Source organism: Bacteroidales bacterium MB20-C3-3 (assembly GCA_035609245.1).
In the GTDB taxonomy this organism is placed as follows: domain Bacteria; phylum Bacteroidota; class Bacteroidia; order Bacteroidales; family UBA932; genus Bact-08.
In genome coordinates, this window is sequence record CP141202.1 from 1960276 (window position 1) to 2017946 (window position 57671).

Sequence of the window (57671 nt, forward strand, 5' to 3'; positions counted from 1 at the left end):
TGTGGGGGCGATCCCTATACCAGAACATTCAAAGATTTATTATTTTCCAGCTAACTATTAATCTTACAGCGATGTTGATTGTCCTGCTTGGTACTTTGCTGGGGCATGACCTCCCTCTTACAGTAACACAGATGTTATGGGTAAATCTAATAATGGATACATTTGCTGCCGGTGCACTTGCTTCACTTCCTCCTGAAGAGAGGGTGATGAAGCTCGCTCCAAGAGACTCGTCGGCATTTATAATTACACCTTCAATGAGGATTAATATTATTCTTACAGGGTTGTTTTTTGTTGTATCCCTTTTATGGCTCATGCTTGAGATGAGCGACGGGTCAGGATCTCTCTCAAGATATGACCTATCAATGTTTTTCACAATATTTGTAATGCTTCAGTTCTGGAATATGTTCAATGCAAAAAGTTTTAACTCCGGAGGCTCTGCTTTCAGGGGCATTATTAAGAGTCCCGGCTTTTTACTTGTGTCGTTGCTTATTGTTTTGGGGCAGGTACTTATAGTAAGGTTTGGAGGTGATGTCTTTAGAACAGTACCTCTTAAATTATGGGACTGGGCTCTTATTGTAGCTGGAACATCTGTTGTACTCTGGGTAGGTGAATTGACAAGATTAATAAAAAAAATAGTAGTAAAATGAAGAGATTAGTTTTCCTGATTGTTGCCTTTGTTGCAATCGCTTCAGCCTGTACAAGAGGAGGCTCGGAGCTTAATTCCGGAGTGTGGAGAGCTGCGCTTTACACATCAGACTCTACTGAGATTCCATTCAATTTTAATCTTGTTTTTAATGAGGGTGATACTTTGATGGAGATTCTTACCGGGGATAATATTTACACCGTTAAGGAGGTCTCCAGAAGGGGTGACTCTCTTTTTGTTACAATGCCTCTCTTTAGTTCCGGTTTTTCTCTGGCAATTCATGATGGTATTATGGAGGGGAAGTTTATAAGGGCTACATATAATATGGATGTAAAGGCATGGCCGGGAATCGGCAAACGATTCTTAACCGAACCATCAGAAAGCTCCTCTTTGATATCAGGAAGATGGCTTATAAATCTGGGTGAGAGAGAAATAATTGGAGAATTTTCTGAAAATAGTGGCAGAGTGACCGGCTCTTTTTTAACTCCTTCCGGCGACTACAGGTTTTTTGAGGGGGTGCTTGACCAGTCGGGAGAACTAATGCTATCATGCTTTGACGGAGGATTTATAAGACTTTTTAAAGCAAAGCTGGAGGGGATTGATTCTCTTTCAGATGTAAAACTATATTCCGGTTTTAATAATCTGGAGAGTGGTTATGGTAAAAGGAGTGAAAATGCCGAGTTACCGGATGCTTATGCAGTTACCGGTATGAAAAAGGGGTATGCAACTTTTGGATTCAGTTTTCCTGACCTGAACGGAAAAGCGGTGAGCCTGAAAGATGATAGATTTAAAGATAAGGTTGTGATATTGCAAATAAGCGGTTCCTGGTGCCCTAACTGCCTTGATGAGAGCAAGTTTTTGGCAGAGATGAAGAGCAGGTACGAGCCCTCTCTTGAGGTGGTTGCACTTGCTTTCGAGAGATCTGAGGAGTACAGCGAAGCGAAGGGAGAGGCAATGAAGCTTGTAGAGGCAGCAGGTATTAATTATGATGTGCTTTTAACCGGACACTCTCCTTCAAGACTTAAAGAGGCCCTTCCTGAGCTTGATAACTTCAAGGCCTTTCCAACAACAGTCTATATTGATAAAAAGGGTAATGTCAGAAGGATTCACTCCGGCTTTAACGGCCCTGGTACAGGAGTTCATTACAAGAAATTTTCTGAGGAGTTTACATTATTCATTGAGAATCTCATTGCTGAATAATGAAAGCATTGGAGACAATGCGTAAACTATGTGCATCAAGAGAGATGTGCACGGCAGATATTTTGGCAAAGCTGGTGAGAATGGGAGTTGAAACTGAAGAGCAGCATAATATTATTAAAAGCCTGACAGAAGATAAATTCCTTGATGACTCCAGATATGCAAGCGCATATGTACGAGACAAAAGCCGCCTTGCGGGGTGGGGGGCAATTAAAATCAAATATGCACTCAGACAGAAATCAATTTCAGACCAGATAATCTCAGCCGCACTGGAGAGCATAGATAAGGCCGGGGAGATTGAGAGATTGCACAAAATATTACTGTTAAAATTCAGATCTCTTCCAAAAGAGGATGAGCGGGAGAAGAGTCTTAACAAACTTGTGAGGTTTGCTCTCTCAAGAGGTTTTGACTATGGCTTATCAATTAAGGTGGCAAAAGAAATAATTGGTTAACTTTGCCATTCAAAATTCAAAAAAATGATTAATCTGGATTATATAAAAGAGATCCAGCAGCGCATTGAGTCGCTGGGGAGGTCTCTTTGACATCGCTCAAAAGAGAGATGATCTAAAAATTAAAGAGGAGCGAACACTTGCTCCTGACTTTTGGAACAACCCATCAGATGCTGAGATCTATCTTAAAAAAGTTTCGGCTCTTAAGTACTGGGTAAAGGGATTCTCTGAAATTGAGTCTGCTCTTGAAGATTTAGTTGTTTTGTACGACTTTTCAAAAGAGGATGACACCATAACTAATGAGGTAGATGAACATTACAAAAAACTTGAAAGAATTGTAGAGGCTCTTGAGCTACGCAGTATGCTCGGGAGTGAAGGCGATAATCTTGGTGCCATTCTTAAAATTAATTCAGGAGCCGGCGGCACAGAGAGCAACGACTGGTCATCTATGCTAATGAGGATGTATGTGCGCTGGGGAGAGAGAAACGGATACAAGGTTCATATATACGACATGATTGAGGGAGAGGAGGCCGGAATAAAATCTGTGACAATTGAGTTTGAGGGAGATTATGCATATGGTTATCTTAAGGCCGAGAACGGAGTTCACCGCCTTGTGAGGATATCTCCATTTAACGCACAGGGAAAGAGGCAGACAACATTTTCTTCCGTTTTTGTGTATCCGGCTGTTGATGATACTATAAATATTGAGGTAAATCCCGGAGATTTAGAATGGGACACATTCCGTTCCGGAGGAGCCGGAGGGCAGAATGTTAACAAAGTAGAGACAGGCGTAAGGGTAAGGCACCTTCCTACAGGGATTACGGTTGAAAACACAGAGAGCAGATCTCAGCTGGATAACAGACAGAATGCAATAAGAATATTGAAGTCCCACCTTTATGAGCTTGAGCTGAGAAAGAGAAGAGAGAGGGAGGCTGAACTTGAGGGTAAAAAACTGAAGATAGAGTGGGGGTCACAGATTAGAAGCTATGTTCTGCATCCATATAAAATGGTTAAGGATTTAAGGACAGCATATGAGACATCAGATACCCAGGCTGTACTGGATGGGGATATAATGGAGTTTATGAGAAGTTTTCTTATGGGCAGCCAGGGTAAACAGAATTAATGGTTTTAACTAAAAATAGAGAGATATGGATTTTAAATTTCACGAAATGTTTCCTCTTGGAGAGGATAAGACACAGTACCATCTCCTTTCAAAGGAGTATGTGTCAACAGCTCAGTTTGAAGGAAATGAGATTCTTAAGGTAGACAAAGAGGGGCTTAGACTTCTGGCCAGACAGGCTATGCACGATATAGCATTTATGCTGCGTCCTGAGCATAATGAACAGGTTGCAAAAATTTTAAGCGATCCCGAGGCAAGTGTAAATGACAAAGCTGTGGCACTTACAATGCTTCTGAATGCAGGTATTTCATCAAAAGGGGTTTTGCCTTTTTGCCAGGACACAGGAACCGCTACAATTGTAGCCAAAAAAGGTCAGAGGGTATGGACAGGAGGAGGCGATGAAGAGGCCCTTTCACACGGAGTCTTTGATACATATACGCAGGATAACCTGAGATACTCTCAGACAATAGCCCTGGATATGTACAATGAGAAAAACTCTGGTAATAACCTTCCTGCGCAGATTGATATTTATGCAACTGACGGAGGAGAGTATAAATTTCTTTTTGTTGCTAAAGGAGGAGGTTCCGCAAATAAGAGCTATCTTTTTCAGGAGACAAAGGCTCTCTTAAATCCTGAATCTCTTGAAAAATTTCTGATAGAGAAGTTAAAAACGTTGGGGACTGCAGCTTGTCCACCATATCATATTGCATTTGTGGTAGGCGGAACATCGGCAGAGGCCTGTATGAAGACAGTGAAGCTCGCTTCGGCAAAGTACCTTGACGAACTTCCTAAGCAAGGTGGTCCTGAGGGACACGCCTTCAGAGATCTTGAAATGGAGGCAAAGCTCCTTAAAGCTGCACAGACATTTGGTATGGGGGCTCAGTTTGGTGGTAAGTACTATGCTCACGACATTAGAGTTATAAGACTGCCAAGACATGGTGCTTCTTGTCCTGTTGGAATGGGAGTCTCTTGCAGTGCAGACAGAAACATCAAAGCGAAAATAAATAAAGATGGAATCTGGCTTGAGACACTAGATACAAATCCACTGAGATTAGTTCCGGAGAACCTGAGAAACATCAAAGCAACGCAGGAGGGGGCCGTTAAGATTAATCTGAACAGACCTATGAACGAAGTCCTGGCAGATCTCTCAAAATACCCTGTCTCAACATTCCTGCTTCTTTCAGGAACTATTGTGGTTGGAAGAGATATTGCCCATGCAAAACTAAAAGAGAGACTGGATAAAGGAGAGGGAATGCCTCAATACATGAAGGACCATCCTGTATATTATGCAGGTCCTGCAAAAACACCGGCCGGCTTGCCAAGCGGATCATTCGGACCGACAACAGCAGGAAGAATGGACTCATATGTGGACCAGTTCCAAAGTAATGGAGGGAGCATGATTATGATTGCAAAAGGTAACCGCAGCCAGCAGGTAACAGATGCATGCCACAAACATGGCGGATTTTACCTGGGCAGTATCGGTGGCCCGGCAGCTATTCTTGCACAGGAGAGCATACGAAAAGTTGAGGTCCTTGAATATCCTGAACTGGGTATGGAGGCAATCTGGAAAATTGAGGTAGAAGATTTCCCTGCCTTCATCCTGGTTGACGATAAGGGTAATGATTTCTTTAAGCAATTAAAGTAGAAAACTGAAGATCTCTCTGTAGGCCTTATCACGGGAGTTTTTCCCTGAGAGAACAAGGTCGTGAAGACCATCTTCAATTATCACAACCTTTACAAGGCCGGAAATAGAGGAGGAGAATTCAATAATTTCAGCGACATCCAAAACGGTGTCGCTTTTTTTATGGATTTCACTAAACTCAGATCCTGTTGAACTTGATGATGAACACATAATCAGGACGGGGACACCTATCTCAATCCCTTTTTGAAGCCTCTTCTGCCCCTTGTGAATAACCCTTATCCATGCGGCGGTAACCATGGGTGATTGTATAGGCTTCATTATTGTGTCAAACTGCCACTCCCCGTAGTAATCAGAGTGAAGACTCATGCAATTAACCGGGCTGACACTCCTGTTTACTACCATCCTCGGTATTACAGATCCAATTGCAGAGAAAACAGGTATACCGATACTCTCAGCCACTCCTCCTACATTGAAATCAAAAAAGGGGCTGTTAAGAATCAGACCGGAGGCTAGCAGAGAGTCCCCCTTTTCGGCTGCATAGAGTGAAGCTATTAAACCTCCCGTAGAGTGAGCCATTATTGTAACCGGAGCATTGGGGAGATCTTTTTTTATCTCAGCGATTGACTTGTCAATCTCTTCATAATAGTCCGATATATCCCTTGAATCATACCACACCTGCCCGGGTAATTTCGATCTTCCATACCTGCGGAGGTCAAGAGCATAGAACCTGAACCCGTTATTTTCCATTGAGTCTGCAAGAGAGGTCTGGTAGAAATAGTCACTGTAACCATGTATGTAAAGAATGGCCCGTTCATTGTTAATACTCTCTCTCTTTCTCACAAGGGTTGCAACAGGCACACCGTCAAAATCCTTATTAAGAATAATATGTTTAAACTCCCACTCTTCCCCCAGGTAATCAATATTCCAGTTTTTACTATCGATAATCAGTGTCGAATTAAAATCAGGAGTCTCCAGCATCTCCCGGTCATTACAAGAGTAAAAGAAAAATATAACCAGAGCTAAAAGGATAAATGATTTTTTCATATAGGCTCAGTGTGGATATTAATATGCGTTCCTCTGCCAAAGCGCTCTTTTATTGAAAGTTCTAGTTCGGTGGCAATATCGTGAGATCTGACAAAAGTAATATCTTTGTCAAGTTTTATATGCACATCTATAGCATAGATAGTTCCCACTTTTCTGGTCTTTAGGTGGTGGAATTTTACTATATCGGGGTGACTATTAATCAAAGACTCAATCTCTTCAATAATTTCACCCGGAAGAGAGGCCTCAAGGAGCTCTTTTATGCTTGGCATTCCAAGGTCGTAAGCAACCTTTATTATAAAGAAACTAACCACTATACCCGCAATGGGGTCTAGTATTCTCCAGGATTCTCCAAGAAATATGGCACCAGAAATTCCAAGCGCAGTACCAATTGATGAAAAGGCATCTGACCTGTGGTGCCACCCGTTAGCAATGACTGCAGGACTGTTTATTCTCTTACCAACAATTATAGTGTACCTGTACAGTGCCTCTTTGGAAATGATTGATACCAAAGCAGCCCACAGAGCAACCATTCCCGGCTCTTTTAGCTCACCACCATTAATGTACTCAATTATCTTTTCCAGACCGTTGACAAAAATACCTATTCCTACTCCAGCAAGGGCAAGTGAGATAATTAGTGTTGCAAATGTTTCAAATTTTCCATGACCATATTTGTGATTATCATCACTCTCTTTTCCTGATATATTTAAAAAAGCAATAACAACAATATCAGTTGCAAAATCTGAAAGAGAATGAACACCATCAGCCAGCATGGCAGAGCTCTTTCCTGCAATACCGGCAGTAATTTTAGCAATTGTGAGTATAAGGTTTACAAAGAACCCCGCTAAAGTAACCCTCTTAGCCTCTTTTCCCCTGTTATCCATTTAATAAATTGTTAATAACAAACAATTAATAAAGTTAAGTGTTATTTTTGCAAACACCCAAACAGAGCATATGTTTTTCATTATAGTTTTTTCTACATTTTTTGCCCTTTCGTCATATGTATTCATAAGAGGCTTTCAAGCCCTTCCACCATTTGCAATAGTAAAAATAATCTATTCAATATTGTTTATATCTGGATTTGTCTCCTTTTTTCTACGGATGTATTTTGGCGATAAAATTGACGAGCGTTATGCTGTACCTCTTTCTGAAGTGGGTTTTACATTTATTATAGCGCTTGTCTATTTTGCAATATTTGCTCTTGGGTTTGATATTTTGCGCATACTTAACCACTTCTTCAGCATATTTCCTGAGATTGTAACATCAAACTGGACTTTCGTAAAGCAGGGTGCACTTGCACTCTCAGTAATCTCGGTCATGATATTGTTAATTGTTGGAAGCATTAATTTCAACAACCCTGTAGTAACAACATACCAGATTAATACTGAGAAAAACCTTCCCGGAGGGGAGCTTAAACTAGTCCTGGTCAGTGATATTCATTTAAGTACAAGTATAAACTCTAAGCACCTTAAAAAATATGTAAAACTCATTAACGATCAGAGAGGGGATGCTGTTTTTCTTGCTGGTGACATAGCTGACAGAGATGTACGCCCGTTAATTGATCAGAAAATGGGAGAAGAGCTGGCTAAGCTATCTGCGCCAATGGGAGTTTTTGCAATTACAGGAAACCACGAATTTTACGGAGGAGACAAAGATGAGATATATAAAATATTAAGAGAGGCAGGGATAAATGTGCTGATTGATTCTCTGTTTATCTCCCCGCATGGTTTTGCTGTTGCCGGAAGAGATGATCTTACCAACCACAGAAGAGCACCTCTTGATTCAATATTAAAAGATCTAGAGAGAGAGATCCCCGTTATCTTAATGGATCATCAGCCAAAAACGCTGGATGATGCTGTTAGAAACCAGATAGATCTTCAATTTTCAGGGCATACTCACAGAGGACAGTTCTGGCCGGGAAACCTTATCACGGAGGCAATGTTTGATTTGGCATATGGCCATGCAAGGAGAGGGGATACAGATTTTATAGTAACCTCCGGACTTGGCCTTTGGGGGCCAAAGTACAGAATAGGTACAAAATCAGAAGTTGTTGTTATTGAGTGGAAACAGCTACCAACTTCCACCGGCACCACCGCCTCCAAATCCACCCCCGCCGAATCCTCCAAATCCGCCACCGCCGAATCCACCACCACCGAAACCTCCACCTCCAAATCCACCGGACCTGCCACCACGGCTACCAGATAGCATAGATCCCAATATAAGAAGTTCGGCAAGTCCCGGCCCTCTCTTTCCGCCACCACCAAAGTTGCCTCCACCGCCTTTTTTTGAGATTGCCGATATAATAGTTACAATGATTATAAACAGTATTACCAGTACTGCTGCACCCAATCCGCCAAGATCTTCGGTGTCTGAAGCATACTTATCAGAGGAGTACTCTCCGGCAGCAATAGGCATAATAACATTCAGTGCAGCTACAACACCTCCAAAATAGTCATCTTCAGCAAAACGAGGTATCATCTCTCTCTCAATAATCCTTTTGCAAATTGCATCCGGAAGAGCCCCCTCCAGGCCGTAACCTGTGGCAATAAATGCCTCCCCTCTTTCATTCCCTCTTTTTGGTTTAATTAAGATAACCACTCCATTATCAAACTCGGACTGTCCCACTTTCCACTCGGCACCAATCTGGTAGGCAAACTGCGCTTTGTCCATACCCTCAAGAGAGTTAACAGTAACAACTACAATCTGGTTTGAGGTGCTGTCAGAAAAGGCCACAAGTGCTCTTTCAATCCTCTCTGCATCATTTTGTGAAAAGATTGATGCAAAATCGTTTACCAGTCTGGGAGGTGCCGGCTTTGCAGGTATCTGTGCAAATAACACAGATGTGAAAAGAAGCAGTGCAGTAAAAGCTAATCCTCTAGTCACCAAAAGAGATTTCATTACTCTGTTCATCTGTGTCGTCTGATTTAATTGGGAAGAAGACTTTTAATTTTTCTCCCGCGAGTTCAATTGTTTTACATAGACCTTGGGCAGTGTTGCCTGATTTCAGGTTTTCACCAAGCAGATTAAGGGCATCCTGCCAGAAATTCTCAGGCACAACTTTATTAATGCCATCGTCTCCAATAATTGAAAATTTACGGGTTTTCCAGGCAATATAGATTAAGACTCCGTTTCTCTCTTTGGTTTTATACATCTTGAGCTTATTGAAAACATAAACTGCCCTGGCAACAGGATCGCCCGGGCAGTTGCTTTCTATGTGAACCCTTATCTCTCCGGAGGTGTTCAGCTCTGCAGATTCTATGGCTTTAACAATAGTTGCCTGATCTGCTTTGGAAATGAAGGGATTTGTTCCCACGGTTAAAACTCAACTTTAGGTGCTGTCTCTGCTCCTTCAGCCGCTTCAAAATATGCTTTGCGCTCAAATCCAAAAATTCCTGAAAGAATATTCTTTGGAAACTGTCTGATATATGTATTGTAAGCTCTGGCTGTTTCGTTAAATTTCTGTCTCTCTACAGTAATTCTGTTTTCTGAACCTTCAAGTTGTGCCTGAAGTTCCAGGAAATTCTGATTGGCTTTAAGATCAGGATAGCGCTCAACAACAACCATCAATCTTTGTAAAGCACTGCCAAGCTCTCCCTGTGCAGCCTGAAACTGCTTCATACTCTCCTCAGTAAGATTAGCAGGATCTATAGTTGTCTGAGTTGCCTTGGCACGAGCATTTACAACTCCCTCAAGAGTCTCTTGCTCATGAGCTGCATAACCTTTCACAGTAGCTACCAGATTTGGAATAAGATCTGCTCTTCTTTGATATACATTCTCCACCTGAGCCCAGGCAGAGGTAACCCCCTCCTCTTTTGTAACCATAGAGTTGTAGGAGTTTTTAGCCCAAAGGAACACAAGCAGTACCGCTCCGAGCACTACCAGAAGTGTAATCAAACCTTTTGAAAGTTTCATAATTTGTCAGATGTTAATTTATTCTTGTTTATTATTTGGCAGAAGCATCTCTTACGCAGCGGACAGATGCCCCAAATGTGCTTTTGCTTGCAAAATTGTAAGGGAAATCCGGACTGTCAAAATATATGAATCTGTAGAACCCGTTGTTGTTGTCCATCTGATCCGCAGACCACCAGGTTGCATACTCACCCCTGTTAAGGAATGTTCTGTAGCTTCCGGTAGAGTTCCCTGCAGGAATTGCATTCCATCCAAATTGATTTAAATATTGGAAGTTTGGACTGTATTTCCACATGTTAACAGAGTTGATAGTTGCCTTTGCAGAAACTTTAGATCCAATTCCGGCCCACTTTCCGTCAAACGCCAATGCTGCTCCTCCATTTAACTCCTTTGCAAGATTCTCCCAATCCTTGTTGTCAGGTAATCTCCACCCCTCAGGGCAGGCAGTTTTTGCCTCCTCCCATGTATAAAGTCTGCCATACAGCTCTCCCAACGCCTCAATTAAAAGATATGGTTTCCCGGATCCCTTCCAGTTCAGGTTAAAGGTAAACCAGTCTAATGTCCCAATTGTTGCATAGTTGTATTTGGCTCCATCTCTATTGTCTTCGAACAATTTGTCACTTCTGACAACACCGCCAAAGCTGGTGTCCGCGTTGGGATTAACTACCGTGGTGTTGAAGGACTGAGTTTTGGTTGAGTACCTGGGGTGAGTAATATACAAAGATATTGTATAGTCACCCGGTTTAACAGGAGCTTTAATAATGATTTCACTGCCAAACAGAGAGTCAACACTAAAACCTTTAGTGAACCACTTGTATGTAAGGCTGTCAACTGGTTTGGAAATCCCTTCGGCCTTAATATCAAGGTCCTGCCCGGCAATCAGGTAGGTAGGAATATTCGCCACGAGAGCCCCCTCCATATACAATTTGGTATCCTCCTCTTCATCCTTTTTACAGGCGAAGGCAAGAATGAGCATCAGTGATAAAGATGCAAGTCTTAGCCATTTATTTTCTGTCATAATGTTGTCTAGTGCTTATATAACTCACAAAGATATGTTTTTTTATTCTAAATTTGTGCCAAACACTTCGTCACCAATGATTTTTTCAAAACAGAACCTGACTATTTTTATACTGGTGGTATCAACAGCCATTGTAGCAGTATCTTGCAATGGAGTCAGTAATTACAGAACCATTGACGGATTCACTCAGGGTACAACCTTTCATATTGTTTACTCCGGCAAAGGAGACTCTCTGAATTCAGCAGTAGACTCAATTCTTTTGAAGATTGATAACTCTCTCTCAGTTTACAACGACTCCTCTCTCATAACAGCTGTAAACCAGAATTTGGATGTATATGTCGATACTCTTTTTGAGAATGTATTTAAGAGATCTGTAGATATATGGAGGGAGAGCGACGGAGCTTTTGACATATCAGCGGCGCCATATTTTGAGGTATGGGGATTTGGCAAGGGGGAGAAAAGAGAGGTTACTCCCCAGATGATTGACAGCATAAAGGCCTTTGTGGGGATGGACAAGGTGGCACTAAGTGAGGGTAAAGTAGTAAAATCAGATAATCGTTTAACTCTTAATGTCAATGCAATTGCTCAGGGTTACACTGCAGATGTTATAGCTTATGAGTTTGACAGAAGAGGTATCGATAATTACCTGGTTGAGGTAGGCGGAGAGATATTTTGTAAAGGGGTAAATCCATCCGGGAAGAGGTGGAGTGTTGGAATTGACAGACCTGAGGAGGGTAATATGATTCAGGGTGGAGATATTCAGACAGTGATCCTGCTCTCGGGGAGAGGCCTTGCGACCTCAGGAAACTACAGGAAATTTATTGAGGAGAACGGAGTAAAATACTCACATACAATAAACCCTGCCACTGGCCGGCCTGTTAAGCATAATCTGCTTAGCGCAACAGTGATTGCCTCTGATGCGATGACTGCTGATGCATACGCAACCTGGTTCATGGTTGTTGGTCTTGACAGAGCAGTAGAGATTATTGAATCAAGAAATGATATTGATGCTTTGTTAATTTATGATAAGGATGGAGAGTTTAAACTTTACCAATCAAAAGGTCTTGAAATAAACAAATAGATTATGAGCGATAAAATTTCCAGAAGAGGATTTATAAAATCATCACTGTTTGCCGGAGCGGCGCTGGGACTGGGTTTTAGTGATATTACAAAACTAAGGGCAAACAACCGTTTTGATACTATAATCAGAAACGGATTAATTTACAACGGAGAGCTCAGAGCTCCTGTTAAAGGAGATATCGCAATAAAGAACGGAAGGATTTCTGCTTTGGGAGATTTGGGCACAAGTGCAGATAAGGTAATTGATGCCGGAGGAAATGTTATCTCCCCGGGATTCATAGATATTCATACCCATACAGATGCCAACATGATGGAGGCCCCTTTGGGAGACAGCAAAATCTACCAGGGAGTAACCCTTGATATAGGAGGTAATTGCGGGGACTCTCCATTCCCTTCATCCAGATGGGAAAATAAAGAGGCGTTTTTTGCCGATTATGCTCGTCAGAGCAGAGGGATTAACTACGGGACCCTGATTGGTCAGGGCACTGTCCGGGGTCGCTTTGTCGGAGATAACGACACGCCCGCTACGGCAGATCAGATTAAAGCAATGGTCTCTTATGTGGAGAGCCAGATGGAGATGGGGGCTGCCGGTATATCCTGCGGACTTGAATATGTCCCGGGATCTTATGCTCCGGAGGCTGAGATTGCTGAGCTGTGTAAAGCTGTTGCAAGACACAACGGCCTTTTTGCAATTCATATGAGAAATGAGGATGACAGGGTAGAGATTGCTCTCGCAGAGGCAATAAGAATTGCAAAAGCCTCAGGGGTGAGGCTCCAGGTCTCACATTTAAAAGCGCAGAATGCAGCCAACTGGCACAAAGCTCCGATGCTCTTAAAGATGATTGAGGATGCTAAGTCCTCAGGAGTGGATATAGCGTTTGACAGATATCCATATATAGCTTTCTCTACGGGGATGTCCACCTTTATTCCTCTTGCAGAGAGACAGGGAACCACAGATGAGATTCTCAAAAGACTTGAATCTCCTGCCATATCTAATAAAATTGGAGAGTACGCCAGATCAAGGTTTGAAAGATTGGGAGGGCCTCAGAATATAGTTATAACCTCTTGCAGGCAGGAGGCTAACAAGAGGTACATAGGGATGAATGTGGCAGATGCCTCGGAGCTCGCCGGTCTGGAGGCTTGGGAATTTGTAAGGAGATTGCTTGTAGAGGAGAGGATAAGTGTGGATATAATCGGCTTTGCAATGAGAGAGGAGAATGTGTCAATGTTCCTGTCGCACCCTCTTGGTATGCCGGCTTCAGACGGAAGCGTATATTCGCCATATGGAAAACTTGGTGAATCGATGCCACATCCGCGCTCTTACGGAACAATGCCGAGATTCTTCGGTAAATATGTCAGGGAGCAGAAACTCATGAATATGGAGACAGCTGTTCATAAGGTAACCGCGTTGCCAGCTTCAAGACTGGCCCTTAAAGAGAGAGGACTTCTGGTCCCCGGATACCATGCTGACATTGTTGTTTTTAATCCGGATACAATTATGGATAAAGCAACATTTGCAAATCCTCATCAGTTCCCTGACGGGATTGAGTATGTTTTTGTAAATGGAGTATTAACACTGGCTAATGGCAAAGGTACAGGAGCTCTGGGCGGAGTGTTACTTTAAGAGTTAATCTCCTCCTCGTGTTTGTCGAATGCCTGTACAATCTTTGTTACAAGCTTGTGCCTTACGATATCCTCCCTTGTAAAGTCTATACGGCAAACCCCTTTAATCTTTCCCAGAAGCTCAGCCCCTTTAAGAAGGCCTGAGTCACTCTTTTTTGGAAGATCAATCTGAGTAGCGTCACCGGTTACTATAAACTTAGAGTTGCCTCCCATTCTGGTCAGAAACATTTTTAGCTGCCCGAATGTTGTGTTTTGAGCCTCGTCGAGTATAACAAAAGCGCTCTCTAAGGTTCTTCCCCTCATATATGCAAGAGGGGCAATCTGAATAATCCCATCCTCCATAAGCATCTCCAGTTTTTTTGGAGGAAGCATATCCCTTAAAGCATCGTATAAAGGCTGAAGGTAGGGGTCCAGCTTCTCCCTAAGATCACCCGGCAGAAAGCCGAGTCTCTCTCCTGCCTCAACAGCAGGTCTGGTAAGGATTAGTTTTTTGACCTCCTTGTTTTTTAATGCTCTTACTGCCAGGGCTATGGCGGTGTATGTCTTTCCCGTTCCGGCAGGACCAATTGCAAAAATAAGGTCGTTTTTGTAATAACTCTCAACCAGCTTTCTCTGATTTTTTGTCCGTGCCCTTATAATTCTCCCTTCGTTGCCAAAGACAATAACATCCTTATCATCATCCTGGACAGCTGACTTATCCAAATGAGATGACTCAAAAAGAGAATTTATATCGTCCTCTGTGAGCCTTGTCCTCTTCATCCTCATCTCAGTAAGGAGAGAGATTTTGCTTTCAAAATTCTTAACATCAGCCGCGCTTCCCTTGAGTAATATTTCTGACCCCCTTGCAACAACAAGCATCTTTGGAAAGTAACTCCTGAGCAAATCAAGCAGTCTGTTATTTATACCATAAATGTCTACTGGATCTATCTCCTCAATAATTATTCTTTTTTCTGTCATCTTTAAGTCTGCTATATTCATTTTTCATTTTAAACCACTCCTCTCTTTTTTTGAACAGGTGAGGAGAGTCAATATACTCTTCAACCGGCAGTATCGTGAAATTCTTCTCAAGAGCACCAGGTCTGGATGTCCAGATTAACTCCCAGTCAGGCTCGGCTAACCTCGTTACTCCTCCCAGCTCCCTTATTATCTTCAATGTAAATAACATCCCTGTTCTTGTAAAAGGGGCGGTCATATTCGAGATTGCATTCCCAAGTGAGTAGGCTGTGATTCTCTTTACCTCTCCTGAGAGCTCTCTCTCTACATCAACCTCCTGCACAACATGCGGATGAGAACCAATAACAATATCAACCCCATTTCTGTTGAAGAAATTTTTCCATTTTCGCTGGCTGGAGGATGAGGTTAGTTTGTATTCAGTACCCCAGTGGATACAGGCAATAATAAAATGGACATCATTTTTTTGAGCTTTAAGGATATCCTCCTTTATCCTTGCAGAATCCAGTAAATTAACCACATATGGTTGAGGAACAGGAATTCCGTTTGTGCCGTAAGTATAATTGAGAATGGCAAGTTTTACACCTTTCAGATTCACGAAGAGAGGATAGAGATCCTCTCTCTCTCTCTGGTCTCTGTATGCACCTGCGTAAGGGATTCTTAAAGTGTTATATGCCGATATAGTTCCCTCAATACCTTTGCCCCCTTTGTCACAAATATGGTTGTTGGCAGATAGAAAAATATCTATTCCTCCATATTTTCCGGCCTCCAGCAGAGAGGTGGGTGAATTGAAAACAGGATAACCTGAGTATGGTGGCGGAGCAAAAGTAGTCTCCATATTGGCTACTCTGAGATCGGCCTTATCAAACCTGCCCTTAAGATGGCTGAAATATGCTGAGTAGTCATAGGATTCAGGATCAGCAGGATTGGCTCCAGTCCTTTTTGCCGCATCCATCTGAGTCTGATGTTGCATAATATCTCCCAGAAAAATAATTTTAAGGGTATCACTCCTCCAAAAAAGAGAGTTTAATAATATTAAGGCATACAGAAGCATCTTTAATTAACCTGGGTAATTATTATGTTCTTCTCACCCAATCTTACAGAGAGCCAGCTCTCCAGCTTTTTTATATCAGAATCAGAGAGCGGTTCTTTCCAGGTTGCCATTACCATTATTTTATCGCTTGCATTGAAATCAGACAAATTAACACTGGCTCCACGAGCTATGGAGAAAAAAGTAAGCCCGGGATGCTGTGCCAGAATCTCCTCTGCAATTTGTCTGTATGGGATCTCTCTGCTCTTTATAGCGTTAAGCTCAGACTCCATTTTTCTCAACATCTCCTCTCTCTTCTGTATTTCAAGATCACTCCTCTCAAAAATGCTCTTTACAACACCAGCCTCATCAAGAGCATCAGCTGTAGCACTCTCTTTAATTGTAAGATATGCCCTTCCAATTCCGAATTTTTCAACAGAGGAGTAAAGCATCTCTTTCTGCCCCTCCCTGAGAGGCTCTCCGGCAATTGATAATTCAAGAGTAGAAGCACCCCCTGAGTGATTAATTTTATAATCATATATATAGCTGTTTTCAAGAGTCTTATTGTCATTGACAAACTGCTTTGCTGATACATTAAATGTGTTTTCCCTTATTACAACTACCGCTGTATAGATACTTGGAATTATCATGAGTACTGTTACAATACTGATAGTTCTTCTTACTCTCCTCTGTTTTACAGGATCTTCAAATTTTACAAGAGGGAAATGAAGGTATCTCACCATAATAAATGTAGCAAGCGCTATAAAGAGTGAGTTAATTGAGAACAGATATATTGCTCCTGCAAAGTAAGTAAGGTTCAAATTCGCAATACCATATCCGGCAGTACAGAGAGGAGGCATAAGAGCGGTTGCAATTGCAACTCCTGCTATTACTGTACCCTTCTCCTTCCTTGATCCCTCAACAATTCCGGCCAAACCACCAAAAAAAGCAATGAAGACATCATATATTGTTGGCCTTGTCCTTGCAAGGAGCTCTGTTGGCTCATCAAGACTCAGCGGAGATATTATGAAAAAAAGTGTAGATGCCATCAGGCTTATGACAACCATAATACCAAGATTCTTAAGGGAGCGCTTAAGAAGTAAAGAATCATTTATTCCCACTGCCATCCCGGTACCGATGATTGGTCCCATCAGTGGGGAGATAAGCATGGCACCAATAATAACAGGTGTGGAATTTACATTAAGCCCAACTGAGGCAACAATTACAGCAAATGCAAGAATCCAAACATTAGGTCCCTTAAAGTCAATATTTTTCTTAATACTCTCAATTGTTCCGGTAATATCTACCTGGTCTGCAAAGTTTGCAATCTCTTTTACCTGTTGATAAAATTTTGACATACTAGCTCTCGATTTTACTAATTCAAAGATACATTTAAATTTTCTCTTCTTCTTAATTTTGGTTACTTTTGTAAGATTACAAACCTTCTAAACCCTAGAAGATTATGAAAAAGCTTATCTCTCTCTTATTTGCAGCATCTCTGATTTTTACATTAACCGGTTGTGACTGGGTGCGTTCTACACTGGGAATGCCCACATCAGATGATCTTAAAGAATTCAGACAATTGGCAGAAGATACACAAAAAGTAAAACCTGAAACTCCAGCTCCTGACTCTATAACTCAGGATACTATAGTACCGGTGCAAAACATTCAAAAGAAAGAATATGCAGAGACTGCAGTACCTGTTGATGGTATGAGGTTTTTTGTTATAGCCGGTAGTTTTGAAGAGGAGAAGAACGCAGATAAAATGGCTGCATACCTTAGCGAAAGCGGATACAAACCTATACGATTAATATTTCGCAACGGATTCAATGTTGTAGCATCATCAGGACACAAGGAAATGGGTGAAGCTTACGCCTCTCTCCGGAACCTCCTTGAACTTGATTTTAGTCCTGAGGATATATGGATATACGATGCATTAAAACAAAAATTACATACAGAAATTAAATAGATGAAAACAACTGCTTTTACAGAAAAACACATTGCCTTGGGAGCCAAGATGGTTCCATTTGCAGGCTATAACATGCCTGTCGAGTATATCGGAATTACAGAGGAGCACAACCATGTGAGAACCGGTGTGGGAGTATTTGATGTTTCACATATGGGAGAGATTTGGGTAAAGGGGCCAAATGCTCTTGCATTTGTTCAGTATACCACCTCAAATGATGTCTCTCTTCTTGTTCCGGGTAAGATTCAATATTCATGCTTCCCAAATGGTAAAGGGGGTATAGTGGATGATCTGCTTGTATATTGTATCGACAGTGAGACATACCTTCTTGTAGTAAATGCATCAAATATTGACAAGGATTATGCTCATCTTTCAGCTGTTGCTCCAAAATTCAATATTACTCCAGGCAGGGAGCTCTATAATGCATCTGATGAAATATGTCAGCTAGCTGTACAGGGTCCATTGGCACTCAAGGCTATGCAGAAAATTTGTGATCAAAGCGTTGAGGATATGGAGTACTACACCTTCAAAAAGTTAACTGTCGGTGGAATTAAAGAGGCAATTTTCTCAACTACAGGTTATACAGGTTCAGGCGGATGTGAAATTTATGTTTCAAATCAGGATGCAGACAAACTTTGGAAGGCAGTTTTTGAGGCAGGAGAGGAGTTTGGGATTATGCCTATAGGACTTGGTGCAAGAGATACTTTAAGGCTGGAGATGGGCTTCTGTCTGTATGGTAATGATATTGACGATACAACATCGCCTATTGAGGCAGGTCTTGGATGGATAACAAAATTCAGCGAGGCAAAGGGTGATTTTATTGATAAAGATTATATGCTTAAATTAAAAGCAGATGGTCTTAAGAGGAAGCTGGTTGGATTTGAACTTATTGACAGAGGGGTCCCAAGACACGGATACGAGGTTTGCAGCGCAGACGGCACGGTTATTGGTATTGTAACATCAGGAACAATGGGGCCTGCTGTTAAGAAGGCAATAGGGATGGCTTATGTTACCCCTGAATTCTCAAAAGCCGGATCTGATATTTATATCAAGGTGAGGGAGAAACTTCTCAAAGCCGCTGTTGTGAAGACACCTTTTTACAAACAAGGTTAAAGGATGAAAGTCAGGCATTTTGATTGGGCAGAGGAGCTTGAGTGCGCTGTTACAGTTTGCGATTCAGATGGAGTGGTTGTATACAGAAATTCAAAATCTGCAAAGACATTTGAAAAGTACGGAGAGCTGCTTGGTAAAAATCTGAGAGAGTGTCACGGAGAGAAGTCCTGGGAGATGATTCAGCGTATGCTTGCTTCAGGGGAGTCAAATTCATATACTATTCAAAAAGATGGTATAAAGAAGTTGATACACCAGACTCCCTGGAGAGTGGGTGGCAAAATCAAAGGTTTGGTTGAGTTTTCTATAGTGCTGCCCCCGGAGCTTCCTCATTTTATAAGATAAATATAAATAAATGGCAAAATTCAGATTTATACATAATAACATAAATGTCCTTGACCTGCAGAAGAGTCTTGATTTTTACAAAAAGGCCCTGGGTCTTGACGAAGTAAGAAGAATTACTCCTGAGGATGGATCTTTTATTATTGTCTATCTTTCAGATGGTCTCCCCGGAGGTCATCAGCTGGAGCTAACCTGGCTGAGGGATTGGGAGAGGCCCTATAATCTGGGAGATAATGAATTCCATCTTGCTTTCAGGACGGATAATTATGAAGAGGCTCATAAACTCCATCAGGAGATGGGATGTATCTGCTATGAAAATCCCAAAATGGGCATATATTTTATAAATGATCCCGACGGCTACTGGCTGGAGGTATTGCCAACAAGATAACCGATGAAGAAATTTACTTTGATTGTAGCTCTGCTGATCCTTGCGACGGCAGGGCTATTCTCGCAAAATGAGAGAGGCGCTGACCTCAGAAAACATGTTGAGGCTCTGGTGGCCGACTCCCTGATGGGAAGAGGTGCCGGAAGCGAGGGTGAAAAGATGGCTGCAAGGTACATAAGGAAGGTATTTAATGAGAGTAGCGTTGAACTACTTTATCCCTTGCCGGGACAGGATTTTTCACTGGTGAATAGTAATGGAGACACTATCAGATCACAGAATATCATTGGAATAGTTGAGGGCTATGATCCTCAGCTTAAGAATGAATTCATACTTATAGGAGCTCATTATGACCACCTGGGTTTTAATACAGTAAAGGTAAACGGAAGGGACTCTCTTACCATATACAGAGGTGCCGATGATAACGCCTCAGGAGTCTCCGTGATGCTTGAGGTAGCAAAGATGGTTAGGAGCAGAAGTTTTATGTTTAAAAGATCTGTGATTTTTGCAGCTTTTGGGGCAGAAGAGAGGGGTATGGTAGGCAGCTGGTATTTCGTTAACAGGGCTTTTGCACAGAAGGATAAGATCTCCCTTATGATAAATCTTGATATGATAGGCAGAGCAGTAGAGGGCAGGAATCTTTACATTTATACAGTTATGCCTCACGCTGAGTTATCCACACTTCTTAAGGATGTCTCTGACAAGCCCTTGATGCCAACACCAACAATTAAGGCAACGGATTACTTTCCAAGCGATCATCAGCCTTTTGCAGCAGATGGAATCCCGGTAGCTCTCTTTACAACGGGTCTTCACAGAGATTATCATTCACCAAGAGATGTTGAAAAAGAGCTTAATTACGAGGTAATGGAGATGACTAAAGAGTATGTTTTCAATCTTGCTCTTGATGCTGCAAATATGAAGAGAATGCTCTCCAGAACTGTTTTTGCTCCTAAGGGAGAGATTAATCAGGAGGATGGTAAACCAAGACTTTACAGGCAGGAGGAGACTGAAAACCCGGCACTGTTCCTGCATGGAAGGGAGCAAAGATTTTTAGACAGGTGGGTATATAAGTACCTTAAATACCCGGAGAGTGCGATTGAAAAAGGGATTAGTGGCAGGGTTATTATTGAGTTTACTGTTGATTACGAGGGAAAAGTGAAGGATGCGGAGATAATAAAGTCTGTTGACTATGACCTTGACGAGGCGGCCTTAAAAACAATAGAGGCCTCGCCAGACTGGAAACCTGCAAAGATTGGAGGGAAGCCTGTCTCTGTAAGGATTGCCGTTCCGGTAGAATTCAGGCTTAAGAGATAGTAAATTTTATTACTTTTGTCGCTTGATTCAAACGAAATACAATGGAGTACAATTTTTCCCGGATAGAGAGATACTGGCAGGCCAGGTGGGCCTCTGAAAAGACATTTAAAGCTGATATTGACAAAGAGAGACCCAAGTTTTATGTACTGGATATGTTCCCATATCCCTCAGGTGCGGGACTTCATGTAGGGCACCCGCTGGGTTACATTGCAAGCGATATATACAGCAGATACAAGCGACTAAAGGGTTTTAACGTACTCCACCCTATGGGATACGACGCTTTCGGCCTTCCGGCAGAGCAGTATGCCATTCAGACAGGTCAGCATCCGGCCGAAACAACCGAGAAAAACATTGCCAGATACAGAGAGCAGCTGGACAGAATAGGCTTCTCTTTTGACTGGGAGAGAGAGGTCCGTACTTGTGAACCTGAGTATTATAAATGGACCCAGTGGGCATTCATCAAAATGTTTGAGCACTGGTACAGCATTACAGATCAAAAGGCAAAACCGGTTGAGGAGCTTATAGAAATATTTGGTCGGGAAGGGAATTCAGGTGTCAATGCTGCCTGCGGTGAGGTTAACCAATTCTCGGCAGAGGAGTGGAGGGCGATGAGTGAGAATGAGAAGGCAGATATCCTTATGCAGTACAGAATTGCATATCTGGGAGAGACTTCTGTAAACTGGTGTCCGGCATTGGGTACCGTTCTTGCTAATGATGAGGTTAAGGAGGGGCTATCTGTAAGGGGAGGTCATCCTGTGGAACAGAAGAAGATGAGACAGTGGCAGCTGAGGGTTTCGGCCTATGCCGAAAGGCTGCTCAGGGATATGGAGGATCTCGACTGGAGTGACTCCCTGAAGGAGATGCAGAGAAACTGGATTGGACGCTCAGAGGGGGCTGAGATGACCTTCAAAGTATCTAATGGTAATCAGGAGTATAGTCTGGAGATATTTACAACCCGCGCAGATACTGTTTTTGGAGCCACATTTATGGTTTTGGCGCCAGAGAGCGAATGGGTAGAGAGGCTAACAACAGCAGAACAGAGAGAGGAGGTTGAGTTATACCTTGCTGCCGCTAAAAAGAAGACTGAAAGGGAGAGAATGGCAGAGAGCAAGAGAGTGACAGGTGTTTTCAGCGGCAGTTATGCCATAAATCCATTTACAAATGAAAAAATACCGGTTTGGATTGCCGAGTATGTACTTGCGGGCTATGGCACTGGTGCAATCATGGCTGTTCCTGCCCATGACAGCAGAGACTATGCCTTTGCCAGACATTTTAACCTCCCCGTGATACCTCTTATTGAGGGATGCGATGTTTCGCAGGAGAGTTTTGATGCAAAGGAGGGTATTATGTGCAACTCCGGATTTCTGAATGGGATGACTGTAAAACAGGCAATTCCTGCAGCAATTGAGGAGGTGGAGCGCATAGGAATTGGCAGAAAAAAGGTTAATTTCAGGCTCAGAGATGCTATTTTTTCCCGTCAGAGATACTGGGGGGAGCCCTTCCCCATTTTTTACAAAGAGGGGATAGCTACACCGATGCCTCATTCGGCCTTACCACTCGAACTTCCGGAAGTAGATAAATTCCTTCCGACAGAGAGCGGTGAGCCACCACTTGCAAGGGCAGAAAACTGGAGTTTTGACGGATGGCCTTTAGAGAAGAGCACAATGCCCGGCTTTGCAGGCAGCAGTGCTTATTTCCTGAGATATATGGATCCTCGGAACACAGAGGCACTTGTCTCAAAGGAGGCAAATAGTTACTGGAGAGATGTTGACCTCTATATAGGTGGTACAGAACACGCCACAGGGCACCTTATCTACTCAAGATTCTGGAATAAGTTCCTTTATGACCTCGGATTTGTTTGTGAAAAAGAGCCTTTCCGTAAACTTATCAATCAGGGTATGATTCAGGGAAGATCCAATTTTGTTTACAGGATAAAAGGGACCAGTAAATTTGTATCAACCGGGCTAAAAGATGAATACGATACCACTGAAATTCATGTTGATGTAAATATCGTAAACAATGACCGCCTGGATATTGATGCCTTCCGTAAATGGATGCCGGACTATGAAAACGCTGAATTTATTCTTGAAAATGGAGAGTACATTTGCGGCTGGGCAGTTGAGAAGATGAGTAAATCTATGTTCAATGTGGTAAACCCGGACACTGTATGCGATAAATATGGAGCAGATACTCTGAGGATGTATGAAATGTTCCTTGGCCCGCTGGAGCAGAGCAAACCATGGGATACAAATGGTATTGACGGAGTTCACAGATTCCTCAAAAGGTTCTGGAGACTTTTCTTCAACAAGGAGAACTTCTTTGTCTCGGAAGAGGATGCTAATCCATCAGAACTTAAAGTGCTTCACAAACTTATTGGCAAAGTACAGTCAGATATCGAGAGTTTCTCCTTCAATACAAGCGTAAGCGCCTTTATGATAGCAGTTAATGATCTGTATGAGCTTAGCTGCAACAAAAGGGCTGTTCTTGAACCAATGGTAATACTGATCTCCCCGTTTGCCCCACACATAGCTGAGGAGCTTTGGGGAATGCTTGGCAATACATCAAGCGTTACCTATGCTAAATTCCCGGCTTATATTGAGAAATTCACAATTGAGAATACATTTGAGTACCCGGTATCTTTCAATGGAAAACTGAGGTTTAAACTTGAGTTGGATCGTTCTCTATCTGCAGCAGAGATTGAAGCAGCAGTAAGGTCTGATGAAAACACCCTGCGATTTTTATCAGGGGGAGGTATTAAAAAGATAATAGTGGTTCCCGGTAAGATTATTAATGTAGTTTGCTGAAATGAAAATAGTATCATATCAGGTTGACTCTTTTACAGATAAGGTCTTTGGTGGAAATCCTGCAGTTGTTGTTCTCCTGGAAAACTCCCTGCCGGATACCCTCCTAAAACTTATTGCAAGAGAGAACGCAGCACCTGAGACTGCTTTTATTCTTAAAACTGAATCCGGATACAATCTCAGATGGTTTACCCCGGACATAGAGATGGACCTTTGCGGTCACGCTACACTAGCATCTGCTCATATACTTTTTACAGAGAGGTCAGATGGTGTCAGCGAAGTTGTATTTAATACTGTTTCAGGGCCTCTTGCCGTGAAGAGGGAGAGTGATTACTACCTTATGAACTTTCCGGTAAGAGAGGGTGTTCCCGCATCATTACCTGAGGAGATATTTGACAGCCTTAACATCAAACCAAAAGAGATATTCAAGGCGAGAGACTATATGCTTGTTTATCCTTCCCAAAATGAGGTTGAGTCAATAGAGATTAACAGATCAATCTTTGATGAGATTAACATTAATCCCGGAGGGGTAATAATAACAGCTCCCGGCAGAGATTGTGACTTTGTATCCAGGTTTTTTACACCTCAGGCAACAATTCTGGAAGATCCGGTTACAGGCAGTGCCCATTGTACTCTGGCTCCTTACTGGGCTAAAAGATTAAGAAAGAGTGTTCTTCAGGCAAAACAGATTAGCAGCAGAGGCGGTGTTCTTGAATGCAGAATTGAAGATAGTGGTGTGGTAATAAAGGGTAAAGCTGTTACTTATTCAAAATCAGAAATTTATATAACTGAATAGATATTATGCAGATATTAAAGACTGTGAAATCATACCTGTTAATGACAATAGGTCTCTTTATCTTTGTCTTCAGCTGGACAGCATTTCTTATTCCACACGAAATTGCCGGGGGGGGCGTAAGTGGTCTGGCATCAGTAATTAACTATGCAACAGGATTTGATGTATCATATTCCTATCTGATAATTAATGCTGTTCTTTTGGGGATAGGATTTCTTGTTCTCGGCAAAGCGTTTGGATTTAAGACTATTTACTGTATTGCAGTAGCTGCGCTTATGTTTGAATTTCTTCCGCTTATCCCATGGGTTTCTGATATTGAGGACAAGCTTATCAACTCTCTTATCGGAGGTACAATGAGCGGGATTGGAATTGGAATCATTTTCCTTCAGGGAGGAAGTACCGGAGGGACAGATATTGTGGCACTGATTATTGCAAAATACAGGGAGATGTCACCGGGCAGAGTATTCATAATATGTGATCTTGTGATAATTGGCTCAGTTTATTTTATACCGGGTAAATCTCTGGAGGATGTAATTTACGGATATATTGAGATGGTATCCTTCTCTTATGTTATTGATATGATTTTGACCGGAAATAAACAATCTCTTCAGGTTTTTATTTTCTCATCAAAATATGCAGAGATTGCAGACCGGGTGAGCAGTGAAATGGGGAGAGGAGTTACAGCTCTCTCATCAATGGGATGGTACTCTCAGAGTGAAAGTAAGATGTTGGTTGTAATTCTCAGGAAATCTCAGCTTGCAGACATAAGTGCAATTGTTAAGGAGATTGATAATAATGCATTCATATCTGTATCGGCAGTTATGAGCGTATACGGACAGGGTTTTGATCAGATAAAAAGCGGGAAGTTGCTATGGAACAAAAAACAAAAAGAGTCCTAGAGAGACTCAGAAGTTACTCAATAATAACTTTTGGCCTTCTTCTCTATGCGCTGGGCTGGACTGTATTTCTTATACCAAGCGGCCTTGTAGGGGGAGGAGTAACCGGTATATCGGCAGTTATATTTTATGCAACAGGATTTCCTGTAAGCTGGTCATTTTTTATAATAAATGCAGCATTACTTGCTGTGGCACTAAAAGTTCTGGGAAAGGGTTTTGGGGTCAAAACAGTATTTGCAATTGTGGCCGTGACACTGTTTCTGGACCGGCTACCGGGTCTGATTCCACAGGAGCTTATTGAGGATATTGCAATTGGCAACGGGAAATTACTATCCGCAATGATGGGGGGGGTGTTTTCAGGAGCCGGTATTGCAATAACTTTCACTCAGGGCGGCAGCACAGGAGGCACCGATATTGTTGCCCTAATGATAAATAAATACAGGAATATATCTCCGGGCAAGCTAATTCTCTATATGGATATATTTATTATCCTAAGTTCGCTTATAATACCAAGTGAAGCCTCAATAGGGGAGAGAGCAGCAATAATTATCTATGGTTTTGTACTTATCAGCGTGACAAGCTATACAGTTGATTTAATATTGTCCGGAGCTCGTCAGTCAATACAGATTTTTATATTCTCGCAGAAATACCAGCAGATTGCAGATGCAATAACCCCCACAGGAAGAGGGGTTACAGTGATTGATGGGATGGGATGGTACACAAAAAAAGAGGGAAAGATTCTCATGCTTATTGTAAGAAGAACAGAGAGCAATTTTGTCTTCAGATTGGTAAGGGAGATTGACAAGGATGCTTTTCTTAGTGTAGGCAATGTAATGGGAGTATACGGAAAAGGCTTTGAAGAGATGAAAAAGTAGCTTTCTTAAAATTTATTTGGTTCGGTTGTGAATATTAAATAGATTTGCAATTCACTAAAGTGATGAAAAGAGAGACTTTCATATCAATGATGATGATGATGCGAATGCATCGCAAGATGCTGGCATAGTTTAAGGGTCTTACGCAGGCCCTTTGGGCGGGCCCCATAAAATCCGGTCATATCATTACTAACATCATCATTCTCTTTAAAAATGAATTCACAACATTTTGACACCCTGCAGGTGCATGCAGGTCGTATTAAATCCGGTTCAAACGGACCCTGTGCAACCCCCATATTTCAAACATCCTCATTTCTTTTTGATAACTCAGACCACGCCGCACAGCTATTTGAGCTAAAGGCTCCCGGTCATATTTACACCAGGCTTTCAAATCCAACAACAGATGTTCTGGAACAAAGAGTAGCCGCTCTTGAAGGGGGAACTGCAGCAGTTGCAGTATCATCGGGTCAGGCTTCACAGTTTCTTGCAATACAGAATATTGCAGGAAGCGGAGATAACATAGTAAGCTCCTCTTCTCTTTACGGCGGTTCATATAATCAGTTCAGAATAAGTTTTGCAAAACTCGGAATAGATTTCCGTTTTGCGCAAAAGGGGAATATTCAGAACTTTGAAAGATTGATAGACTCCCGTACTAAAGCAATATTCATAGAGACAATAGGAAATTCAGATTTTTATATTCCGGACTTTGAAAAGTTTGGCGAGCTTGCAGCAAAGCATGGTGTTCCGCTTATTGTAGACAATACATTTGGAGGAGCCGGATATCTCTTCAAACCCCGTGAATGGGGAGCAAATATAATTACCCATGCAGCCACTAAATGGATTGGAGGTCACGGCACCTCAATCGGGGGGATAGTTGTGGATTGCGGAAACTTTGACTGGAGCAACGGTAAGTTTCCGGGATTTACAGAGCCCTCTGAGTCATATCATGGGCTTAGCTTCTGGGAGAGCTTTGGTCCCGGAAGTGATGCAGGGAATATAGCATTCGCTGTTAAAGCCAGGGCCGAAGGATTGCGTGACTGGGGCTGTTCACTCTCTCCATTCAACGCATTTCTTATACTACAGGGGAGTGAAACACTATCTTTGAGATTAGAGAGGGTACTCTCCAATTCTCAGCGTCTGGCTGAGTGGCTTGAGCTGCACCCAAAAGTAGAGAGGGTTAATTATCCGGGCCTTAAAGGCAATCCAAATTACCAAAATGGGAAAAGGTATCTTCGGGGGGGATTTGGAGGCGTTCTCTCATTTGATATTAAAGGTACAAGAGAGAGTGCCTCAGAGTTTGTGAATTCACTTGAACTGCTTAGCCACCTGGTTAATGTTGGAGACAACAAGACTCTTATCACTCACTTTGCCTCAACTACTCACGCTCAGTTGAGTAAAGAGGCCCTTGCTTCAGCAGGGATAGGTGAAAATACCCTGAGGATATCGCTTGGAATAGAGCATATTGATGATATCAGGAAAGATATCGAACAGGCATTCAGGAGGGCTGGTTTATGATCAGAGAGGTTTTTAAATATAGGGATGGATTTATTTTTGAGAGCGGAGAGAGGCTGGAAGAGCTTGATATTGTTTACCACCATACCGGAAACAGAACGCCGGGTAGAGAGGTTATATGGATTTGTCATGCACTCACGGCCAATTCAAATCCTGAAGAGTGGTGGGATGGCCTTGTTGGCCCGGGAAAACTTTTTGACACTCTGAAATATTATATAATTTGTGCTAATATGATAGGCTCCTGCTACGGAAGTAGTGGCCCTTCAACTCTCTCTCCCTCAGGAGAACCCTATCTGCTCTCCTTTCCTCAAGTGACAGTAAGAGATATTGTAAAAGCACACAATCTGTTAAGAGAGGAGTTAAGGATTGAGAATATTGATCTGATAGCAGGAGGATCTATTGGAGGGTTTCAGGCTCTTGAGTGGAGTATAATGTTCCCCGGGATAATCAGAAATTTGCTGGTTATTGCTTGTAATGCACGAGTTTCCGCCTGGGGTACAGCTTTTAACGAGTCTCAGAGAATGGCTCTTTTTGCAGATAGTACTTTTGCCGAGGCAAAAAACATCAAGGGAGGAGAGAAAGGATTAAGGGGAGCAAGGTCCATCGCACTTATCTCTTACCGCTCTTACAAGGGGTATTATCTTACTCAGTCTGAAAAAGATGAAGATGCCCTGTTTGCAGAGATGGCCTGTAGCTATCAGCAGTACCAGGGTAAAAAACTATCTGATAGATTTGATGCTTACTCCTACTATACTCTGACCAGATCGGTTGACAGCCATAACTGTGGCAGGGGAAGAGGCGGAGTTGAAAAGGCCCTTGATAAGATCATGGCAAATACTGTTGTTGTGGGGATAGATAGCGACAATCTTTTTCCTGTTGAGGAGCAGAAATTACTCCATAAATACATAAAAAATTCTAAATTAGAACTTCTTGAATCTGAATGGGGACACGATGGCTTTTTGCTTGAGTGGGAACAGACCCAAAAGATTGTGAAGCGTCACATAAATTTCATAAGTTAATATGCAAGTACTGAAATTTGGCGGCAGCTCTGTTGCTAACGCCGTAAACATATCCAAAGTAGCAGCAATTACCGCAGAAGCGGTAAAAAAAGACAGGACCATTCTTGTGTTGTCTGCAATAGGTGGCTGTACTGATAGCCTTATTGAGGCAGGCCGGGCTGCCTCCGCTCAGGATTTAAGATATCTCACTATTATTGACAGTCTTGAATCCCGTCATATTGAGATTATTGATGAACTCATTCCAATAGACTTTCGTCCTGCAATTGAGTTAAAGGTCAAGAATATTTTCAATCAACTCAGAGATGTATGCAAAGGAGTATGTTCGCTTAGGGAGTTAAGCCCGGGCTCTCTCGACCTTATAGTGAGTTTTGGAGAGCTGTTATCCACCAGAATTGCCAGCGTCAAATTTACATCAATGGGGATAGGTAATCACTGGGAAGATTCAAGAGATATAGTTAAGACAGTAAAACACGGAGATGTAAATACTGCAGAGATAAACAAGACATACTCCAATATCCGCAAATTGCTAAGCTCAGAAAAATCCAGACTTCATATAATCCCAGGCTTTATATCATCAGATTTGCAAAAGAGAACTACTACACTGGGCAGAGGAGGTTCTGACTATACCGCCTCCCTCTTTGCTGCCGCAGCAGGTGCAAGAGTTCTTCAGATATGGAGCGATGTAGATGGAATGATGACTGCAGACCCAAGAATTGTTCCGGATGCTAAATGCATAAGACATATATCATATAAAGAGGCTCAGGAGTTATCTCATTTTGGGGCAAAGGTTATATATCCGCCTACAATCCAGCCGGCTATAGAGAGCGGAATACCAATTGAAGTAAAAAACACATTTAACCCTCAGGCCCCGGGAACCTATATTGAATCTTCTCCTCCGGAGACCAGAGGAAAAATACGAGGAATATCGGGGAGCAGTAATATAGCTCTTCTCTCAATGGAGGGTAGCGGAATGGTGGGAATCCCGGGCTACTCATCGCGACTGTTTGGAGCACTTGCCGGTGCAGGGATTAATATTATTCTTATTACACAGGCATCCTCTGTCCATACTATGTGCGTAGCAATATCGGAGAGTGATGCTGACAAAGCAAAGGAGGCTGCAGACAGTGCATTTGCTTATGAAATAAGCCTTTCAAAAGTTAATCCTCTTAGCGTGGAGAGAGGTTTTTCAATAATTTCACTTGTTGGAGACGATATGAAGAACCAATCCGGGACAGGGGGTAAGATGTTCAATGCACTTGGAAGCGAAGGGATAAACATTAGGGCTATTGCCCAGGGATCAAGCGAGAAGAATATATCAGTAGTAGTTTCAAGCCAAGATTTCAATGAGGCAATGAGAGCTGTCCATAAAGAGTTTTTTGGAAAGAGAGGGGAGAGAATAAACCTTTTTATTGCAGGATACGGGAGTGTTGCAAAGCAGCTGATCTCTATTCTCTCTGAAAGGGAGGATATTGCAATAGCCGGGATAACCAACAGTCGCAAAATGCTCCTCTCCAAAACCGGAATTGTCCCTGATAAAATTGCAGAGTGGCTGGAGTCAGGGGAGGATGCAGACATTGCAAATTTTCTTTCAAGAGCAGCCGATATGGGTTTAAACAACAGCATATTTGCAGATTGTACTGCCAACGGAGTTGTTGCTTCATCATATTCAGAGTTTGCAATGAAGGGGTTCTCAGTTGTCACATGCAACAAAATTGCCCTTAGCGCTCCTCTTGAGAGCTGGAGCAGAATGAGAGAGAGCTTTGCCTCGTCAGGAAAAAGAATTCTGTACGAGACTACAGTAGGAGCAGCCTTGCCTGTAATTGCGACTATAAAACAGATGGTTCAGTCAGGAGACAGAATTGAGAAAATTGAGGCTATCCTTTCAGGTACACTAAACTACCTGCTCAGTTCATACAACGGGACAGAGAGTATTGCCTCTCTGGTAAGCAGAGCAAAAGAGTTGGGTTACACAGAGCCCGATCCAAGGCAGGACCTCTCCGGAACCGATGTTGGACGCAAAGCCCTTATTTTGAGCAGGGAGATCGGGATTTTAAGAGAGCCGGAAGATGTTGATGTTAAGCCATTCGTTCCTGAAGATGTTGAGAAGCTATATAAAATTGCCGAGGCAAAAGGAGAGAAGCTAAGATATGTTGCAACAATTTCCGGAACCGAATGCAGAGCAGGCGTGCAGTCTCTTCCTGCTGATCATCCGCTCGCTGGCACGAATGGCACAAATAATACTATTATTATAACAAGCCGGGACTATCCCTCACCAATAGTTATATCAGGAGCCGGTGCAGGTGCTAGACAAACAGCAACAGGTCTCTTCAATGATATTCTAATTGCAGGTTTATGAAAGTAGCTGTTATTGGAGCAACAGGAGTGGTGGGGAGGAAGATGACCGAGATTCTCTCGGAACGCAGCTTCCCCATTAGTACCCTTATACCAGTGGCCTCAGAGAGGTCTGTTGGTCAGTTTATTGGAGCGGATAAAATTGTTACTGTTAAAGATGCTTTGGGGATGAAGCCGGATATTGCCCTCTTCTCCGCAGGATCAGATATCTCCCGAGAATGGGCCCCCAGATTTGCAGAGGCGGGATGCCGTGTTATTGACAACTCCTCCTGCTGGAGAATGGATCCAAGGATTAAGCTTATTGTACCAGAAGTTAACGGTTGCGATCTTACCCCCTCAGATATGATTATAGCAAATCCCAACTGCTCTACAATCCAGATGGTGGTTGCCCTGGCCCGTTTACACGATAAACTAAAGATAAAGAGGATAGTCGTTTCAACATACCAGTCAGTCACCGGCAGCGGCCAAAAAGGTATTGCGCAGCTGGAGAGGGAGAGAGCCTCCTCATTAAATCAGATTCCTTCAGCAGAGCAGAGAGGCCATGCATACCCTCACCCTATTGACAAAAACCTGATTCCGCACATAGACTCCTTTACCGATAACGGATACACTAAAGAGGAGATGAAGATGATAAATGAGACACAAAAGATTTTTGGAGATAGTTCAATTGCTGTCACAGCAACTACTGTACGTGTACCGGTTGAGAGAGGTCACTCGGAATCGGTAAATGTAACCTTTGAAAGGGAGTTTGAGATGGAGCAAATTGTAGAGATTTTAAAACAGACTCCGGGAGTGGAGCTACAGGATAATCCGGAACTTAACCAGTACCCCATGCCTTTGTACTCATTTGGAAAAGATCAGGTGTTTGTTGGGAGGGTTCGGAGAGACTTTTCCACACAAAACTCAATTAACCTCTGGATTGTTGCAGATAACTTAAGGCGAGGAGCTGCAACAAATGCAGTAATGATTGCTGAGCAACTCACTCCATTTTGCAAAATTTCTTAACTTTGCAACTCCAGACCCTAAAACTTCACAATGAATACTTATACCGAGAACGAAATCAAAACCCTTGAGTGGAATGAACACATAAGGCGCAGACCAGGAATGTACATAGGAAAGCTTGGAGATGGCTCCTCGCCGGACGATGGTATTTATGTTCTTCTCAAGGAGGTGATGGATAACTCTGTAGATGAGTATGCTATGGGTTACGGAAAACAGATTGTAATCTCAATAAGTGACAAGGTAGTTACAGTAAGAGATTATGGCCGCGGAATCCCGTTGGATTCCCTGATTGTTGCCGCCAGTAAAATGAATACAGGAGCCAAATACGACAACAAAGCCTTTAAAAAATCTGTGGGTCTTAACGGAGTGGGTATAAAAGCAGTTAATGCACTCTCTATTGACTTTAAAATTCAGTCATACAGAGACGGAGAGTCTCAGATGGCAAGATTCAGCAAAGGGATTCTTACAGAGCAGGAGAGGGTGCTTACCTCAGAAAAAAACGGGACTCTTGTAACCTTTCTTGCAGACGAGGAGCTGTTTGGGAATTACATATTCAACTATGAGTTCATTGAGACAATGCTCAGGAACTACTCCTACCTTAACAGCGGTCTGCTTATTAAATTTGACGGTAAGGAGTTTATTTCAAAGAACGGACTACTGGACCTGCTAAATGAGACACTTGTAAAGGAGCCTCTCTATCCCCCCATCTATCTTAAAGGGGATGATATTGAGATAGCGATAACCCATGGAAACGATTACGGAGAGGGTATTTCATCATTTGTTAACGGCCAGTTTACCACACAAGGTGGTACCCATCTTTCGGCCTTCAGAGAGGCGGTATCCAAGACAATAAAAGATTTTTACAAGAGAGATTTTGATCCTGCCGATGTCCGTCAGGGTATGATAGCTGCAGTAAGTATAAAGGTGCAGGATCCGGTATTTGAATCACAGACAAAGACAAAGCTGGGCTCCAAAGAGATGGGTCCCGGAGGGGTAACTGTAAGGAACTTTATCGGGGACTTTCTTAAAGAGAAGCTGGATAACTACCTTCACCGCCATCCGGATACGGCTGATGCCATACTTAAAAAGATTCTGGACTCAGAGAAGGAGAGAAAAGCAATCTCAGGCATACAGAAATTGGCTAGAGAGCGGGCCAAAAAGGCAAACCTGCACAACCGCAAGCTCAGGGACTGCAGAATCCATTATACAGACAAACACGAAAGATCACTGGAGAGTACCCTTTTTATTACAGAGGGGGACTCGGCATCCGGATCAATTACTAAAAGCAGGGATGTTATGACCCAGGCTGTCTTTTCACTAAGGGGCAAACCTCAAAACTCATACGGTCTCTCTAAAAAGATTGTCTATGAAAACGAAGAGTTTAACCTCCTCCAGGCCGCACTTAACATAGAGGATGATATAGAAAACCTCAGATATAATAAAATAGTGATGGCCACAGATGCCGATGTGGACGGTATGCACATCAGAATGCTTCTTCTTGCATTCTTCCTTCAGTTCTTCCCTGATCTTGTAAGGCAGGGACACCTTTATATACTGCAGACACCTCTCTTCCGTGTCAGAAATAAAAAGGAGACAACCTACTGTTATTCAGACGAAGAGCGTGAAAAGGCTATTAAAAAACTCGGCCCCAATCCCGAGATAACCAGATTCAAAGGACTTGGAGAGATCTCCCCGGACGAATTCCGCAACTTCATAGGTGAGACCATCCGCCTGGATCGTGTTCGCCTGGGCAACGATGACAATATTCCGGAACTTCTCGAGTTCTATATGGGCAAAAATACCCCCGACAGACAGAACTTTGTCAGAGCAAATCTTAGGAATGAGGTGGTGTAGCCAGTATCTCTCTTTTGTATTGAGAGGGGTTCATCCCATATTTTGCAGAGAAACACTTTGCAAAAGACCTTGGATTTGGAAATCCTGCCAACTCAGAGATCTCTGCAATACTTTTACTATCGCTTACTGAAGAATCAATTAGCTTTTTTGCATACTTAAGCCTGTAATTATTAATATAATTTACATAGCTTGTCCTCTTTAACTGGAAGCATCTGGATAGATAAGTCCTGTTTGTTCCGGCCCTTCTTGCAAGGAGGTTTATTGAGAGTTGTGAAGATCGGAACAACTCCTCTCTCTCCAGCAGAGCCTCAACTCTTGAAAGTATTTCATCGGCATTAAATAGGGAGGAGGGAATCTCTTTTTTGTTCCCAACATCCATTAAACCAAATAAAAAGAGAACCCTCCTCGAAAATTTTTCTGCAGAAATTTTAAATCTTCTCATCCTGCAAAGACTCATCATCTTTGTTTAGATTTTTTGCATTCTTTTTACACCACTCTGCAGGAGAATCCCCTTTATTCAACCTGAAGGCTACTGCAAAAGTTGCCATACAGCCAAAACCTGCCTTGTCACAAAGCTCTTTCATGCTTATTTTACTGTCCTCCATAAGGAGGCGATCAACCTCTTTCATCCTGTATGTATTTACATACTGATTAAAATTGACACCCATATTATCGTTAATTATCTTTGATAGATAGGTTTTGTTTGTGTAGAGCTTTGTTGCAACATCTTTGATTGATAATTTCTTGTTAAGATATGGCTTTCCTGTCTCAAAATACTGCTCAAGTCTCTCCTTAATCTGGTTATACCTGTAATCCTCTATCCGCTCAGAATTTTCTGCCACTATCTGGTTAACCCTATCCTCTCCCTTATCGTACAGTGGTGCTAAAACCAAGTCCTCTTGTGACATTCTGTATGCTGCCGTTGCGGAAAGTATAGTGAATGTTAAAAGAGATGGGAACATCAGAGAATTTGATGCGGTAAACAAAATATTAACCAGTGAAATTAAAAATATGGTCACTCCGGTAATAAAAAGAGTGAAACGCAGCAATTCGCATCTGACCGCAAATGGATCTTTCATTAATTTTTTGATATGAATACAATAGCTGCAAGTGAATCCAGTTACTCTGAAGATTAGATAAACCAATACTGAAACACCGGACAGCAGTATAACAATAAAAGGTATTTGTGACCCGGTATGAATAAGAACAGAGGTGGAAATGTTTATTATTGACAGCGGAATAAGGGTATAAAAGATCTCTTTTGCCGCAAAAATTCTCCTGCCTGTTACCGAATACAGATATAATACAAGAGGGTAAACAAGCTGAGTAATTAACATAATACTCGAAAAATCGTACAGAGCATCCTCACTCTTATTTATATCCAGGATCTGTCTAAGGATGAGAACAACTGCATTTGCTAAAAATGAAACAGCAATAAGTTTTCTTCTGTCGTCGCCCCTCTCCCTCTTAATTTTATATAACTGAGTATGGAAAATTAGAAAAATACCTATCGTCAAAAAGACGATTAAGGAGAAGAATTCAAATGATGTGTTGAAAAATCCGGTTAAATTGTTTATTGTATTCATATATAGTAGTTTATGTTTTCAAATTTACAAAAGGATTTGAAATCACAAAATTTTAAACACCTTAAATTGAATAATTTATACGATTTTAGAAAAAATATATATACATCATCCGCTTTTTGATGCAAAATGGTGTAATTGATGCATTATCAGACTATAGCAAATATGTTCACCCGCAATTTATTTTACGCCACAGCGAGGGGGATGCTTAAAAATTTTAATATTTTTATTACAAATCATAACTTCTTTACCTACATTTGCGGCCGAAAATTCAATAGATATGTACCATCAGGCAACAGAAATACGAAGAGAGTTATTGTGGAGAGTTTGCGAATTGAGTTTCAGCGGAAAGCTGGAGGAGGAGATAGACAGAATACCGCTAATAATGCGGCCAAGAATTACAGAGTTAAGTCGTTGTTGTGTCCATAAGGACAGGGCGGTGATTAAATACAGGGTGATGACCATACTGGGCTTTAATGTAACAGACGAGACAGATGAACTTACCAGGCTCAGCGAATACGCTAAGATGTCAGGCGAGCGCAAGGATTTTACAGATGTAATGCTCACAGTAGTAGATGAGGCCTGCAGCTCCTGCGTTAAACAGAACTATACAGTAACAAACCTGTGCAAGGCTTGTGTGGGTCATCCCTGCACTTACGCATGCAATAAAGGTGCTGTAAAGATTAATGGGCACGCAGTAATAGACCCGGCTCTCTGCGTAAACTGCGGAAGATGTTTGGTAGCTTGTCCCTTCCACGCAATCGTATATACACCCGTCCCCTGTGAAGAGGCCTGCCCGGTTGGAGCAATTTCAAAGAACGAGAGGGGGGTTGAAGTTATTGACTGGAGTAAATGTGTGTTCTGCGGGAAGTGTAAAGAGGCCTGCTCATTTGGAGCCATTATGGAGAAGACATACCTTGTTCAGATTGCACAGGAGATGAAAGATCCCACAAGGAAACTAGTTGCAATGGTTGCCCCGGCCCTTGCCGGCCAGTACGATCAGCCCTACGGGAAGATACTGGCAGCTGTGAAGGCCAGCGGATTTGACGAGGTTGTTGAGGTTGCAATGGGAGCAAATGTTACCTCCAGGAACGAGGCCGATGAGTGGGAGGAGCGTGTAAAGGAGGGTGGAGCCCCTTTTATGACAACATCCTGTTGTCCATCATATAAAGCGTGGGCTGAGAAAAATCTTCCGGATCTTTTGCCGTATATTTCTCACACAAGAACCCCCGCCTCTTACACAGCAGAGCTTGTAAAAAAATCACAGCCTGATTCTGTAACGGTATTCATAAGCCCCTGTATAGCAAAGAGGGTGGAGGGTTTCTACGATTTAAATGTTGACTATGTTATCACATTTGAGGAGCTGGATGCAATTATAAAGGCAAGGGGTATTGATATCGCCTCCTGTGAACCTCTTGAGCTATCTGCAGAAATTGAGAAAAGTGGCCGCTATTATGCAAAAACAGGCGGAGTGGCAGCATCGGTGGCACAGTATCTGCATGATTCCGGGTCATACAAACCAATGGTCATAAACGGACTTGACAAAGAGTCTGTGAAGTTCCTGAGGGGTATTGTGCAGAGTGGCAAGACTGATGCAAATATGATTGAGGTTATGATGTGCCAGGGGGGATGTGTGAACGGATGCAGCACTATATCGGATTATAAAGCGGCCACAAGAAGGCTCGGTAAAATATAGAAGTTATGAAACGGGATCTTGTAATTTACACTGAGAAGATTAACTGCCAGGATTGTTACAAATGCATCAAGGTATGTCCCGTAAAATCAATTAAGGTAGAGGACTTTAGCGCCTCAGTCATAAATGATACCTGCATCTATTGCGGTCAGTGCATAAACGCCTGCCCGGCCGGTGCAAAAAAATACAGAGAGGAGCTGGATACGGTCAGGGATTGGCTCAATCACGGTTATGATGTTATTGCCTGTCTGGCTCCCTCTTTTGTTTCTGATTTTGACAATGTAACATTTGTCAATTTTATCAAGGCATTTCACGCAATGGGATTCACCGGGGTCTCAGAGACAGCACTTGGTGCCGATGTAGTTGCCAAAGCCACAGCTGCCCATCTTGATAAACAGGAGGGTGGCGTACTTCTTGCAACATGCTGTCCATCAGTTGTGAACTACATTAAAATTTACTATCCGGAACTTGAAGGTCACCTTGCCCCTTTTGTTTCACCTATGATTGCCCACGCCAGGATGCTGAGAGCCTCCGGCAGAAGGGATTCAAAACTTGTCTTTATTGGCCCTTGTATTGCTAAAAAGCAGGAGGCCGATGTTTACGGGGATGAGATTGATGCCGTCCTCACATTTGATGAGTTCCGTGAACTGATGGATGCAGAGGGTGTAAACTTCTCGGATATGGAGAGGATAGAGCTTCCGGATGATTTTGTTATAGGAGCCTCTGAGAGAGCAGGACTCTTTCCAGTAGACAGCGGAATGATAAGCACGATGTGCGGAGAGATAAGACCCGTAGATCAGGGCTATATGAGTTTTTCAGGGATGAATTCAGTAATGGAGATATGCGGAGAGCTCTCATCCTGGAGTCCTGATAAAAGGGTATTTATTGAACTGATGGCCTGCGAGGGTGGCTGTATAAAGGGTCCCGCAACTGCAAAGAACCCGGGTGTTGCAGCAAAGAGAAACAGACTGCTCAACGACTTTGATATCTTTAAACGATCAGGTCTGGCGCTGCCCTTAGTTTACAGCGAGATTGACATCTCAAACAGTAAATACAAAATTCCATACAAAATTAATTGCCTTCACAGCGAAGAGGAGATTAAGGCGGTTCTGGTCTCTATGGGCAAACAGAATAAATCGGATGAGCTTAACTGTTCCGGCTGCGGATATGATAATTGCAGAGCCTATGCACTTGCAATTCTTGAGGGTAAGGCAGAGAGGGAGATGTGCATTTCCCAGATGAGGAGAGAGGCTCAAAACCAGGCATCCATACTACTTCGCAAAATGCCGTACGGAGTTGTGCTCGCAGATGAAAATCTCAGAATTGTTGATGCAAATGATAAATTTATTGAGATGGGGGGCAGCGAGATACAGATGATATCAGAGGCTTTGGGAGGTTTGAGCGGTGCAGACCTGAAAAAGGTTATAACCTACCATAAATACTTTGCTGCTGTACTCTCTTCCGGTGAAGAGAACCGGGAGTTTGACATAAGAGAGGATGGCCGCAATCTCTCACTTTCAATTATTTCAATACAGCCACACAAACTGGTTTGCGGAGTTATTCAGAACATGGATGACTCTCAGGTTATAAAGGATATAATTTCTGACAAGATAAAGGAGGTTATAAGACATAATGCGGAATCTGTTCAGCGCATTGCATATATTCTTGGTGAAAGCGCCTCTTTTACGGAGAGTGTCCTTAATTCCGTTGTAGAGAAGAAGAGGTAACACAATTAAAAGGCAGACTATGTTTTTTGGTGAAGAGGAGGATCAGTTTTTCATTGAGATAGCCCACACACAGGAGTTTAAAAACGGAAATGTAGTGGGAGGCGATACTTTTCTCTCAAAAAGCATCTCCGGCGGGGAGCGTTTTGGGGCGGTCCTCTCTGACGGATTGGGCAGCGGAATAAGGGCAAATGTTCTCAGCACCCTTACCGCCTCAATGGCGATGAACTATATGCTCCACAAAAGACCTCTCACAGAGTCCTTAAGTACTATACTGGACACTCTTCCGGAGGATGCCGGTGAAAAGATAAGTTACGCCACCTGCTCAATGTTTGATATTGACAGAAACGGAGAAGCGCACATTGTAGAGTACGACAACCCTGACTACATCCTGCTTCGCGGAAACAGACACTTTGAGACCCGCAAAAAATCGGCAAAAATAAAGACCCGCCAGGGAATTCGCTCAATGCTGGAGAGCAGGGTTATGCTATTTAAGGGAGACAGACTTATATTCCTCAGCGACGGAGTTACCCAGAGCGGACTCGGCACAACTCAGTACCCCGCAGGATGGGAGAGAGCAGGAGTGATCTCCTTCCTTGAAGATTTTGTTACAAAACATCCCGAGGTCTCGGCAAAGGATCTCTCAAAAATAGTTATGCAGAAGGCTTTGCACAATGATCTCTTCATTTCCAGGGATGACATCACCTGCGCGGTTGTCTATTTGAGGGCACCAAGAAAAATGCTTATTTGCACAGGTCCCCCTTTTGACAAAGAGAGAGACAAAGAGATGGCTCAAATATTTGACACCCATCCGGGCAAAAAAATTGTATGTGGCGGAACCACAGCACATATACTCTCAAGAGAGCTTGGGAGGAGGGTGACAGGTGATGGGAGGCAGCAGGTAAAGACCACTCTTCCATCCACAGCAAGAATGGAGGGTGCAGACCTGGTCACAGAGGGTATTCTCACATTAGGACACCTTGCAGATCTCCTTCAGAACTGGAGGGAGGGGAGTAAACCGGAGGAGTCCCCCGCAGGAGATATACTTAAACTAATTTTACAGAACGATATTATTGACATTCTCATGGGTACCCGAATAAATGAGGCCCACTATGACCCCTCTCTCCCTGTAGAGATGGAGATCCGCAGAAATCTTGTTAGAAGACTAAAGGTGCTTCTTGAGGGTAGTAACTTTATGAAGAGGGTCAGAATAAAATATATCTAGTATCTTTATAAAAACATTTTTATGAAAAGATACTGCCTCTTTGCCACCATTCTCTTCATTACATTACAAACAGAGGCGCAGGAAAAAATCTGCCACTCAACAGACCTCCTCAGTGAATGGACATTTACCCGCGGCATTGAAGGGCCTGCTGTTGATACAGCCGGAAACCTCTACGCAGTAAACTTTGCCCGGCAGGGGACTATTGGTGTGGTTACACCTGATGGTACAGCCTCCCTCTTTGTCGTACTCCCTGACGGCTCTGTGGGAAACGGAATCAGGTTTGACAAGAGCGGATTTATGTACATTGCCGATTATCCCCGCCACAATATATTAAAGGTAGACCCTTCGACAAAAGAGATATCTGTATTTGCCCACGAACCGGCGATGAATCAGCCCAACGATATTGCTATCTCTCCTGTTTCCGAGATCTTATATGCCAGCGACCCCGCCTGGAGAGATTCCACAGGAAAGTTATGGATGATAGACAGAGCAGGAAAAGTAACACTGCTGGAGGAGAATATGGGTACAACCAACGGTATAGAGGTTAGCCCAGACGGAAAGAGGCTTTATGTAAATGAGTCAATACAGAGAGTTGTCTGGGTTTATAAGATTCGCAAAGACGGAACAATTGGCAATAAAAAAATATTTAAAAAATTTCCTGACTACGGAATGGATGGTATGAGGTGCGATTCAAAGGGAAATCTTTACATAACCAGACACGGGAAGGGTACTGTGGCCCTCTTTTCACCACGCGGAAAATTGATTAAAGAGTTTATTCTCAAAGGTAAACTCTGCTCAAATATTGTCCTCTCAAGGGATGAAAAGCTGGCATTTATAACTATGGCAGACCGGGGAATGTTTGAAATAATTGAAATAAAATCTTCCATCAAGTAAAGAAAGTTTACAAAGTGTAAAAAAATAATTTACAAAATGCTTGTTTTGTAAAATTTCTTTTTTTAAATTTGCTCTCAGAAACAAGGGAGCAATGAAAACAAATCTTAAAATAAAATTCCTGACAGCCCTCTCGGCAGCGATGCTTCTCTCTTTGGCTGCTATCTCTCAGGTTAAGGTTACCGGTCATGTTTTCGCAGAAGTTGTTGAATCAGTAAGCGCAAAATCAAACGCCGTTACAAATCTCACAGCCAATGTTACCTCAGCAGGTGCAAACGATAATCTTAATCTTGGTTCAGTTACCCTTTCAACCGGATCACACCTCTCTTATAATGTAATGATGACAAACGCCAATCTTTCCGACTCCAGAGGCGAAAAAATAGATATGGAAATTTACTCAGCAGGCAGCTCCCGTTCAACCGTAGAAATTAAAGGAAAAGCAATATTAGCAGACAACCAGCAGAGCGGCCTTTACAAAGGTTCATATACAATGGTTTTTGCATATAATTAAATATCAGAAGCAAGTTAGTTTTTTATCAACCACTCGAGGCTGGCCAAATGGGTTAGCCTTTTTTTTAATATTTCATGAACCAATGTTTTCCTAAGCTGATACAGATAAGCAGATACCATTATATGTTATCAATAATATACAGGTATATAACTATATTTTCACACATCTGAAAATAGGTTTGACAGGGATATTCGTATATGTGCTTAAAAAATAAGTAATTGCAAATTGCTTTTTGAAAAACTTTTTTTAAAACCAATTTTCAAATATCTAACTTCCTATTAGATAAATAAATATCCCCCTCAAACCCTCGCCCGCCTCCCGCCAATTCACCGCCACTAACCAAGTTTATAAGGTGCTTCGCAGGTTTAGCCATAAGGCACAAGTTATTCTCACTGCCAGGGTTATTTACGCGCACCACAAGTCTGTAACCAGCTTGCGAAATGAGCGGGAAATAACCCGAGCTTCCGCTGCGGGAAATGACTTTTACACAGATCAACGACGCATACCCGCATAAATATAATAGGTATATAATATTAAAACAGGTTATTTGGTCCTTCTGTTTCCTGTTAAAAAGTTTTTTCCTGGTTTAAAATTTTACAGTGGTGTAAAGATTTTTTCACTTGAAAACAGGGGTAAAACTATTTTTAGAAATTTTCAGTTGTTTGTGAGGTTTTGTAATGCAAAGACAGACAGATAGATGAGAGGTTTAGTATAAGAATATCAATCATCGTGCCATAAAATTAAATGTTAACGGCACACTTTGTGATTTATAAAGGGCAGAAGCAAAATTGAAAACATAAAAAACTAAAAAAATAACAATCATGAAAGCAATCAAATTTTTCGCAATCGCAATTCTTTTCTCAGGCGTATCAGTAATGGCAAGTGCCCAGAACCCCAAAGCTACAGGTGAAGCAAGCGCATCAGCAACAATCGTAACACCAATCTCTATATTATGGCAACGTGATCTGGCTTTTGGTAATATCATAGCTAGTGCAGAAGGTGGATCAGTTACTGTAAATCCAGACGGAGCAATCGATCATTCAGGTGTTAAAGCTCCATCAATAGCAGGTATTACTTCATCTGCTTCGTTTAAAGTAGATGGAATGGCAGATGCTACTTACGCTATTACACTCCCTGCTGATAACGCAGTTATTTTGAAGAAAGACGGAAAATCAACAGTTGCTACAGAGCAGATGAAATTAACAGGCTTTAGTAATAATGCCACAAAAAAACTTACAGGAGGAACAGAGACTTTTGAAGTTGGAGCTACACTGAATGTAGTTGCTGGTCAAGTAGCAGGCGATTATACCGCTACCTTTAATGTAATAGTAAACTACAACTAGTCTTCCATAGACATCTAACGACGATACACTGCCCCACTCCGGACAGTGTATTGTTGCAGATAGTGGGAGCGAGAGATATGAGGATTAAAGGATCAAACGGACAACTATCAAATAATAAAGAACAAATAACAAAAAGAGAAGTCATAAGATATGAAGGCAAGGATTATATATAAGTTACTGGTGGCATCTTCACTCTTTGTTCTTGGTTTTTCCATACATGGCAGATCCCAGGCTAGCGTAACGGCTACCGCTACGGCAGAGGTTATTGAGGCTCTCAGGGCCGCTGAGGTAGCAGCGTTGAACTTTGGCAGGTTCTCACCTGAGACCGCCGGTGGCGAGATACGGATCACTCCTGATGGCGTAAGGATGTCCCAGGGGACAGTTACATTGAGCGGGGGTCAGTATAACCCTGCTAGCTTCCAGCTTGCGGGCCAGAGTGACGCTACGGTATCCATAAGTTTACCACAGAGCTCTACTATTTTAACCAATCTTTCCACGGGTAAGACCATGGAGGTTGTCAGGTGGGAGGCTAATAATGTAACGAGTATAGGCACTGGTGTTCTAACCAAGGGGTCATTGGTTCTTAGCATAGGAGCTACCTTGAGGGTAGGCACTATAGCAGACAACCCTGTAGGACAGTATAGCGGAAGTTATGTAATAACTTTCTCGTATAACTAGGATATATAAGGTTTAGATTGCGTTCCATGATTGGGCGGCCGCGAGGTCGCCTTTTTGTTATAGATATCCTATCAACAATAATTGATTGATATTTAATACAAAAACAGTCAATTTGGTTTAGCTGTTTTCTGTTAAAAAGAGATCTTTTTTGGTTTAAAATTTTACATTGCTGTAAAGAATTTTTCACTTGAAAAGAGGCGTAAAAGTATTTTGAAAGATTTTAAGTGTTTTGCCAAGTTTTATAACTAGAAGAATAACAAGCACATAGTAGATATTATGTAATAATATCAATCATCGTGCCATAAAATTAAATGTTAACGGCACACTTTGTGATTTATAAAGGGCAGAAGCAAAATTGAAAACATAAAAAACTAAAAAAATAACAATCATGAAAGCAATCAAATTTTTCGCAATCGCAATTCTTTTCTCAGGCGTATCAGTAATGGCAAGTGCCCAGAACCCCAAAGCTACAGGTGAAGCAAGCGCATCAGCAACAATCGTAACACCAATCTCTATATTATGGCAACGTGATCTGGCTTTTGGTAATATCATAGCTAGTGCAGAAGGTGGATCAGTTACTGTAAATCCAGACGGAGCAATCGATCATTCAGGTGTTAAAGCTCCATCAATAGCAGGTATTACTTCATCTGCTTCGTTTAAAGTAGATGGAATGGCAGATGCTACTTACGCTATTACACTCCCTGCTGATAACGCAGTTATTTTGAAGAAAGACGGAAAATCAACAGTTGCTACAGAGCAGATGAAATTAACAGGCTTTAGTAATAATGCCACAAAAAAACTTACAGGAGGAACAGAGACTTTTGAAGTTGGAGCTACACTGAATGTAGTTGCTGGTCAAGTAGCAGGCGATTATACCGCTACCTTTAATGTAATAGTAAACTACAACTAGTCTTCCATAGACATCTAACGACGATACACTGCCCCACTCCGGACAGTGTATTGTTGCAGATAGGGGGAGAGGTGAAAGAGGCGAGACTAATCAGACAGACAAATAACAAAGAACAAATAACAAATAACAAAAAGAGAACATAAGATATGAATGCAAGGATTATATATAAGGTACTGGTGGCAGTTTCACTCTTTGTTCTTGGTTTTTCCATACATGGCAGATCCCAGGCTAGCGTAACGGCTACCGCTACGGCAGAGGTTATTGAGGCTCTCAGGGCCGCCGAGGTCGCAGCGTTGAACTTTGGCAGGTTCTCACCTGAGACCGCCGGTGGAGAGATTCGGATCACTCCTGATGGCGTAAGGATGTCCCAGGGGACAGTTACATTGAGCGGGGGTCGGTATAATCCGGCCAGTTTTCAGTTGGCGGGTCAGAGTGATGCTACAGTAACAATAAATTTACCACAAACCTCCACTATCTTGACCAACCTCTCCACAGGCAAGACCATGGAGGTTGTCAGGTGGGAGGCTAATAATGTAACGAGTATAGGCACTGGTGTTCTAACCAAGGGGTCATTGGTTCTTAGCATAGGAGCTACCTTGAGGGTAGGCACCATAGCAGACAACCCGGTAGGGCAGTATAGCGGAAGTTATGTAATAACTTTCTCGTATAATTAATTTTTTGTACTTTTGAATATGTTGAAAATCAAGAATAAACTCTCTTTTTTTGTGATTCTAACCATTTTGCATTGTTCAAGTGGTTATAATCTTTATTCACAAGACAATAGTGCCTCTCTTAATTCAAATATATATGCCACCATATTGACAAAAAAACCAGGAGATCTTTACTCAATTCAAAAATTAATTGATCTTAATTTTGGAGTCATTGCTGTTACATCTTCATCCGGCTCTTTTTCAATAAATCCACAAACTAATGTTTCAACAAGTACAGGAGGGGTTGTTCCTCAACCCTCTTTAAGAACAAGAGCGGAGTTTTTAGTTAAAGGGAAACAGAATCAGCCGTTCACCATATCAGTTAATCAATCTTCGATTGTTTTACAAAATACACAAAACTCGGCTAATACGGTTACTGTAAATCTGACAAATTTTAGTATTGGATATTTTAGTAATGTTGGCGAGGCGCATTTTTATGTAGGAGGAACTCTAAATGTTGATGCAAATCAGCCAAAGGGTACTTACACAGGAACATTTGTAGTCAATTTAAACAACAACTGATGTTAAATTTTTTAATATATTTGATTCAATATTTAAAACTAAGCATTATGTACCCTAAAACGAAAAATGTTCCTTTTATAAATTTTATCTCTCTGCTAATTTTTATGGTTTTTACAGCATCTTTATTTGCTCAGGGAGATTTGCTGATTACACCCAGAAGGGTTGTCTTTGAGGGGAATAAAAGGGTTGAAGAGTTGAATCTTTCTAATACAGGCAGAGATACGGCTACCTATAATGTCTCTTTTGTACAGTACAGAATGACAGAGGATGGTTCATTTCAGGAGATCACAGAACCGGATCCGGGTCAGAATTTTGCAGATAAAAACCTGCGCTTCTTTCCAAGGAGTGTAACTTTGGCTCCGGGAGAAGCTCAGACAGTGAGAATGCAGGTAATAAACAGAGAGAGACTGGCACCGGGAGAATACAGATCACATGTATACTTCAGAGCTGTACCCAAAGAGGGGGCATTGGGTATGGAGGATGCAAATGCAGATACAGCGGCGCTTAGCATAAGGCTCATACCAATATTCGGTATCACAATTCCAATAATAATAAGAACAGGGGAGAATAGTACCAGGGTTACCCTTTCTGATCTGGCTCTTAGTCAGGTTAATGATACCACAAAGGTGCTCAGCATTACATTTAACAGAACAGGTAATATGTCTGCTTATGGTGATATTAGAGTTACACATATTGCACCTGATGGAACAAATACCCCAGTAGGGGCAGTAAATGGTATTGCAGTTTATACTCCAAATACAACAAGGAAATTTAATTACCTGCTAGATAAAAATATTCCGGTAAACTTAGGTTCCGGAACAATTAAAGTAGAATATTACTCACAGAGTGACAGAAATCCTGAAAAGCTATCAGAAGCTCTGCTTAATTTAAAATAATAAAAATGAGGAGAGGAGTAATTTTATCTTTTTTAATGCTTTTGATTTTCAACATTTCCTGGTCGCAACTAAGACTTGTGCCGGGAAGCATTGAGGAGATGAATTTTGGTGTATTCTATAAGACCGGCAGCGGGCAGGCTACAATAACTATAAATCCCGCTTCCCCTGCCAGTTCATCATACTCTGGAGTTGTATATGATGATATCTCCACAATTAAACCATTTACATTCAGAATTGAGAAAACTGCGCTTGAAAAATTAACAATAATAATCCAAAAAGGAAGAGGTGGTGGCGAACTTCAATCACAGGATATACAAAGATCTGGTAGATTATATGTAACTCCAAACAGCTATACGATTTATGCAGAGGGAGATGTTCTGGAGAGTTACACTCAGAATAAGATTAACTTCCGTGAGGGAAGAGGATTTGTAACAGTCAGAGTTGGGGCTAAACTCAGCATTCCAAATAATGCGATTGAAGCAGATTATATCTCGACTGGACAATATATTCTCAACTACTGGACAAACTGGCAGTATTTACCCTAATGGGCACATTTAAATGATTGTCTTCAGGAGATTTCTCAAAAATATTCTGCTCTTAATTCTTGTTTTAACACAGGCTTCTGTTCTATCCTATTCACAGGAGGAGTCCTATGAATTTGACGAATTATCGGTCTTCCTCTCAATCCCCAGAGTGGGCTCTGCCGAGGTTCCTGCGGCAATTAAAAACAGTGAGGCCTACCTCTCGGTAACGGACCTCTTCACATATCTCAAAATAAAAATTGATTACACACCGGGTTTTGATGAGGTGACAGGATTCATTGTCTCCCCGGATGCTCAGTACATAATATCAAGACCGGGGAATAAAATTATTTACCAAAAAAAGGAGTATCAGTTAACATCTGAGGACTTTATCCGGACAGAGAGCTCTCTCTATATAAGGGCAAAGGTCTTTGGGGATGTCTTTGGACTGGGAATGTCATTTAATTTTCGCTCCCTGTCGGTTACTCTTAATACTCAGGTTGAACTACCAATTATCAGGGAGATAAGGCTGGAGGAGATGCGGAAAAACATAAGCAAGATTCAGGATGATGTCACCCCTGATACCACTTACAGGATGAAGAGGTCGCTTATTCATGCCGGCAACTTCGACTGGAATGTGAACTCAAACCAGCAGATTGGGGGAAATGTGAGCACAAGGTTTAATGTAAGAGCGGGAACTCAGTTATTGGGAGGTGAAGCTAATTTCACACTGAATTTTGATACAGATAATCCATTTGACCTGAGACAGCAGGACTATTTATGGCGCTATGCCAACAATAACAATAAGGTTATAAGGCAGCTTACACTGGGAAGAGTCTCCTCATCCGGGAAGGTGAGCCTGGGTGCTCCGCTTGTTGGTGCCCATATAACAAATGCACCCACTACATACCGCCGCTCTTTCGGCACATATATACTAAGCGATATGACGGAGCCGGGGTGGATGGTGGAGCTGTATGTAAACAATATTCTTGTTAACTATATGCAGGCCGATGCCTCCGGCTTCTTTAGCTTTGAGGTTCCTCTGGTATATGGCGAGACCAATGTTAAATTGCAGTTTTACGGTCCTTACGGCGAAGAGAGGTCTGAGGACAGGATACTCTCAATACCATTTAATTTCCTTCCTAAAGGGACATTGGAATATAACCTTACTGCGGGTGTAACAGAGGACTCACTTATGGCTAAATATGCGAGGGCAGATATTAATTATGGTTTTGGAAGAAGCCTTTCAGGAGGGGCAGGGGTGGAATTTTATTCAGCCCTCTCTGAAAATAAATTTATGCCTTATGTAAGATCTTCGTTGAAGATTCTGCCGGAGATGCTTCTAAATGCAGAATATGTCTATAAGGTTAAGTTTGAGTCTGTTCTAAGTTACAGAATTGCCAAAAATCTTAACATTGAGTTAAATTATCTCAAATATAACAAAGACCAGAAGGCATTCCCAACGAGCACTCTGGAGGAGAGAAAAGTATCTCTGGCTCTTCCTATAAGAGGCAAAAGCTTCTCTATGTTTGCAAGAGTGGCTGCAATGCAGCTGATTCTGCCAAATGCAAATACCTTTGCAACTGAGATGGTTCTCTCCGCAGGATTCAGAAGTTTTTCGGCAAACCTCTCTACGCAAGCAAGATTTTTTACGGGCTCTTCTCCCTTTGTTTACAGCGCCCTCTCAATGGCTTTCAGACTACCCGCAGGGTTTATTGTAACTCCGCAAACGCAATTTAATTACACTTCAGGCTCTTTTGTCAATGCAAAGGTATCTGTTGACAAACAGTTCTCCAGAATAGGATATGCTAACCTTTCATATGAGCAGAACTTCTCATCAAAAACATCAAATATTGAACTTGGAATGAGATTTGAACTATCGTTCGCAAGATTCTCTGTAAATGCAAGGAAGAGCGGCAAAAACTACTCATTCTCAGAATCTGCCGGGGGTGGTGTTATTGTTGATGCAAAGAACAAATATGTAGCTTTCAGAAACAGAGGTTCGGTAGGAAGAGGCGGAGCAATAATTATTCCGTTCCTTGACATAAACTGCAATGGAGTAATGGATGAAGGGGAGAGTGCAATCAGCGGTATATCTGCCAGGGTTAGTGGCGGTATTTCACAGTTTGACGAGAAGAGTTCAACAATCAGAGTTACAGATCTGGAGCCATATACTATTTATAATATAGAGGTTAGTGCCAGCTCAACAGAAAATATTTCGTGGCAGATTCCATTTAAGGTAATAGGGGTTGAGGCCGAACCAAACAAAATGAAGAGGGTTGAGATTCCTGTATTCCCGCTGGGAGAGGCCTCCGGTATGGTTAATATAAAGAGAGGGAAGTCAACTGAGCAGGGTCTGGGCAGAATTATTGTTAAGTTCTTCACCAAGGATGGTAACATGATTAAGTCAGTTCTCTCAGAACCGGATGGCTACTACAGCTTCCTTGGTCTAAAACCGGGTGAGTACTACGCTTCTCTTGACTCTGTACAGATTGGCAAACTTGAGATGGATGTCTCAGAAATGACTATTCCATTTACAATACAACCTTCATACGACGGAGACCTTGTTGGGGGGCTTGACTTCACTCTTCTGAAGGAGGAGGTTGCAGTTCCGCAGCCTGCCACACAACCGGCTCCACAACCATCTCCTCAGACGGTTCAGCAACAGACAGTTCAGCAACAGGCTATTCCGCAGCTGGCACCAAAACCCGCTCAAATTGTAGGATTCAGAGTGCAGATCTATGCCTTTAATGTTCCTATGAGAGATAAAGAGGTACTGGCTAAAATTATGAGATTTGTGCCTGATTTAAAAATTGAGGAGATTAAGTACCCTGATGGGGTTTACAGATATGTTTCGCAATCTTTTGCTAATAGAGCAGAGGCTCAAAAGATAATCGGCTCCTTGAGGAGAATTGGTTATAAGGATACATTCATAAGGGAAGATTAACTACTCCTGTTCAAGTTTGTATTTCTCAATCTTGGCGTTAAGAGTAGGTCTCGTAATTTCAAGTATTCTTGAAGCCTCAATCTTGTTCCATCTTACCTCGTCAAGAACTCGTTTAATGTAATCCTTTTCAATATCGGCAAGACTTCTGAGTTCAAACTTCTGGTTGAACTCCTGAGATCCCTCAGTTGCCCTTTGATTAATCTTTATATTTTCAACCTCAAGTACATCATTCTTTGACATCACAATCGCCTGCATTATGGTGTTTTCAAGCTCTCTCACATTCCCCGGCCAAGTGTGCTGCTGAAGCATTTCTATTACGCCGTCCCCTATCTTAGTAACATTTTTATTGAATCTTTTGTTCAGTTTTGTAAGGAAGTGGATGGTGAGATCCTTTATATCCTCTCTGCGCTCTCTAAGAGGTGGTAGCTGTACAGTAAATACCTTTAACCTGTAATAGAGGTCCTCTCTGAATTTGCCCTCCTCAATCAGCTTTTCCAGTTTCTTGTTTGTTGCAGCAATAATCCTTGCCTGCATAGGGAGAGTTGTTTCGCCTCCAACTCTTTCAAATTCAAGTTCTTGAATAACGCGGAGAAGTTTTACCTGTGTGTTGGGGCTAATTTCAGAAATCTCATCTAGGAATATGGTTCCATCCTCTGCCAGTTCAAATTTTCCCTTTTTGGTCTTTAATGATCCCGTAAATGAACCCTTTTCGTGGCCAAAAAGTTCACTTTCCAGCAAAGTCTCAGTTAATGCACTACAGTTAACAACCACAAGCGGTTTGTCTCTTGTTATACCTGAGTAGTGAATTAGTCTTGCAATTAGCTCTTTACCTGTTCCGGACTCCCCCTCAATAAGTATATTAACTTTATTAAGAGAGACCCTTCCTATATTTTTGAATATATCCTTTATCTGCGGAGACCTCCCAATAAGGATGTTCTCCTGTATTTTTTTGTCAATAGATATACCCTCTGTTAATACCTGGTCGTGTTTCTTGCTGCTGATTACAGAATTAAGTGCGCTGGCAACAACCTCTTTTAACTGAGGAGTGTTGATTGGTTTCTCCAGAAAATCAAATGCACCCAGCTGGATGGATTTTATTATGAGAGCAATATCTCCAAATCCGGTAAGCATAATAACCGGAACTGCAGGCTGAAGGTTACGGATCTCTGAGAGAACTCTCAATCCATTCATAACAGGCATCTGATAATCAGTAAGAACAAGGTCCGGTTTGTTAGCTTTAAAGGACTCCAAACCTTGAGCACCATCTTCAGCTTCAAATACTTCGTATCCGCTTCTGCTGAGAATTTCCCTGATTATTCGTCTGCTTATCTTATCATCTTCTACAACAAGAATTTTTTCCATAAAATCAGCGCATTATATCGCATTCAAATATACGAAAAAAAGAGTCTGCAAATATGCAGACTCTCAAAAAGAATATTTATTTTTTTGTTATTCGAACTTCTGCAGAAGCAGTTCCATAAGTTTAACAGAGGCTGCGGAAACAGATGTTCCCGGGCCAAATATTGCAACTGCTCCGGCTTTATAGAGTGCATCATAGTCCTGTGCCGGGATTACACCACCCACAATAACCATAATATCCTCACGGCCAAGCTTTTTCAATTCGCTAACAATTTGCGGTACAAGAGTTTTATGACCGGCTGCAAGAGAGGATACCCCTACAACATGCACATCATTCTCAACAGCCTGTTTTGCTGCCTCTTCAGGAGTCTGGAACAGCGGACCCATGTCCACATCAAATCCACAATCGGCATAACCAGTTGCTACTACTTTTGCTCCGCGGTCGTGGCCGTCCTGGCCAAGTTTTGCAATCATAATACGAGGCTGGCGACCCTCTTTTTTAGCAAATTCAACAACAAGCGATTTTGCCTTTTCAAATTCGCTGTCGTTTTTAACTTCACTTGAGTAAACACCTGTATTCATACGAATTATTGCTTTGTACCTTCCGGCTACCTCTTCGCAGGCGTCAGAGATTTCGCCAAGTGTTGCGCGAACCTTTGCTGCCTCAATTGCAAGTTCCAGCAGGTTTCCTGTTTTATTGGCGGCTGCCTCTGTAATAGCTGCAAGAGCTGCCTTAACTTTAGACTCATCACGGTTTGCGCGAAGCTCTTTTAATCTTGCGATTTGAGATTCACGAACCTTTGTGTTGTCAACATCCAGAATCTCAAGAGGATCTTCCTTGTCAAGTCTGTATTTGTTAATACCAACAATTGTATCAAGTTTAGAGTCAATTCTTGCCTGTTTACGGGCAGCTGCCTCCTCAATTCTGAGTTTAGGGATACCGGTCTCAATAGCCTTTGACATTCCGCCAAGCTTCTCAACCTCTTCAATATGGCTCCATGCCCTTTCAGCAATCTCTGCAGTAAGTTTTTCTACATAATATGAGCCTGCCCAAGGATCAAGGGACTTGGTTATATTGGTCTCTTCCTGAATATAAATCTGGGTATTTCTTGCAATACGGGCAGAGAAATCTGTTGGAAGTGCAATAGCCTCGTCAAGTGCATTTGTATGGAGAGACTGAGTATGTCCCAGAGCTGCACCCATTGCTTCAATACAGGTTCTTGCAACATTGTTGAAAGGATCCTGCTCTGTAAGTGACCATCCTGAAGTTTGAGAGTGAGTTCTCAAAGAGAGGGACTTAGCATTCTTAGGATTGAACTGTTTTACAAGTTTTGCCCAGATCATCCTTGCTGCGCGCATCTTGGCAATCTCCATAAAGTGGTTCATGCCGATTGCCCAGAAGAAAGAGAGTCTTGGTGCAAACTGGTCTACATCCATTCCTGCTGCTATTCCGGTTCTGAGGTACTCTAGACCATCTGCAAGGGTGTATGCCATCTCAATATCGCAGGTTGCACCTGCCTCCTGCATATGGTAGCCGGAGATTGATATAGAGTTGAATTTAGGCATGTTCTTGGCTGTGAAAGAGAAGATGTCACCAATTATTCTCATTGAGAATTCAGGAGGATAGATATAGGTATTACGAACCATAAACTCCTTAAGAATGTCATTCTGAATTGTACCTGCCATCTCGTCAAGCTTTGCCCCCTGTTCCATCCCGGCTACAATGTAGAAGGCAAGAATAGGAAGAACAGCTCCGTTCATTGTCATTGAAACTGACATTTTATTTAGAGGAATCTGGTCAAAGAGAACCTTCATATCTTCAACGCTGCAGATACTCACACCGGCCTTTCCGACATCTCCGACAACCCTTGGGTGGTCTGCGTCGTATCCACGGTGTGTGGCAAGGTCAAAAGCAACTGAGAGCCCTTTTTGACCTGATGCAAGGTTTCTGCGATAGAATGCATTTGACTCCTCAGCAGTTGAGAAGCCGGCATACTGGCGGATAGTCCACGGATTCATAACATACATTGTGCTGTATGGTCCGCGTAGGTAAGGAGGAATACCTGCAGCATAATTTAAATGCTCCAGCCCTTCAAGGTCTGCAGCAGAGTAAACATTTTTTACCCCTATCTGCTCCGGAGTCATCCACACGCTCTGCTCTCCCTTAGTCTGAGCAGTGCCTCCGGTATATTTTATATCTGAAAAATTTGGACGCATAATCAATTTTTTAAATCATTACTACTAAATACCCAGCTTTGCCTGATACTGTCTCAGGGTTTCAAGCACATTGCTCTTTACGCTTATGAAGTTTTCCACCCCTTTAGAGACTAGTTCATCTTTGCAAGATGGCTCACCTGCTACAACCAGGATAGCTCTCTCTCCAAGGAGGTTCATAATTTGAGGTACTGCCTCAGCATACTCCTCGTCAGAAGAGCAAGCAACAACTATATCGGCATTTGCATCCATAGCAGCTTTTACTCCCTCTTCAACCGATGAGAATCTGGTATTGTCAACAACTTCAAATCCTGCGACAGCAAAGAAATTGCTTGAGAATTGAGCTCTTGCCCTGCAGAATGCGAGGTTGCCAAATGTAAGCATAAAGGCCTTTGGAGTTTTTCCGCTGGTCTCTGTAGCAAATCTGAGGGCTTCAAAAGCCTGTGCACCACGGTATTTTTCAAGTGGCTCGGCAATAGGATTCTGACTTACGCACTTATTTGCACCGCGGGTTACAACATCGTGGGTAATATCTTTATCGGCTCTCTCTGTGAAGTTTGGATATTGATTAGTTCCAACAAAAATCTCTCTTCTTGTGGCAATATTAAGATCCCTTTTGGCTGTAGTAGCTTTAATCTCGGACTGGATATAACCTGCCTTAAATGCCTCGGTGTATCCGCCCCTCTCCTCAACTGAACGGAAAAGCTTCCAGCTCTGCTCAGCAATAGAGTCTGTAAGACTCTCAATATAGTATGATCCTGCAGCAGGGTCAGCGATTTTATCAAAGTGAGACTCCTCTTTAAGGATAATCTGAAGGTTTCTGGCAATTCTGTTGCTGAACTCAGACGGCTCACGGTACTGATAGTCAAAAGGAAGAACTTCAAGTGAATCAACTCCTGCAAGTGATGCACTCATAGCCTCTGTGGTTGCCCTTAACATATTTACATATGAATCGTAAACTGTCTGGTTCCACTGACTGGTTACTGCATGAACGCTAATCTTCTTGTTCTCGTCATTTTTAACTCCGTAAGAGTCAGTGATGGTTGCCCAAAGAAGTCTGGCTGCACGGAATTTTGCAATCTCCATAAAGTAGTTTGCCCCTACAGAGAGGGTGAACTTAATTTTTGAAGCTGCCTCGTCTGCGCTGAATCCAAGTTGAATAAGAGTATTCATATACTCACTACCCATTGCAAGGGCAAAGCCAAGTTCCTGAACAATTGTTGAACCTGCGTCGTTAAATGCGTAGCCCTCAACACCAATAACTCTGATTCCGGGGAATTCTGAGGTAAGCTCCATGCTTTTGCGGTAGTTGTTCATATAGTTTGAACAGCAGAAGTTACCTGTGGTTGTAAGACTTCTAAGTGGGTCAAAGTCAAAAGATGCTTTGATTTCGTTTGCTTTTACGCCTCTGCCAAGAGCAACAGCTATAAATGCTTCAATAACAGAAGGAGTTTCGCATGAGCATCCCTCAAAGTTAACTTCTGTCTTTGCGAGGTCAATCCCTTTTAGAAGTACCTCCATTTTATCTTTAGAAACAGATTTTGCACCATCTATGCAAAACCCTACTGACTCAACACCCTTTGCCAGACCATCAACAGCCTGTGCATTTGCTTTTTGAAAGCTTTCATGAGCACAGTAACCCTGACGAATCTTCCACTTGTTCTCGCTTACTGTTCCCCTTACAAAAGGAAACTCTCCGGGTGCTGACTCGAGATGTCTAAGCTTTTCAAGATCTTCTGCCCTGTAATAAGGACGGACAGAGAACCCCTCCATGGTCTTCCATACAAGCTTTTTCTCGTAGTCGGCTCCTTTTAGATCCTTGGTAATCACCTCTTCCCACTTTTCTGTGGAAACTGGTGAAAACTCATCAAATAATTTTTCTGCCATATCTATTTATTTAATTATTGAAAGTTGCCAAAAATAATTCCGCAAAGGTATAAATTCTTTTACTTCCTTTAAACCTTTTTCTTCCATATTAGTCCTAATAACAGAGAAACATTTAAAAACACAAGAAAGATGAAAAAAATTGCTACAGTATTGGTAATGACGGCTATAGCCCTTACCTTAAGCGCGCAAGGGCAAAATATGGCAGTCAAAAGACAGGCAGAGGGATATATGAGAGCTAATCCAAGGGCCCTTAACACCCAGATGCTTTCAAACCTTACCACAGAACAACAGCAGAAGATTGAGAGCCTCAGATTGAAGCACCAGAAGGAGTCATTGCTGCTTGCAAATGAAATAAGGGAGAAGAGAGCTCAGCTTAGAACTCTTGAGCAGGTTGATAAACCAAACATGAAGGCCATTAATTCCAAAATTGATGAGATTTCTGATTTGCAAAACAAAAAGATGAAGTTAAATGCTGAGCACAAAAGCAAAGTAAGAGAGCAGCTTACAGATGAGCAGAGAGTTCAGTTTGATATGCGAAGCGGTAGAACAATTGAAATTCATCGTCAGTTCCGTAATCAGTAAAAAAAAGTTTTAGTTTGTTTGAAAAGAGATGGAGAGTGGCTATTTGCCTCTCTCCATTTTGTTTGCCCTCTCGCTGTAATCATTAATCTCTGCAGGCTCTGTTTCAGGTGCATCAATTTTTATGGCTTTTGGAGCGTTTTCAGCTGAGATGTTTTTGGATTTCCCTCCTCTTGACTTCAGAACAGCCTTTCTAAGCTCAAAGTTTTCACCCAGATATTTCTTCCTAACCTCAGGATTATTAGCAAGTACCTCAGCAGTACCGCTTTCAAGGATGTTCCCCTCGTAAAGAAGATATGCTCTGTCTGTAATTGCAAGGGTTTCATGAACATTATGGTCTGTTATGATTATCCCTATATTTTTTGTTTTGAGATTTGCAATGATATGCTGGATATCCTCAACTGCTATAGGGTCAACTCCTGCAAAAGGCTCGTCAAGAAGAATGAATTTAGGATCAATTGCAAGTGCTCTCGCAATTTCACAACGCCTTCGCTCTCCGCCGGAGAGTTGTATCCCGTAGCTTTTTCTAACCTGATGAAGGCTGAACTCATCCAGCAGAACCTCCAGTCTCTCCATCCTCTCCTTTTTTGGGATATCGTGAAGCTCCATAACCGACAGTATATTATCCTCCACGCTTAGTTTTCTGAATACCGATGCCTCCTGGGCCAGGTAGCCGAGCCCCTTCTGAGCCCTCTTAAACATAGGCAGTCCGGTAATCTCCTCGTTGTCCAGGTATATTCGGCCCTCATTAGGTTTAATCAGGCCTGTTATCATATAGAATGTGGTTGTTTTTCCGGCACCATTTGGTCCCAAAAGCCCCACAATCTCACCTTGCTCTACCTCTATTGAAACCCCTTTAACAACAGTCCGGGCTCCATATTTTTTGACCAGTTGGGTGCAATGCAGTCTCATATATCTCTACTTAATCTCAAGTTTAAGATCCTTTTGAAGTTCTTTAAGTTCCGGATGTCTCTCAATCAGGAATTTTGCCTTCTCCTCAGGCATATATAATTTATTCTCTGTACTTGATTCCTGAGGGGTAACCTCTATGGCAAGACCCACATTTTTATTGTTCAGATTCTCTTTAAGAAACGCCTCAAGCCTCAGTTTGCAATTCTTTTCAATCCATTCTCGCTGGAGATCATTGCTCACATTGAAAATAATTGTGTTTGGGTTGTCAGATATTATAGGTTTTGTATCCGATATTGCGTTAGCCAGTCTCTGCAAACTTTTTTCAGATTCAGCCATTGCAAGCCAGGCCGACTCAAGTTTCACCTGATCAAATTCGTCTTCACCAATCTCTTTTGGTTTTGCTCTCTCCGTCTTTGCCGACTCTTCACCCACCTTTCTGATTAGCCCTTTAAGTGACCGGGTTGTCGGGTAATCTGGTTCCTTCTTGACCTCTGTTTTTACCGGTGCCGGTTCAGCTATCTGTGGTTTTTCAGCTATCTGTGGTTTTTCATCCGATGCAGATATTACCGTAGCTGTTACAGCTGGTGCTGTTACAGCTGATATTGGTATAGCCGCTGCCGGCTGGGGTGCAGGCGCATTTATGCGAGC

The 57671-nt window shown here is 42.2% G+C and carries 51 protein-coding genes and 1 pseudogene (2 of these 52 only partly in view); 36 read left to right on the forward strand and 16 right to left on the reverse strand.

Annotation, left to right across the window (positions count from 1 at the left end; all coding sequences use genetic code 11):
• The 5 genes from U5907_08960 to U5907_08980 form a co-directional block, all read left to right on the forward strand.
• Nucleotides 1–647 carry the 3' portion of a cation-translocating P-type ATPase gene (locus tag U5907_08960; protein ID WRQ32705.1) on the forward strand. It extends 2158 nt beyond the left edge of the window, so 647 of the gene's 2805 nt are visible here — the last part of the coding sequence; the start codon falls outside the window, past its left edge; it ends in the stop codon at nt 645–647.
• Nucleotides 644–1843: a TlpA disulfide reductase family protein gene (locus tag U5907_08965; GenBank protein WRQ32706.1), complete on the forward strand. Its 1200-nt coding sequence runs from the start codon at nt 644–646 to the stop codon at nt 1841–1843. The genes U5907_08960 and U5907_08965 overlap by 4 nt, the downstream gene beginning before the upstream one ends.
• Nucleotides 1843–2292 (forward strand): regulatory protein RecX, encoded by a 450-nt coding sequence (locus U5907_08970; protein ID WRQ32707.1) that lies wholly within the window; start codon nt 1843–1845, stop codon nt 2290–2292. Before U5907_08965 ends, U5907_08970 begins: the two co-directional genes overlap by 1 nt.
• 24 nt (nt 2293–2316) lie before the next feature.
• A protein-coding gene (gene prfB / locus U5907_08975; GenBank protein WRQ32708.1) for a peptide chain release factor 2 occupies nt 2317–3412 on the forward strand; the annotation gives its coding sequence in 2 pieces (ribosomal slippage) (nt 2317–2379 and nt 2381–3412; 1095 coding nt in all).
• A gap of 25 nt (nt 3413–3437) precedes the next feature.
• Entirely contained in the window at nt 3438–5054 is a 1617-nt protein-coding gene (locus U5907_08980; protein WRQ32709.1) for a fumarate hydratase, read from the forward strand.
• Here the strand turns inward: U5907_08980 and U5907_08985 are convergent.
• Together U5907_08985 and U5907_08990 are read right to left on the reverse strand one after the other, a co-directional pair.
• The gene (locus U5907_08985) at nt 5046–6095 is read right to left on the reverse strand and encodes an alpha/beta fold hydrolase (GenBank protein WRQ32710.1); all 1050 of its coding nucleotides are present in this window, start codon (nt 6093–6095) and stop codon (nt 5046–5048) included. The genes U5907_08980 and U5907_08985 overlap by 9 nt on opposite strands.
• Nucleotides 6092–6976 (reverse strand): cation diffusion facilitator family transporter, encoded by an 885-nt coding sequence (locus U5907_08990; protein ID WRQ32711.1) that lies wholly within the window; start codon nt 6974–6976, stop codon nt 6092–6094. The genes U5907_08985 and U5907_08990 overlap by 4 nt, the downstream gene beginning before the upstream one ends.
• Before the next feature lie 70 nt (nt 6977–7046).
• Between U5907_08990 and U5907_08995 the strand changes: the two genes are divergently transcribed.
• A complete protein-coding gene (locus tag U5907_08995) occupies nt 7047–8297 on the forward strand; it encodes a metallophosphoesterase (GenBank protein WRQ32712.1) in 1251 nt (416 codons plus the stop codon).
• A 222-nt stretch (nt 8298–8519) separates the two neighbouring features.
• Here U5907_08995 and U5907_09000 read toward each other — a convergent pair.
• The 4 genes and pseudogenes from U5907_09000 to U5907_09015 all read right to left on the reverse strand — a co-directional run bounded on the left by U5907_09000 (nt 8520) and on the right by U5907_09015 (nt 11019).
• A pseudogene (locus U5907_09000) lies at nt 8520–9002 on the reverse strand (TPM domain-containing protein).
• Nucleotides 8968–9405 (reverse strand): TPM domain-containing protein, encoded by a 438-nt coding sequence (locus U5907_09005; protein ID WRQ32713.1) that lies wholly within the window; start codon nt 9403–9405, stop codon nt 8968–8970. Before U5907_09005 ends, U5907_09000 begins: the two are co-directional and overlap by 35 nt.
• 2 nt (nt 9406–9407) lie before the next feature.
• The gene (locus U5907_09010) at nt 9408–10004 is read right to left on the reverse strand and encodes a LemA family protein (protein WRQ32714.1); all 597 of its coding nucleotides are present in this window, start codon (nt 10002–10004) and stop codon (nt 9408–9410) included.
• Nucleotides 10005–10035: 31 nt separating this feature from the next.
• Complete coding sequence (locus U5907_09015; protein ID WRQ32715.1) at nt 10036–11019, reverse strand: FISUMP domain-containing protein; 984 nt, start codon at nt 11017–11019, stop codon at nt 10036–10038.
• A gap of 76 nt (nt 11020–11095) precedes the next feature.
• Between U5907_09015 and U5907_09020 the strand changes: the two genes are divergently transcribed.
• Both U5907_09020 and U5907_09025 read left to right on the forward strand, forming a co-directional pair.
• Nucleotides 11096–12100 carry an FAD:protein FMN transferase gene (locus U5907_09020; GenBank protein ID WRQ32716.1) on the forward strand — a complete coding sequence of 335 codons (1005 nt, stop codon included), beginning with the start codon at nt 11096–11098 and terminating at the stop codon, nt 12098–12100.
• Between the two features lie 3 nt (nt 12101–12103).
• Nucleotides 12104–13723 (forward strand): D-aminoacylase, encoded by a 1620-nt coding sequence (locus U5907_09025; protein ID WRQ32717.1) that lies wholly within the window; start codon nt 12104–12106, stop codon nt 13721–13723.
• Here U5907_09025 and U5907_09030 read toward each other — a convergent pair.
• From U5907_09030 to U5907_09040, 3 genes are read right to left on the reverse strand one after another with little or no spacing between them, the layout of a single operon-like run.
• On the reverse strand, nt 13720–14679 hold the full coding sequence (locus U5907_09030; GenBank protein ID WRQ32718.1) for a PhoH family protein: 960 nt from the start codon (nt 14677–14679) through the stop codon (nt 13720–13722). The two genes, U5907_09025 and U5907_09030, sit on opposite strands and share 4 nt — an antisense overlap.
• A complete protein-coding gene (locus U5907_09035; GenBank protein WRQ32719.1) occupies nt 14654–15727 on the reverse strand; it encodes a CapA family protein in 1074 nt (357 codons plus the stop codon). Before U5907_09035 ends, U5907_09030 begins: the two co-directional genes overlap by 26 nt.
• A gap of 2 nt (nt 15728–15729) precedes the next feature.
• Complete coding sequence (locus tag U5907_09040) at nt 15730–17061, reverse strand: DUF389 domain-containing protein (protein ID WRQ32720.1); 1332 nt, start codon at nt 17059–17061, stop codon at nt 15730–15732.
• Nucleotides 17062–17165: 104 nt separating this feature from the next.
• Between U5907_09040 and U5907_09045 the strand changes: the two genes are divergently transcribed.
• From U5907_09045 to U5907_09110, 14 genes are all read left to right on the forward strand, one after another.
• Entirely contained in the window at nt 17166–17672 is a 507-nt protein-coding gene (locus U5907_09045) for an SPOR domain-containing protein (protein ID WRQ32721.1), read from the forward strand.
• Nucleotides 17673–18782, forward strand: coding sequence for a glycine cleavage system aminomethyltransferase GcvT (gcvT, locus tag U5907_09050; protein ID WRQ32722.1), 1110 nt, complete (start codon nt 17673–17675; stop codon nt 18780–18782).
• A gap of 3 nt (nt 18783–18785) precedes the next feature.
• Nucleotides 18786–19124 (forward strand): PAS sensor protein, encoded by a 339-nt coding sequence (locus tag U5907_09055; protein WRQ32723.1) that lies wholly within the window; start codon nt 18786–18788, stop codon nt 19122–19124.
• A gap of 10 nt (nt 19125–19134) precedes the next feature.
• A complete protein-coding gene (locus tag U5907_09060) occupies nt 19135–19509 on the forward strand; it encodes a VOC family protein (GenBank protein WRQ32724.1) in 375 nt (124 codons plus the stop codon).
• 3 nt (nt 19510–19512) lie between these two features.
• The gene (locus U5907_09065) at nt 19513–20817 is read left to right on the forward strand and encodes a TonB family protein (protein ID WRQ32725.1); all 1305 of its coding nucleotides are present in this window, start codon (nt 19513–19515) and stop codon (nt 20815–20817) included.
• 41 nt (nt 20818–20858) lie between these two features.
• On the forward strand, nt 20859–23621 hold the full coding sequence (gene leuS / locus U5907_09070) for a leucine--tRNA ligase (GenBank protein WRQ32726.1): 2763 nt from the start codon (nt 20859–20861) through the stop codon (nt 23619–23621).
• 1 nt (nt 23622) lies between these two features.
• Nucleotides 23623–24414: a PhzF family phenazine biosynthesis protein gene (locus U5907_09075; GenBank protein ID WRQ32727.1), complete on the forward strand. Its 792-nt coding sequence runs from the start codon at nt 23623–23625 to the stop codon at nt 24412–24414.
• A gap of 5 nt (nt 24415–24419) precedes the next feature.
• The gene (locus tag U5907_09080) at nt 24420–25310 is read left to right on the forward strand and encodes a YitT family protein (protein WRQ32728.1); all 891 of its coding nucleotides are present in this window, start codon (nt 24420–24422) and stop codon (nt 25308–25310) included.
• The gene (locus U5907_09085; GenBank protein ID WRQ32729.1) at nt 25283–26182 is read left to right on the forward strand and encodes a YitT family protein; all 900 of its coding nucleotides are present in this window, start codon (nt 25283–25285) and stop codon (nt 26180–26182) included. The genes U5907_09080 and U5907_09085 overlap by 28 nt, the downstream gene beginning before the upstream one ends.
• A gap of 210 nt (nt 26183–26392) precedes the next feature.
• Complete coding sequence (locus tag U5907_09090) at nt 26393–27694, forward strand: O-acetylhomoserine aminocarboxypropyltransferase/cysteine synthase family protein (GenBank protein ID WRQ32730.1); 1302 nt, start codon at nt 26393–26395, stop codon at nt 27692–27694.
• Nucleotides 27691–28710, forward strand: coding sequence for a homoserine O-acetyltransferase (gene metX, locus U5907_09095; protein WRQ32731.1), 1020 nt, complete (start codon nt 27691–27693; stop codon nt 28708–28710). Before U5907_09090 ends, metX begins: the two co-directional genes overlap by 4 nt.
• A gap of 1 nt (nt 28711) precedes the next feature.
• A complete protein-coding gene (gene thrA, locus U5907_09100; protein WRQ32732.1) occupies nt 28712–31066 on the forward strand; it encodes a bifunctional aspartate kinase/homoserine dehydrogenase I in 2355 nt (784 codons plus the stop codon).
• On the forward strand, nt 31063–32067 hold the full coding sequence (locus tag U5907_09105; GenBank protein ID WRQ32733.1) for an aspartate-semialdehyde dehydrogenase: 1005 nt from the start codon (nt 31063–31065) through the stop codon (nt 32065–32067). Before thrA ends, U5907_09105 begins: the two co-directional genes overlap by 4 nt.
• Before the next feature lie 30 nt (nt 32068–32097).
• Nucleotides 32098–33918: a DNA topoisomerase IV subunit B gene (locus U5907_09110; GenBank protein WRQ32734.1), complete on the forward strand. Its 1821-nt coding sequence runs from the start codon at nt 32098–32100 to the stop codon at nt 33916–33918.
• On the opposite strand, the gene U5907_09115 is transcribed toward U5907_09110, so the two are convergent.
• Nucleotides 33899–34378 carry a helix-turn-helix transcriptional regulator gene (locus tag U5907_09115; protein WRQ32735.1) on the reverse strand — a complete coding sequence of 160 codons (480 nt, stop codon included), beginning with the start codon at nt 34376–34378 and terminating at the stop codon, nt 33899–33901. The two genes, U5907_09110 and U5907_09115, sit on opposite strands and share 20 nt — an antisense overlap.
• Nucleotides 34347–35504 carry a helix-turn-helix domain-containing protein gene (locus U5907_09120; GenBank protein WRQ32736.1) on the reverse strand — a complete coding sequence of 386 codons (1158 nt, stop codon included), beginning with the start codon at nt 35502–35504 and terminating at the stop codon, nt 34347–34349. Before U5907_09120 ends, U5907_09115 begins: the two co-directional genes overlap by 32 nt.
• 277 nt (nt 35505–35781) lie before the next feature.
• Between U5907_09120 and U5907_09125 the strand changes: the two genes are divergently transcribed.
• The 13 genes from U5907_09125 (at nt 35782) to U5907_09185 (ending at nt 50072) form a co-directional block, all read left to right on the forward strand.
• Nucleotides 35782–37197 (forward strand): monomeric [FeFe] hydrogenase, encoded by a 1416-nt coding sequence (locus tag U5907_09125; protein WRQ32737.1) that lies wholly within the window; start codon nt 35782–35784, stop codon nt 37195–37197.
• A gap of 5 nt (nt 37198–37202) precedes the next feature.
• Entirely contained in the window at nt 37203–38921 is a 1719-nt protein-coding gene (locus tag U5907_09130) for a [Fe-Fe] hydrogenase large subunit C-terminal domain-containing protein (GenBank protein WRQ32738.1), read from the forward strand.
• Nucleotides 38922–38940: 19 nt separating this feature from the next.
• The gene (locus U5907_09135; GenBank protein ID WRQ32739.1) at nt 38941–40143 is read left to right on the forward strand and encodes a SpoIIE family protein phosphatase; all 1203 of its coding nucleotides are present in this window, start codon (nt 38941–38943) and stop codon (nt 40141–40143) included.
• Between the two features lie 21 nt (nt 40144–40164).
• On the forward strand, nt 40165–41037 hold the full coding sequence (locus tag U5907_09140) for an SMP-30/gluconolactonase/LRE family protein (GenBank protein ID WRQ32740.1): 873 nt from the start codon (nt 40165–40167) through the stop codon (nt 41035–41037).
• A gap of 91 nt (nt 41038–41128) precedes the next feature.
• A complete protein-coding gene (locus tag U5907_09145) occupies nt 41129–41545 on the forward strand; it encodes a hypothetical protein (protein WRQ32741.1) in 417 nt (138 codons plus the stop codon).
• 821 nt (nt 41546–42366) lie between these two features.
• Nucleotides 42367–42888: a DUF4402 domain-containing protein gene (locus U5907_09150; protein ID WRQ32742.1), complete on the forward strand. Its 522-nt coding sequence runs from the start codon at nt 42367–42369 to the stop codon at nt 42886–42888.
• Between the two features lie 150 nt (nt 42889–43038).
• The gene (locus tag U5907_09155; GenBank protein WRQ32743.1) at nt 43039–43566 is read left to right on the forward strand and encodes a DUF4402 domain-containing protein; all 528 of its coding nucleotides are present in this window, start codon (nt 43039–43041) and stop codon (nt 43564–43566) included.
• Between the two features lie 388 nt (nt 43567–43954).
• Nucleotides 43955–44476, forward strand: coding sequence for a DUF4402 domain-containing protein (locus U5907_09160; GenBank protein ID WRQ32744.1), 522 nt, complete (start codon nt 43955–43957; stop codon nt 44474–44476).
• 146 nt (nt 44477–44622) lie between these two features.
• Nucleotides 44623–45150 (forward strand): DUF4402 domain-containing protein, encoded by a 528-nt coding sequence (locus U5907_09165; GenBank protein ID WRQ32745.1) that lies wholly within the window; start codon nt 44623–44625, stop codon nt 45148–45150.
• Nucleotides 45151–45168: 18 nt separating this feature from the next.
• Nucleotides 45169–45708 (forward strand): DUF4402 domain-containing protein, encoded by a 540-nt coding sequence (locus U5907_09170; protein WRQ32746.1) that lies wholly within the window; start codon nt 45169–45171, stop codon nt 45706–45708.
• Between the two features lie 47 nt (nt 45709–45755).
• On the forward strand, nt 45756–46604 hold the full coding sequence (locus tag U5907_09175; protein WRQ32747.1) for a hypothetical protein: 849 nt from the start codon (nt 45756–45758) through the stop codon (nt 46602–46604).
• A gap of 5 nt (nt 46605–46609) precedes the next feature.
• The gene (locus tag U5907_09180) at nt 46610–47149 is read left to right on the forward strand and encodes a hypothetical protein (protein WRQ32748.1); all 540 of its coding nucleotides are present in this window, start codon (nt 46610–46612) and stop codon (nt 47147–47149) included.
• 13 nt (nt 47150–47162) lie between these two features.
• Entirely contained in the window at nt 47163–50072 is a 2910-nt protein-coding gene (locus tag U5907_09185) for an SPOR domain-containing protein (protein WRQ32749.1), read from the forward strand.
• On the opposite strand, the gene U5907_09190 is transcribed toward U5907_09185, so the two are convergent.
• From U5907_09190 to U5907_09200, 3 genes are all read right to left on the reverse strand, one after another.
• Nucleotides 50073–51434, reverse strand: a complete 1362-nt coding sequence (locus U5907_09190) for a sigma-54 dependent transcriptional regulator (protein ID WRQ32750.1) — start codon at nt 51432–51434, stop codon at nt 50073–50075. It abuts the gene before it with no gap.
• A gap of 87 nt (nt 51435–51521) precedes the next feature.
• Nucleotides 51522–53648: a methylmalonyl-CoA mutase gene (gene scpA, locus U5907_09195; GenBank protein ID WRQ32751.1), complete on the reverse strand. Its 2127-nt coding sequence runs from the start codon at nt 53646–53648 to the stop codon at nt 51522–51524.
• A 24-nt stretch (nt 53649–53672) separates the two neighbouring features.
• Entirely contained in the window at nt 53673–55532 is a 1860-nt protein-coding gene (locus U5907_09200) for a methylmalonyl-CoA mutase family protein (GenBank protein ID WRQ32752.1), read from the reverse strand.
• A 129-nt stretch (nt 55533–55661) separates the two neighbouring features.
• Between U5907_09200 and U5907_09205 the strand changes: the two genes are divergently transcribed.
• Entirely contained in the window at nt 55662–56114 is a 453-nt protein-coding gene (locus tag U5907_09205) for a periplasmic heavy metal sensor (GenBank protein ID WRQ32753.1), read from the forward strand.
• A 39-nt stretch (nt 56115–56153) separates the two neighbouring features.
• Here the strand turns inward: U5907_09205 and lptB are convergent, their stop codons facing one another.
• Nucleotides 56154–57023: an LPS export ABC transporter ATP-binding protein gene (gene lptB / locus U5907_09210; protein ID WRQ32754.1), complete on the reverse strand. Its 870-nt coding sequence runs from the start codon at nt 57021–57023 to the stop codon at nt 56154–56156.
• Nucleotides 57024–57029: 6 nt separating this feature from the next.
• Nucleotides 57030–57671 carry the end of a DNA polymerase III subunit gamma/tau gene (gene dnaX, locus U5907_09215; GenBank protein ID WRQ32755.1) on the reverse strand. It continues 1077 nt past the right edge of the window, so 642 of the gene's 1719 nt are visible here — the last part of the coding sequence; the start codon falls outside the window, past its right edge; it ends in the stop codon at nt 57030–57032.

Coding starts and splice junctions, on each gene's coding strand:
- U5907_09180 (WRQ32748.1), top strand. CDS start 46,610: ATGAGGAGAGGAGTAATTTTATCTTTTTTAATGCTTTTGATTTTCAAC.
- U5907_09115 (WRQ32735.1), bottom strand. CDS start 34,378: ATGATGAGTCTTTGCAGGATGAGAAGATTTAAAATTTCTGCAGAAAAA.
- U5907_09150 (WRQ32742.1), top strand. CDS start 42,367: ATGAAAGCAATCAAATTTTTCGCAATCGCAATTCTTTTCTCAGGCGTA.
- U5907_08990 (WRQ32711.1), bottom strand. CDS start 6,976: ATGGATAACAGGGGAAAAGAGGCTAAGAGGGTTACTTTAGCGGGGTTC.
- U5907_08995 (WRQ32712.1), top strand. CDS start 7,047: ATGTTTTTCATTATAGTTTTTTCTACATTTTTTGCCCTTTCGTCATAT.
- U5907_08965 (WRQ32706.1), top strand. CDS start 644: ATGAAGAGATTAGTTTTCCTGATTGTTGCCTTTGTTGCAATCGCTTCA.
- U5907_09130 (WRQ32738.1), top strand. CDS start 37,203: ATGAAACGGGATCTTGTAATTTACACTGAGAAGATTAACTGCCAGGAT.
- U5907_09030 (WRQ32718.1), bottom strand. CDS start 14,679: ATGACAGAAAAAAGAATAATTATTGAGGAGATAGATCCAGTAGACATT.
- U5907_08985 (WRQ32710.1), bottom strand. CDS start 6,095: ATGAAAAAATCATTTATCCTTTTAGCTCTGGTTATATTTTTCTTTTAC.
- gcvT (WRQ32722.1), top strand. CDS start 17,673: ATGAAAACAACTGCTTTTACAGAAAAACACATTGCCTTGGGAGCCAAG.
- U5907_09025 (WRQ32717.1), top strand. CDS start 12,104: ATGAGCGATAAAATTTCCAGAAGAGGATTTATAAAATCATCACTGTTT.
- U5907_09035 (WRQ32719.1), bottom strand. CDS start 15,727: ATGCTTCTGTATGCCTTAATATTATTAAACTCTCTTTTTTGGAGGAGT.
- U5907_09155 (WRQ32743.1), top strand. CDS start 43,039: ATGAAGGCAAGGATTATATATAAGTTACTGGTGGCATCTTCACTCTTT.
- U5907_09090 (WRQ32730.1), top strand. CDS start 26,393: ATGAATTCACAACATTTTGACACCCTGCAGGTGCATGCAGGTCGTATT.
- U5907_09175 (WRQ32747.1), top strand. CDS start 45,756: ATGTACCCTAAAACGAAAAATGTTCCTTTTATAAATTTTATCTCTCTG.
- U5907_09165 (WRQ32745.1), top strand. CDS start 44,623: ATGAATGCAAGGATTATATATAAGGTACTGGTGGCAGTTTCACTCTTT.
- U5907_09045 (WRQ32721.1), top strand. CDS start 17,166: ATGAAAAAGCTTATCTCTCTCTTATTTGCAGCATCTCTGATTTTTACA.
- U5907_09085 (WRQ32729.1), top strand. CDS start 25,283: ATGGAACAAAAAACAAAAAGAGTCCTAGAGAGACTCAGAAGTTACTCA.
- U5907_09145 (WRQ32741.1), top strand. CDS start 41,129: ATGAAAACAAATCTTAAAATAAAATTCCTGACAGCCCTCTCGGCAGCG.
- U5907_09055 (WRQ32723.1), top strand. CDS start 18,786: ATGAAAGTCAGGCATTTTGATTGGGCAGAGGAGCTTGAGTGCGCTGTT.
- U5907_09160 (WRQ32744.1), top strand. CDS start 43,955: ATGAAAGCAATCAAATTTTTCGCAATCGCAATTCTTTTCTCAGGCGTA.
- U5907_09080 (WRQ32728.1), top strand. CDS start 24,420: ATGCAGATATTAAAGACTGTGAAATCATACCTGTTAATGACAATAGGT.
- U5907_09185 (WRQ32749.1), top strand. CDS start 47,163: ATGATTGTCTTCAGGAGATTTCTCAAAAATATTCTGCTCTTAATTCTT.
- leuS (WRQ32726.1), top strand. CDS start 20,859: ATGGAGTACAATTTTTCCCGGATAGAGAGATACTGGCAGGCCAGGTGG.
- thrA (WRQ32732.1), top strand. CDS start 28,712: ATGCAAGTACTGAAATTTGGCGGCAGCTCTGTTGCTAACGCCGTAAAC.
- U5907_09020 (WRQ32716.1), top strand. CDS start 11,096: ATGATTTTTTCAAAACAGAACCTGACTATTTTTATACTGGTGGTATCA.
- U5907_09075 (WRQ32727.1), top strand. CDS start 23,623: ATGAAAATAGTATCATATCAGGTTGACTCTTTTACAGATAAGGTCTTT.
- U5907_09110 (WRQ32734.1), top strand. CDS start 32,098: ATGAATACTTATACCGAGAACGAAATCAAAACCCTTGAGTGGAATGAA.
- lptB (WRQ32754.1), bottom strand. CDS start 57,023: ATGAGACTGCATTGCACCCAACTGGTCAAAAAATATGGAGCCCGGACT.
- U5907_09040 (WRQ32720.1), bottom strand. CDS start 17,061: ATGTCAAAATTTTATCAACAGGTAAAAGAGATTGCAAACTTTGCAGAC.
- U5907_09190 (WRQ32750.1), bottom strand. CDS start 51,434: ATGGAAAAAATTCTTGTTGTAGAAGATGATAAGATAAGCAGACGAATA.
- U5907_08970 (WRQ32707.1), top strand. CDS start 1,843: ATGAAAGCATTGGAGACAATGCGTAAACTATGTGCATCAAGAGAGATG.
- U5907_09170 (WRQ32746.1), top strand. CDS start 45,169: ATGTTGAAAATCAAGAATAAACTCTCTTTTTTTGTGATTCTAACCATT.
- scpA (WRQ32751.1), bottom strand. CDS start 53,648: ATGCGTCCAAATTTTTCAGATATAAAATATACCGGAGGCACTGCTCAG.
- U5907_09060 (WRQ32724.1), top strand. CDS start 19,135: ATGGCAAAATTCAGATTTATACATAATAACATAAATGTCCTTGACCTG.
- U5907_09120 (WRQ32736.1), bottom strand. CDS start 35,504: ATGAATACAATAAACAATTTAACCGGATTTTTCAACACATCATTTGAA.
- U5907_09125 (WRQ32737.1), top strand. CDS start 35,782: ATGTACCATCAGGCAACAGAAATACGAAGAGAGTTATTGTGGAGAGTT.
- U5907_09205 (WRQ32753.1), top strand. CDS start 55,662: ATGAAAAAAATTGCTACAGTATTGGTAATGACGGCTATAGCCCTTACC.
- U5907_09140 (WRQ32740.1), top strand. CDS start 40,165: ATGAAAAGATACTGCCTCTTTGCCACCATTCTCTTCATTACATTACAA.
- U5907_09135 (WRQ32739.1), top strand. CDS start 38,941: ATGTTTTTTGGTGAAGAGGAGGATCAGTTTTTCATTGAGATAGCCCAC.
- U5907_09105 (WRQ32733.1), top strand. CDS start 31,063: ATGAAAGTAGCTGTTATTGGAGCAACAGGAGTGGTGGGGAGGAAGATG.
- U5907_09200 (WRQ32752.1), bottom strand. CDS start 55,532: ATGGCAGAAAAATTATTTGATGAGTTTTCACCAGTTTCCACAGAAAAG.
- U5907_09010 (WRQ32714.1), bottom strand. CDS start 10,004: ATGAAACTTTCAAAAGGTTTGATTACACTTCTGGTAGTGCTCGGAGCG.
- metX (WRQ32731.1), top strand. CDS start 27,691: ATGATCAGAGAGGTTTTTAAATATAGGGATGGATTTATTTTTGAGAGC.
- U5907_09015 (WRQ32715.1), bottom strand. CDS start 11,019: ATGACAGAAAATAAATGGCTAAGACTTGCATCTTTATCACTGATGCTC.
- U5907_08980 (WRQ32709.1), top strand. CDS start 3,438: ATGGATTTTAAATTTCACGAAATGTTTCCTCTTGGAGAGGATAAGACA.
- U5907_09065 (WRQ32725.1), top strand. CDS start 19,513: ATGAAGAAATTTACTTTGATTGTAGCTCTGCTGATCCTTGCGACGGCA.